Consider the following 48,879-nt stretch of genomic DNA (forward strand, 5'->3'; position numbering starts at 1 on the left):
GATCTTGAACTTTTTAACAGCACGCCTCACCCAACTTCATTTCAAATACACCATAATAGGAGGAGTTAGCTTTGACTAAATATATTTTCGTAACAGGTGGCGTAGTTTCTTCACTTGGTAAGGGAATTACCGCGGCTTCACTCGGCCGTTTACTGAAGAATCGTGGACTTAACGTAGCGATTCAAAAATTCGATCCATACATTAACGTAGACCCAGGTACAATGAGCCCGTACCAACATGGGGAAGTTTACGTGACGGACGACGGTGCCGAAGCAGACTTGGATCTTGGTCACTACGAGCGTTTCATTGACATTAACGTCAGCAAATTCTCAAACGTAACAACAGGGAAAGTATATTCTGCGGTCTTGAAAAAAGAACGTCGTGGCGACTACTTGGGCGGAACTGTACAAGTTATTCCACATATCACGAATGAAATTAAAGAACGTTTAGTTCGTTCTGCAAAAGAAACACATGCAGATGTGGTCATCACTGAAATCGGTGGAACAGTAGGGGACATCGAGTCACTGCCATTCCTAGAAGCAATCCGCCAAATGAAAGGCGACTTCGGTGCAGAAAATGTTATGTACATTCACTGTACGTTAATTCCTTACATCCGTGCTGCAGGTGAGATGAAAACAAAACCAACGCAACATAGCGTAAAAGAATTGCGTAGTTTAGGGATTCAGCCAAACATCATCGTGGTGCGTACCGAACATGAAGTACCACAAGATATGAAAGATAAAATTGCGTTATTCTGTGACATTAAAGCGAGCGAAGTAATTGAAGCGCGTGATGCGGAGTCTTTATATGAAGTACCGTTAGCGCTTCAAGAACAGCATATGGACCAAATCGTCCTAGATCACTTCGGCATTAATGCGCCTGAAGCGGATATGACGGATTGGACAGCTTTAGTTGACCGCGTGAAAAATTTATCGAAAAAAGTTCGTATTGGCTTAGTCGGTAAATATGTAGAATTACAAGATGCGTACATCTCAGTTGTAGAAGCCATGAAACATGCAGGGTTTGCATTCGATGCGGACATTGAAGTGAAATGGATTAACGCTGAGCACGTAAACGAGGAAAACGTTGCAGAATGGTTAAGCGATGTTGACGGCGTATTGGTTCCAGGTGGCTTCGGTGACCGCGGAGTTGAAGGGAAAATTGCTGCAACTGCTTATGCACGTGAAAACAACGTACCGTTCCTTGGTATTTGTTTAGGAATGCAATTGGCAACAGTTGAATTTGCACGTAACATTCTTGATTTAAAAGACGCTCATTCTGCTGAATTAAATCCAGCTACACCATACCCGATTATCGACTTGTTACCAGAACAAAAAGATATTGAAGATTTAGGTGGTACACTTCGTTTAGGATTACAACCATGTAAACTAATTCCTGGTTCAAAAGCATATGAAGCTTACGGACAAGAGTTAGTGTACGAACGTCACCGTCACCGTTACGAGTTCAACAACGAATACCGCGAGCAATTTGAAGCAGCTGGCTTCATTTTCTCTGGTACGAGCCCAGATGGTCGATTAATTGAAGTGATTGAAATTCCAAATCACCCATTCTTCGTCGCATCTCAGTTCCACCCAGAATTTATCTCGCGTCCACAACGTCCACAACCACTATTCCGCGAGTTCATCAAAGCGGCAGTAGGGGAAATTTAACCAAAAGCCCGTTCCTTTGAAAATGAAGGAACGGGCTTTTGTTATACTATTTATGGATAAAATTAGATATTTTTTTTAAAAATGCACTACAGGTATGGAATATCCTGTATTATAATAAAGGGATTACATTTTCTCCTTCATAAAAGCAAATTATTATTGAAAAATATCTTTTTTATGCAGGATTATGGAAAAGATTGTAGAATTATTAGAAATAGTACCAGTGCAAGCAAAGGGGAACGTTTTCATGAAACAGTTACTGATTGTGGATGATCAACAGGGGATTCGTTTGTTATTAAATGAAGTGTTTAAACGTGAAGGTTACACGACATTTTTGGCTGCGAATGGAATTGAAGCATTAGAACTAGCTGAGAGAGTTAAGCCAGACGGTGTGCTCCTAGATATGAAGATACCGGGGATGGATGGAATAGAAATTTTGAAACGTATCAAAGCGCGTACTCCTGACTTGCCGGTCGTCATGATGACGGCATATGGAGAACTTGATTTAATCAAAGAAGCAATGGATTTGGGCGCTTCACATTATTTCACAAAGCCCTTTGATATTTATGAAGTGCGCGATGCTGTAAACGGAATGTTAAAAGACTGACATAAGCAGGCAGTGGCAAACACTGCCTGTTTTTGTTATTATAAAAGATGGTTAAAAGCAATATTTCCTATTCATGAAACGGAGGATTCCTCAATGGCTTTAGTATCGATGAAAGACATGATGATCAAAGGRAAAAAAGAAGGCTATGCAATCGGACAATTCAATATCAACAACTTGGAGTTCACGCAAGCCATTTTACAAGCAGCAGAAGCAGAAAAATCCCCAGTAATCTTAGGCGTTTCTGAAGGGGCAGCTAAATATATGGGCGGTTTCACAACCGTTGTTCACATGGTTAAAGGATTGATGCACGACTATAAAATTACGGTTCCTGTAGCGATTCATTTAGACCATGGTTCAAGTTTTGAAAAATGTAAAGAAGCAATTGATGCTGGATTCACATCAGTCATGATTGATGCATCACATCATCCATTGGAAGAAAACATTTCAACCACGTCTCAAGTAGTGGAATATGCACACGCTCATGGCGTGTCTGTTGAAGCTGAGCTTGGAACTGTGGGTGGACAAGAAGATGACATTATCGCAGAAGGCGTCATTTATGCAGATCCAAAAGAATGTGCTGAACTGGTTTCACGCACTGATATCGATTGCTTGGCACCTGCACTGGGTTCTGTTCATGGTCCTTACAAAGGAGAACCGAATTTAGGTTTTGCTGAAATGGAAGAAATCTCGAAATTATCAGATCTTCCACTTGTATTGCACGGTGGAACCGGAATTCCTGTAAAAGATATTCAACGTTCGATTTCACTGGGAACAGCGAAAATCAATGTTAATACTGAAAATCAAATTGCAGCTACAAAAGCAATTCGTGATTTCTTGAATAGCGATGCGGATGTTTACGATCCACGTAAATACTTAATTCCTGCTCGTGACGCAATCAAAAACACTGTACAAGGAAAAATGCGCGATTTCGGAAGTTCTGGAAAAGCATAAATAAAATAGCATAAATAAAACAAGAGAATGTAAGGAGAAGTGTCGGAATACGGCCTTCTCCTCTTTTTCCATCAAATGGAGGCAACTAAAAATGAAATTTTTTATCGATACAKCAAACTTTGAAGAAATTAAAGAAGCACACGCTTGGGGTATTTTGTCAGGCGTAACTACAAATCCATCACTTGTGGCAAAAGAAAATATTTCTTTCCACGATCGTTTACGTGAAATCACTTCACTAGTAGAAGGTTCAGTCAGTGCAGAAGTAATTGCTTTGGATGCTGAAGGAATGATTAAAGAAGGTCGTGAACTAGCGGCAATTGCACCAAATATCACAGTGAAATTACCAATGACACCAGACGGTCTGGCAGCATGTTCAGTATTTTCAAAAGAAGGCATTAAAACAAATATCACGTTGATTTTCAGCGCAAACCAAGCTTTGCTTGCAGCACGTGCTGGAGCAACTTATGTATCACCATTCCTTGGGCGTTTGGACGATATCGGTCACAACGGCATGGATTTAGTCGGTACGATTGCACAAATTTTTGAATTGCACAATATTGATACAGAAATCATTGCTGCATCAATTCGTCATCCACAACACGTGACAGACGCAGCGCTTCACGGAGCACACATTGGAACAATGCCGATAAACGTAATGAAACAAATGTTCAAACATCCATTAACGGATAAAGGAATTGAAGCATTTTTAGCGGATTGGAATAACCGTTTAAGTGCAGAATAAGTTAACTCTTGAATTGATTGTAGGTGAATTACATGGAAGTGTATAAAATTAATGGGCAAAAACGTTTACAAGGAACAATTAAAGTGAGCGGTGCCAAAAACAGCGCAGTTGCTTTAATCCCGGCATCCATTTTAGCCAATTCTCCTGTCACGATTGAAGGATTACCGGAAATCTCGGATGCTTGGACACTGAAAGAGTTGCTAGAGGAAATCGGTGGGGATGTATCTTTCGACGACGGCACTATGAACATTGATCCTACTAAAATGCAAGGCATGCCTTTGCCAAACGGCAACGTTAAAAAACTTCGAGCATCCTATTATTTGATGGGTGCCATGCTAGGTCGCTTTAAAAAAGCGGTCATTGGCTTGCCAGGAGGCTGTTTCTTAGGACCTCGTCCGATCGATCAACACATCAAAGGCTTTGAGGCGCTTGGTGCCAAAGTGACGAACGAACATGGTGCCATTTATTTGCGTGCGGATGAATTGCGTGGAGCTAAAATTTATTTAGACGTTGTCAGTGTTGGTGCCACCATCAACATCATGCTGGCTGCCGTAATGGCTAAAGGGCAAACGACCATTGAAAATGCCGCGAAAGAACCTGAAATCATTGATGTAGCGACTTTGTTAACAAACATGGGAGCGAAAATCAAGGGTGCAGGAACGAACGTCATTCGAATCGATGGAGTTGATGAACTACATGGGACGAACCACACGATTATCCCCGATCGAATTGAAGCAGGAACATTCATGATAATGGCTGCAGTGGCTGGTGACGGTGTTACAATTGACAATGTCATCCCATTCCATGTTGAAGCGCTGACTGCAAAACTGCGCGAAATGGGCGTTAAGATCGAAGAAGGCGAAGAAAGTATCTTCATTCCGAAATCAGAGAACTTGCAGGCAGTGGATGTGAAAACACTGGTGTATCCTGGTTTCCCAACGGATTTACAGCAACCGTTCTCTCTTTTAATGACCCAGGCCAAAGGTTCATCGGTCATTACAGACACCATTTATTCAGCCCGTTTCAAACATATCGATGAGTTGAAACGTATGAATGCCAGTGCACGTGTAGAAGGGCGTACAGCGATTATTTCAGGTCCGACGAAATTGGAATCCGCTTCAGTTCGTGCATCAGATTTGCGTGCAGGAGCAGCCTTGGTATTGGCTGGATTGATTGCCGAAGGAGAAACTGAAATTCGCGATATTTATCATATCGAACGAGGCTACAGCTCGTTAATTGATAAATTGCATGGGCTCGGTGCAGATATTCGCCGCGAAACTATCGAAGATGAACACGAACATTCGAGCACAGAAGACAACGAAAAATAAAAATCTGACCACTTGTCACGTATGGTACAATGACAGGTGGAAGAATGACGCAAATAAATGACCGGATAACGGGAGGAACACACAAAATGGAACGCAGTTTATCAATGGAGTTAGTGCGTGTAACAGAAGCAGCAGCAATCGCTTCGGCACGTTGGATGGGCCGAGGTTTGAAAAATGAAGCGGATGACGCAGCGACTACAGCTATGCGAAACGTTTTTAACTCTATCCCGATGCAAGGGGTCGTCGTAATAGGCGAAGGTGAAATGGACGAAGCACCGATGCTATATATCGGTGAAGAACTAGGTCTTGGCATTGGCGGTCCGGAAGTGGATATCGCAGTTGACCCTCTCGAGGGAACAAATATCGTGGCTTCAGGCGGATGGAATGCGCTTGCAGTTCTTGCAATCGCAGACAGAGGCAACCTGCTGAATGCACCGGATATGTATATGGACAAATTGGCAGTAGGACCTGAAGCAAGAGGCCAAGTGGACATCAACGCTTCTGTAACAGATAACTTACGTGCGGTTGCCCGTGCTAAAAACAAAGACATCGAAGACGTTGTGGCAACAATTTTAAACCGCCCACGTCACCAAAAAATTATTGATGAGATTCGTGCATCAGGTGCTCGAATTAAATTGATCAATGATGGCGACGTTGCAGGTGCAATCAACACAGCATTCGATGAAACAGGCGTAGATATTTTATTTGGACTGGGTGGCGCGCCAGAGGGCGTTATTGCTGCAGTTGGCTTGAAATGTCTAGGTGGCGAAATACAAGGTAAATTAGTTCCTACCAACGAACAAGAATTACAACGTTGTATTCGTATGGGACTTGATGTAAACCGTGTATTCCGTATGGAAGACCTTGTAAAAGGTGACGACGCAATCTTTGCGGCAACGGGTGTAACGGATGGAGAACTTCTGCGTGGTGTACAATTCAAGGGATCATATGCAGAGTCTCATTCATTAGTTATGCGTGCGAAATCAGGCACAGTCCGTTTCGTAGAAGGGCGTCACAGCTTGAAGAAAAAACCTCATCTTATGATGGAAGACTAACTTCAAAAATATGTGCCTGGCCATAACTTGGCCGGGCATCTTCTACTAAAATCAATTCATTGCAGAACCAATCCTACCTTCAACTTGAATCGACACAACAAAATATGTAAAAGAGTGGTGCCATTTTATGACAACCTTAAAGATTGCTGAACTAGAAAGTATGACGTTAAAAGAACTGTATGCACTTGCACGCCAGTTCAAAATCTCGTACTACAGCAAACTAACGAAAAAAGAACTTATTTTTGCGATATTAAAAACACGCGCAGAACAAGAAGGCTACTTCTTCATGGAAGGTGTCCTGGAAATTATTCAATCTGAAGGGTTCGGTTTCTTGCGCCCCATCAACTATTCTCCAAGTTCAGAAGATATCTATATTTCCGCATCTCAAATTCGCCGTTTCGACTTACGTAACGGAGATAAAGTAACAGGAAAAGTACGCCCACCAAAAGAAAATGAACGATACTACGGCCTATTGCACGTAGAATTAGTAAATGGTGAAGACCCGGATTCTGCAAAAGAACGCGTGCATTTCCCGGCACTCACACCGTTATATCCAGATCGTCACATCAAGCTTGAAACAGAGTCAAACAAACTATCAACCCGCATCATGGATTTAGTAGCACCTGTCGGATTCGGTCAACGTGGCTTAATCGTGGCACCGCCAAAAGCGGGTAAAACGATGTTACTAAAAGAAGTGGCAAACTCGATTACGACAAACTATCCGGATGCAGAACTGATTGTCTTGCTAATTGACGAACGTCCAGAGGAAGTTACGGATATCGAGCGTTCTGTGAATGCCGATGTTGTAAGCTCAACGTTTGACGAAGTACCAGAAAATCACGTAAAAGTTGCGGAATTGGTTCTTGATCGTGCGATGCGTTTAGTTGAACACAAACGTGACGTCATCATCCTGATGGACTCCATTACACGACTGGCACGTGCGTACAACTTAGTGATTCCACCAAGTGGTCGTACATTATCTGGTGGTATTGACCCTGCTGCATTCCATCGTCCAAAACGTTTCTTCGGTGCAGCACGTAACATTGAAGAAGGCGGAAGCTTAACAATTCTTGCAACAGCTCTAGTTGATACAGGATCACGTATGGATGAAGTGATTTACGAAGAATTTAAAGGAACAGGAAACTTGGAGCTTCACCTAGACCGCAATTTGGCAGAGCGTCGTATTTTCCCGGCACTCGACATCCGTCGCTCGGGAACACGAAAAGAAGAACTACTTATTCCTTCAAATCAACTCGAAAAACTATGGGCAATTCGCAAAACATTCTCGGATTCGCACGATTTCGGCGAACGCTTCCTAAAAAAATTGCGTCAATCGAAATCAAACGAAGATTTCTTCAACCAGCTCAATGACGATATGAAAGCTCATCGTGGTGGCAAGGGACTGCTATAAGATAAATTGTAGTTCCTTATTTAAACAAAAGGGTTGATTTCGTAAGTCCTTTTTGCTATAATTTAGTTCGGTAGATTTACCATACTCTGTGACATATACGGCTGAACTGAACGGGTCGTGTAAGGTGACAGTTAAATAACCCACTCTGTTCCAGATGGTTCAGGGCGAGAGGAGATTTAAGATGAAACCAGGAATTCATCCCGATTACAAAACAGCTACAGTTACATGTTCATGTGGTAACTCGTTCGAAACAGGATCAGTAAAAGAAGACATCAAAGTTGAGTTTTGCTCAGAATGTCATCCATTCTATACTGGCCGTCAGAAATTCGCAGCAGCGGATGGCCGTGTTGATCGTTTCAACAAAAAATACGGTCTTAAAGAAGAAATCAACGAATAATCACAAAATACCCGCTTAGAGTTTCGACTCTATGCGGGTATTTTTTATTTTATTTAAGGTGAGCGGTCAGTTAGTTGAATTCTGGGGAGTTTAGTTGTAAAAAGAGAAATTTGATTGAATTGAATAAATAATGGAAGTGAACTCTTAATCTCATCACAAATAGAAAAGCTACCCTGTAAAGGCAGTCGGTTCTTCAACTAAGCACTCCTTAGTTGATAAATGAAATCTTCCTGTTGTTGGTATTATTCTAGACGGTTCCCAAAATAGATAAAGTGTAATATATGTTAAAATAATCTTTGGGCGTGAGCGAAAGAAAACTATTTAGTGAGGTAGAGAAATGACGAGAAAAGTTGTATACATTTTACCTGGACTACTGGTTTGTATTGCAATTGCAATGATAGGTATAGCACTCGGAAGATTTTTCCCTAATTTAGGGAGTGGTTTATTTGCAATTCTAATTGGTATATTAATTGGTAATTTAAAAATAGGTTCTTATTCCATATTAAAGCCGGGGGAAAAGTTTTCGGGAAGTACTTTACTGTACTTTTCCATTGTTTTATTAGGAGCAACCTTAACATTCAATTCATTATTTGAAATTGGAATGTTAGGTCTTGCTTATATTCTCATTCAAATGGCAGGAACGATTATGTTTGTTATTTGGTTAGGAAAAAAACTGCGATTCGGTGAAGATTTTGGTTTGCTGATGGCAAGTGGAAATGCGGTCTGTGGTTCATCTGCGATTGCGTCGACTGCACCAGCTATCCAGGCTAAAGAATCTGATGTGGCCGTTTCTATTACGATTGTCAATCTGCTAGGTACGGTTTTGATGATCTTGTTACCAGTGATAACAAGTGCGATTTTTCATAACGATGTATTGCAGTCGTCTGCATTAATAGGTGGAACATTACAATCTGTTGGACAAGTAGTAGCTAGTGGGAGCATTGTTGGTGAAGCGGTAAAGGATCAAGCAGCCGTCTTTAAAATCAGCCGAATTATCTTTATGGTAGCTGTTGTTTTTGTTTTGAAACAGATCAAACTTAATAATGGAGAACAGCCAAAATCGCAGGAGTCATTTCAATGGCGTACAATCGTTCCATGGTATGTCGGGGGCTTTTTCATATTATGTTGTTTGAATAGTAGTTTACAATTCCCTGCAACAGTTACACATTCAATTAAGGGGTTCGGAAACTATTTGGAAATCATCGCTTTGGCGGGGATTGGAATGAGTGTGAAAATAAAAGACCTTACACTGCACGGCTGGAAGTTATCGGCTTATGCCGGGGGAATCGGTCTATTCCAGATTGTATTTGCTCTATTATTGATTTTTATTTTATTGTAAGCTTCACATAAAAAAACGTCTCATGAATCCTAATTGTTAGCCATATATTTAAACAATATAAGTTGGGATATATGGAGGATGAGTAGATCATGCAAACAAAAGAAATGCGCTTACGTCGAATCCAACATCTTGCTCATGAAATTATGGATGAGATGAATGTAAGGAAAGAGCAAAGACGATTTGATACAAGACTTGTGATTGATAATCTATCCCGGGCAATCGGCGATTTATCAGATCCATTGGGTAATTATTCACTTGACTATTTAGAAGAAAAAGTGGGAAATGCACATTGCCTGCTATTTAAAACTGAAAAAAACATACACTTTCATCCTTAACTCCACTTGGGGTACCTCAGCATAACACAGCTGGTATAAAATATTTTTACTCCATTCCTTTTTCAAAGCGGATAGAAAAAATAAAATGAATTCATAAACTTGAATGAAAAAGATAATTATCATCATTACTATAAATAATAAAGGGCAACCAAAATGATGGTTACCCTCAAAAGTTTAAGCTTTTGTTACAAATGTTTTGCAATCCGTTTCTTCACTATTGGATGCCTTTTTGCCCTTATGACTGACTACATAAATAGAATCCGCTTTACATTTGTTTCCGGAGTCCCAATGCTTACAGTTATTCACTTCACACAGAACATCTTGAGCCATAGTATCACACCTCCTATTTTGTTATTATTAGCAAATTTGAGGTGACTGATACTTTTTTTATTTAAGTGGAGTGTAATTCTTACTGTATGTGTTAAAAGTTAAGCAAAAGGCTGCCGAGCAAAGCGAATAGCCCCGTTATTAAAACCTTTGAATTGCGCCACACGCTGATGCTTAGTGGGTGTTTCTATTCTATTTGAGAGGACAATTGATAGAATGATGACTGATATTCTAGAATAAATATTTTCCTCTATATCACATAACTTTATGAAAGAAAAGACGGGAAATGCAACATAATTTTCTGTATGATGGGGGATAGAGAGTTTTGAAAGGAGTGACTTCCATGTACGTGATGTCACAAACTGGCTGGGTAGAAGTCATTTGCGGAAGTATGTTTTCCGGGAAATCAGAAGAATTAATTCGTCGTGTACGACGCGTGCAATTTGCGAAACAAAAAATTGCCGTGTTCAAACCACGTATAGATAATCGTTACAGTGAAGAAGAAGTCGTAAGCCACAATGGCACGAAAGTGATTGCAATGCCAGTTGAGCGATCAAAAGATATATGGGCGCATATTTCGGATGAATATGATGTCATTGGAATCGATGAAGCCCAATTCTTTGATGAAGGAATTGTGGATGTCGTGGAGCGTTTAGCGAATCATGGATTCCGCGTCATTGTTGCCGGTCTGGATCAAGATTTCCGAGGGGAACCATTTGGACCAATGCCAAAACTAATGGCAGGTGCTGAACAAGTAACGAAATTGCAGGCTGTTTGCCAAGTGTGCGGTTCACCTGCAAGTCGAACGCAACGCCTTATTAACGGAGAGCCAGCTGGCTATGAAGATCCAATTATTTTGATTGGAGCAACAGAAGCTTATGAACCCCGTTGCCGTCACCACCACGAAGTACCAGCAGGCGTTACTCATCAAACTTCATTAGTGTACGAGAAAGAGTAGCGATTGCTGCTCTTTTTCTTTTTGGCTTTGTAAAACAATACTGTTCTTTTGCTAGACGAAAATGTACTCTTTCGTTTGTTTTTCAATATCAACAGCATTCATTGCCGGTTCGTCTGCGGAAAGGGAGCAGATTCCTTTACGTTATATCCAGCTAAGCTGTAGTGGCAATTTCGCCTCTTTTTCTATATAATTATACTGTTAATCACATGAACGGATGAGGTGAAAGTATGTTTGATCGCTTACAATCGGTAGAAGACCGATATGACCGCTTAAATGAATTGCTCAGTGACCCTGAGATTGTTAATGATATGAATAAACTACGTACGCTTTCGAAAGAACAGTCGGACTTACAAGATACGGTCAATGCATACCGTGAATACAAACAAGTCAAAGAGCAGCATGCTGATGCGAGAGCCATGCTTGACGATAAGCTCGATGCAGATATGCGTGAAATGGTGAAAGAAGAAATGAACGATTTGGCGGCTCAAATTGAAGAGCTGGAAGAACGTTTGAAACTGTTATTGATTCCGAAAGACCCGAATGATGAAAAGAATGTAATCATGGAAATTCGTGGAGCTGCCGGTGGAGACGAAGCTGCTCTATTTGCAGGGAACTTATTCCGCATGTACAGCCGCTACGCAGACACGCAAGGCTGGAAAATTGAAATTATGGATGCTTCTCCTACTGGAATTGGTGGCTATAAAGAAGTGATCTTCATGATTAACGGTAACGGAGCGTACTCGAAAATGAAATATGAAAACGGTGCTCACCGTGTTCAACGTGTTCCTGAAACGGAGTCTGGTGGACGCATTCATACGTCGACAGCAACCGTTGCATGTCTTCCAGAAGTGGAAGAAGTAGATGTAGAAATTCATGAAAATGATATTCGTACAGATACGTATGCATCTTCAGGTGCCGGCGGTCAGTCCGTTAATACAACAATGTCAGCTGTTCGTCTAACACATATTCCGACTGGCACAGTAGTAACTTGCCAAGATGAAAAGTCACAAATTAAAAACAAAGCTAAAGCCATGACGGTTCTTCGCGCACGTGTTGCAGATAAATTCCGTCAAGAAGCACAGGCTGAGTATGACGCTGTCCGTAAATCTGCAGTCGGTTCAGGAGACCGTTCAGAACGAATTCGCACATACAACTATCCACAAAATCGCGTGACCGACCACCGCGTTGGATTGACCATTCAAAAATTGGATCAAATCATGGAAGGTAAACTCGATGAAATCGTGAATGTTCTCATAATGACGGACCAATCCGAAAGACTTGAGCGCATGAATGAAACCAATGTGTAAATATGTATACGAGGCTCTCGCGCGAGCCTCGTCTTTTTTAATAGAAAACGGTCGAGAAGAACCAGTCGCGCGTATGTTGCTACAACATGTTTTAAATAAAACACACGTCCAGTTACTCATGGATATGCGTGAAGAAATTTCAGACAGCCAATTCAATCAGTATTGGTCACTCATTGAACAGCACAAAGACGGAAAGCCTGTTCAATACATTATCGGGTCGGAAGAATTTTATGGTCGAACGTTCTCTGTCAATGAACATGTCCTTATTCCACGCCCTGAGACGGAAGAACTTATTGTGGAAACGACTGCCCGTATAAAGCGTTTGTTCAACAATCAAACGGAGTTAAATCTTGCGGATATTGGGACAGGCAGTGGGGCAATCGCCATTACAATGAAGGCTGAAGTTCCTGCTTTACAAGTCACAGCAACCGATTTATCCCAACAGGCACTGAAAGTGGCACAAGCAAACGCAGCTGAACTTGATGCAGACATCACATTCAAGCTTGGTGATTTAACCGCTCCTATTGCAAATGAAAAGTGGGATATCGTATTATCGAACCCTCCCTATATTGCACACGAAGAAGCTACGACTCTATCAGATACTGTATTAAACTATGAGCCTCATAGTGCTCTTTTTGCTGATGAAGAAGGACTTCAGTTATATAAAAGGTTAGCTGTAGAACTCCCTGCAATCATGAATCGACCTGCACTGATTGGTCTGGAAATCGGCTATGCGCAAGGTCCCGCTGTCCAATCTTTCTTCCAAAAATCGTTCCCAACTGCTCAAGTTGATATAGTAAAAGATATAAACGGAAAAGAAAGAATGATTTTTTGTGAGATTCGTGAATAAACTATCAACACCTTGTCCACAATGATGTCAAGGGGGAATGAACAGTGATACAAGATTACGAGATTTTCAGAAACGAAGAACAGCAAACGAAGCGGTCTCCATGGATTGAACTCATCCTGTCGCTCTTACTCATTCAAACATTACTATTTTTATTGCCAGTTATTAGCGGTGCAGCCGAGGCAGTACCAGCAGACGCTATTCAAATAAGAATTGTTGCAAACAGCAACACTAGCGAAGATCAGCAAATCAAATCGTTAATTCAGCAAGAAATTCAACCACTTCTTGAAAAAGCAGCTGCCAGCGTTCAAACAACGGCACAACTTGAAAAAGAATTGAATGCGCTATCTACGGAAATCACGTTAAAAGCACAAGCTTTCACAAAACAGGCAATCCATATCAGCTTGGCAAAAGCATTGATTCCACCAAAAACAGATGGCACTTACTTTTATGCACAAGATTTTCACCAATCACTTGTTGTGACAATCGGAAGTGGCAAAGGTGACAACTGGTGGTGCGCATTATTTCCAAAGGTATGTTATCAAGAAGAAGAAGAAGAAGTGATAGAAGAAGAGCCTGTGAAGTTTTGGACATGGGAGTGGATAAAAAGCAAGTTTTGGTAAGAGTTATACACATTTACACACGTAGTTATCAACAACATGTGCATAACTAACACATTACCCTAATAGAAAGGAGAAATATCGTATGGAAACGAAAAAACTCATTGTGGATAACAATGTGAATAAAATCGAATTTTATTCACAAGCTGTGGAAAAATTAATGGCTGGTGAAGTTGTCGCATTTCCGACTGAAACAGTTTACGGTTTGGGAGCCATTGCTACGGATGAACAAGCAGTCGCGAAAATCTTCGAGGCAAAAGGCAGACCTTCCGATAACCCATTGATTGTTCATGTTGGTAAAGCTTACGACATCGTAAAATACGTCACTTCTGTTCCTGAAAAAGCTGATGCATGCATCAAAGCGTTTTGGCCGGGTCCATTAACACTGATTTTAGACGCAAAACCGAATACGTTTGCTCCGAATGTAACCGCTGGATTATCAACAGTAGGATTACGCATGCCTGATCATCCAGTTGCACTGGAATTACTGACCATGCTTAAACACCCCGTTGCCGCACCAAGTGCAAACCGCAGCGGTAAACCAAGCCCAACAACTGCTCTGCATGTGGAAAAAGATTTGAACGGACGAATTCCTCTCATCTTAGATGGCGGGGCTACCGGAATCGGACTTGAATCAACCGTTGTGGATTTTACTGTTGATCCACCCGTGATCCTGCGTCCAGGCGGCGTTACAGCGCACATGCTACAGGAAGTTATTGGCAAAGTAATTGAACCAGAAACAACCAAAGTGGATGAAGCATCCGTACCACGGGCACCTGGCATGAAATATGCACATTACGCACCTGATGCGCCAGTGTATTTAATTCAACCAGATGTGAACTCGGTAAAGAAAGCCATTCAGACAATACATATGAACCAACAAAAAGTTGCTTTACTCGCTACAGATGAATTCAGTCAAGGCGGGGCAGACTGGTTCTTTTCACTCGGCAATCAACAAAATCTCGAAACTTCTGCACAACATTTATACGCACATTTACGTTCGTGCGATGAAACAACGGCTGATATGATACTCGTTACGGTACCTGAAAAAACAGGTGTTGGTGCAGCCATTTTCAATCGTCTAGAAAAAGCAGCCGATGGCAACTGGTGGCACTCCTAATCTCTTCCTTTTTTGCATAAGCTAGAAGCAATGCAATAGAGGGGGGAGATTTTTTCATTGCCTACAGAAATGCTTGCGGGGCTACTTACCGCACTGGATGTCGTCGCACTTTATAGTGTATTACCAAAAATCCGCTTCCCGCTCATCCTTGCCATCTGGACAGGAATTTTACATATGATTTTCCCGCTCCTTGGGTTTCTAGCAGGAGAGTGGGTTACCTCGTTCATCGTTGAAGGTGGACGTTTCATCTCCAGTATTCTTTTATTTCTTACAGGTGTTCATTTATGCTTATATCAACAAAAACCAAAATCCACACTCATTCCCCCCATTTTACTTGCTATTGTTGTCAGCATTGATACCTTTTCAGTTAGCCTTTCTTTTGGTATGCTTCAATTACAAAAGTGGTTTTTCTTATTCAGTGCCGGCTTTTTCGCTTTAGCGTTTTCATATGTTGCGCTAAAAAGCAAACTGATCAAAGGACCATTGCTAACACGCATATCAGGAGTATGTCTCATGTTGATGGGATTGCTCACTTTGCTAAATAAATGAGGGATTCACGTGAATATCTATTTCATATGTACAGGAAATACTTGCCGCAGTCCGATGGCGGAAGCAATATTCCAATCTCATAATAAAGAAGGAATGCACGTACGTTCAGCAGGAATCTATGCAATGGACGATGGTGACATTTCGGAAAATGCCAAACAAGTCATTCGTGAAGCCGGCATTGATTTCACACACTATTCCCGTCAGGTAAGTGGAGAGGATGTACGCTGGGCAGACCTTGTATTGACCATGACCTCTGCACATAAGCAACTAATCATGCAAGCTTTTCCTTTTGCTGCAGACAAAATATTCACCTTGAAAGAATACGTACGCCCATACGGTTCCCACGACGTGTCCGATCCATTTGGCGGTGACGTGTACATGTACCGTCAAACTTTCCAGGAGCTCACTCAACTGACGAATGAATTACATTCAAAATTAAATGAAGAACAATGACGGCTCTTAATGATTGGGAGCTGTTTTTTTTTGCAAAGCTAGATTTTCAGGTTTTAAGATTTAATAGTTTTGTTTTCGCTACGCTCCTGTTTTTTAAAGAAGTGATATCTCACAACAAGTAGACTGGTGAGACAGGTTGTTGCTGTCTTTTCCGTTTGTGAAAAATTTAACGCTCAAACTGGCTTGTTTAACGATCAATCTAGAGATTTATCGCTCAAACAAGTCTCGTTGGCAAGTTAACTTAAGGAGACGGCAGGCTTCATTTCTAGATAAACACCTTCGAAATGGAGATATACACCAATGAAATAAAGAAAACCACCTCTGATTCCTCCATATCCACTTACGAATTCAAGATAACCCAAATCAAAGAATGGCTAGAAAGGCACTTTGCGCTTTTCTTAGTAAAAATGGTAAGATAAAAGCGAATATGAATAGAAATGAGGGACTGAAATGAATATCGCGATATCTTCCGATCACGGGGGCAATACTTTGCGTAAAGAAATTACTTCTTTACTTGACGAACTGGGACACACATATCAGGATTTCGGTCCACAAACGAGCGATTCAGTCGATTATCCGGACTATGCAGGACCTGTTTCAGAGGGGGTTGCTACTGGGAAATTTGACCGAGGCATCTTAATTTGCGGTACAGGTATTGGCATGTCAATTGCAGCCAATAAAATCAAAGGAATCCGTTGTGCATTGGTTCACGATGTGTTCAGCGCAAAAGCGACACGTGGCCATAATGATTCCAATATATTAGCAATGGGCGAACGCGTAATTGGTGGCGGTCTGGCTCGTGAAATTGTAAAAACATGGTTGGAAAGCGAATTTGAAGGTGGACGTCACGAACGTCGCGTCGCAAAACTTTCAGAACTCGAAAACAAATAGAGGAGTTTGGTCATATGGATGCACACACAATGTGGCAGCCGCAACTCGAACAATTGCTCAGTGAGTTTGCGACACAAGTCACGTTCACACCAGGGCAAATCATTGTTATCGGTTGCTCGACCTCTGAGATTGTTGGAAAACGAATTGGCTCGGCAGGAGGGCTTGAAGTGGCGGAAAGCTTATTCGAACCGTTGCAAGCATTTGCAAGCAAACATGAGATTCATTTAGCTTTTCAAGGATGCGAACATATTAACCGAGCGCTAACGATGGAAAGACAAACGGCACATACCTATGGTCTAGAACCGGTAAATGTCATTCCAGTTCAAAAAGCGGGAGGTTCCATGTCTGCCTACGCCTATACACATTTTAATGATCCGGTTGTGGTCGAGCAAGTAAAAGCCCATGGTGGCATCGATATTGGACAAACTTTGATCGGCATGCACATCAAGCCTGTAGCAGTGCCTATCCGAACATCTGTAAAACGAATTGGTGAAGCCATTGTCACACTCGCTACTACCCGTCCGAAACTCATCGGCGGAGAGCGAGCAGTATATAAAATCAAGTAGACATAAAGGGGATATGGACACATGAAGAAGATTGCTGAGCAAGACAAAGCTATTTTTGAAGCAATGACTGCTGAAAAAACACGTCAACAAGGGAATATCGAATTAATTGCATCTGAAAACTTTGTTTCAGAAGCAGTTATGGAAGCTCAAGGATCTGTATTAACGAATAAATATGCAGAAGGCTACCCAGGAAAACGTTATTATGGTGGCTGTGAACACGTAGACGTAGTGGAAAACATTGCGCGTGACCGTTTGAAAGAAATTTTTGGAGCGGAACATGCGAACGTGCAACCACATTCTGGCTCGCAAGCGAATATGGCGGTTTACATGACTGTACTTGAGCAAGGCGACACGGTTTTGGGAATGAATTTATCCCATGGCGGTCACTTGACGCATGGTTCTTCAGTTAACTTCAGCGGGATTCAATATAAATTCGTTGAATACGGTGTGGACGAAATGACTGAAACAATCGATTACTCGGATGTGCGCGAAAAAGCCTTGCAACATAAACCAAAAATGATTGTTGCTGGAGCAAGCGCGTATTCACGTACACTTGATTTTGCTAAATTCCGTGAAATTGCAGATGAAGTCGGAGCGTACTTAATGGTTGATATGGCTCACATTGCTGGCTTAGTAGCAGCTGGAGAGCATCCAAATCCAGTACCTCATGCTCACTTTGTAACGTCAACGACCCACAAAACACTTCGTGGCCCACGTGGCGGATTGATTCTTACAACCGAAGAATTTGCGAAGAAAATTGATAAAACAATTTTCCCAGGGATTCAAGGTGGTCCATTGATGCATGTAATCGCTTCGAAAGCAATAGCATTTGGAGAAGCACAACAACCTGAATTCAAAACGTATATTCAACAAGTGGTCAAAAATGCGAAAGCATTATCTAACTGCTTAATTGATGAAGGCATTGATGTTGTTTCAGGCGGCACGGACAATCACTTACTGCTCGTTAACTTAAAGTCTTTGAACTTAACTGGTAAAGTAGCAGAAAAGTTATTGGACGAGGTTGGCATTACAGTGAACAAAAATACGATTCCTTTCGATAAAGAAAGCCCATTCGTTACTTCAGGTATCCGAATTGGAACACCAGCTGTAACATCTCGTGGTTTCAAAGAACCAGAAATGAAAGAAATCGCGTCAATCATGTCGAAATTATTGAAAAACCACGAAGACGAAGCAGTTCATAAAGAAGCGGCTGAACGAGTAGCAGAACTTACTTCTAAGTTCCCTCTTTATCAGGTATAGAAGAATTGATTTATGCATAATTATGAAGGACTTCTCCCATTTGGAGAAGCCCTTCTTTTTTATGGGAAATCATTCTATTTGAAATATTGAAATACTATAAAAGTAACTCAATATTAGAAATTTTTTTGGCTAAAATAATGTTCAGCCGAGTGATATTGGGGTATTCCTACCATTACCTCAAGACCGTAAAGTTTGGAAAATAATTACCAAAATATTGTGTAGGAGGCATATTCATCTATTTTGAATAGTAAAATCGTCGCTTGCTACTAGCACATATGTAACTAGTCAAACTATTAGAAATGTTTTATATTTGTATAATACTTATTTTAAAAGAGTATTATAAATTGAAAAACTATTTTTCATCACGAAGCACAGAAGAACTAAGGGGGATTTAAATATGAAGGGCAAGACGCAACCAAAAGGTCTTCAACGGGGGCTTGAAGAAAGGCATATAACACTGATGTCTTTAGGAGCAGCCATCGGAGTAGGACTGTTTCTTGGATCTGCAACTGCAATAAAGTTAGCAGGACCGAGTATTTTATTTGGATATGCATTCGCTGGGATGATGATGTTCTTTATTATGAGAGCACTTGGGGAAATGGCTATTCACAAACCAGTAGCGGGTTCGTTTAGTAAATACGCACGTGATTACTTAGGACCGTTGGCAGGATACATAACTGGATGGAATTATTGGTTCTTATGGGTCGTAACTTGTATGGCCGAAATAACGGCTGTTGGTATTTATATGGAATACTGGTATCCAGACACGCCGCGCTGGATTTGGGCTTTAGCAGCATTAGTTGCAATGGCTTCGATTAACTTTTTAGCAGTCAAAGCGTATGGTGAATTGGAGTTCTGGTTTGCTTTAATTAAAATCGTCACGATTATCGCGATGATCTTTATTGGGGCAGGCATGATTGTATTTGGTATTGGTAACGGGGGCATTGCAACCGGTATCAGTAATTTATGGGAACACGGGGGCTTCTTCCCGAACGGAATTGAAGGGCTTTTATTATCTCTGCAAATGGTTATGTTTGCTTTCCTTGGTATTGAAATGATTGGTGTAACAGCTGGAGRAGTCAAAAATCCAGAGAAATCGCTTGCAAAAGCGATTGATTCGGTTTTCTGGCGCATTCTGATTTTCTACGTAGGGGCACTATTTGTCATCATGTCCATTTATCCATGGGAGGAAATCGGATCAAAAGGAAGCCCGTTTGTAATGGCATTTGAACAAATCGGTATTCCTGGCGCAGCTGGTATCATCAACTTCGTTATTTTGACAGCAGCACTATCTTCTTGTAACAGTGGGATTTTCAGTACTGGAAGAATGTTGTTTAACTTAGCAGAACACGGTGAAGCTCCAAAGAAATTTGCAAACCTGACAAGAAACGGTGTTCCAGGAAAAGCCGTTATTGCAACAGCAATAGTTTTACTGGTTGGGGTAATTTTGAATTATATAGTGCCGGCTAAAGTATTTACATGGGTAACGAGCATCGCAACTTTCGGTGCTATCTGGACGTGGGGGATTATTTTGGTTTCTCAAATCCAATTCCGTAAGAAACTAAAACCTGCGGAGAAAGCAAAACTGAAATACAAAGTTCCTTTCTTCCCGATCACATCTTATATTGCACTTGCTTTCCTAGTGTTTGTTATCGTTGTAATGGCATATTCCCCGGATACAAGAATCGCACTTGTTGTTGGGCCACTATGGCTAGTTTTCTTAACAGTTTATTATTATGGAAAAGGGTTCCACAAAAAGAACCGAGCCCATCACTCGAAGTAAAATAGTGTGGAATTTTAAGGCACCATGGACGATTAGTCTGTGGTGCTTTTCTTATTTTTTCGACAGACATGATTTGAAAGGATAAAAATAGCTTAAATACATTATAAGGTAATTTTCATAAGGGAAAACTTGGTGTGCTTGTATTGAGAATTCAAATAAATTATATAAAAGGAATAAACATTCGCGAAAGAGAACAAATCAAAATAAGAGAGGGAATAAACACTCCTCTCCAATTGGAAAGGAACCTTTCAATCAATCATCTTGTCATATAAACGAAACTTTCTTAAAAATGTAAATATGAAGGGAGTCGAGCGTAACCGTTTTTTTCTGCTATAATAGATAAAGTTTGAACGTTAAAGGAGAGGACAAAATGGGAAAAGTATACGTATTTGATCATCCATTGATCCAACATAAATTAACATATATCCGTGACAAGAAGACGGGTACGAAAGAATTTCGCGAATTGGTAGATGAAGTAGCAACATTGATGGCTTTTGAAATTACACGCGATATGCCTCTTGATGATGTTGAAGTAGAAACGCCAGTAACAACAGCTAAAGCAAAAGTTTTATCTGGTAAAAAATTAGGCATCGTGCCAATTTTGCGTGCCGGTATCGGTATGGTAGACGGTATTTTAACATTAATCCCAGCGGCTAAAGTCGGACATATCGGCTTATACCGTGATCCAGAAACTTTACAGCCTATCGAATATTATGTGAAGCTCCCAGCGGACGTTGAAGAGCGTGATTTTATATTAGTTGATCCAATGCTTGCAACGGGTGGATCTGCACTTGTTGCAATCAATGCTTTGAAAAACCGCGGTGCAAAAAGCATTAAATTTATGTGCTTAATCGCTGCTCCAGAAGGTGTAGAGGTTCTTCAACAAGCACACCCTGATGTTGATATCTACATTGCTGCCCTTGACGAAAAATTGGACGACCATGGTTACATCGTGCCAGGACTTGGCGATGCTGGTGACCGTTTGTTCGGAACAAAATAAGTAAGGAAGTGCTTTGACCTTGACGAAAAAATGGAAAGTCATGACGATTTTTGGGACACGCCCAGAAGCAATTAAAATGGCACCACTCGTATTGGAATTAGAAAAACATACAGACGAAATCGAATCCATCGTGACCGTAACGGCGCAACATCGCCAAATGCTTGACCAAGTATTGGACACATTCGGCATTACACCTGACTTCGATTTGAACATTATGAAAGACCGCCAGACTTTAATCGACGTGACAACACGTGGACTTGAAGGATTGGATGCAGTCATGAAAGAATCGAAGCCCGACATCGTCTTGGTACATGGCGATACGACAACGACTTTCATTGCAAGCTTAGCGGCTTTCTATAACCAAATCGCAGTTGGTCACGTAGAAGCGGGACTTCGTACATTTAATAAATACTCACCATACCCTGAGGAAATGAACCGCCAATTAACTGGTGTTATGGCAGACCTGCATTTCTCACCAACGGAAGTATCTGCAGATAACCTTCGCCGTGAAAACAAACCGGAAGATCGCATTGTCGTAACAGGCAACACGGCGATTGACGCGTTGAAAACAACGGTTCGCGAAGAGTACTCGCATCCTGTACTGGAACAAATCGGCTCAGACCGAATGATTTTATTGACGGCACACCGTCGTGAAAACTTGGGTGAACCGATGCGCAACATGTTCCGTGCAATCAAACGTTTGATTGAAGAACATGACGACGTACAAGTTGTCTACCCAGTTCATATGAATCCTGCTGTACGTGAAATAGCTAGTGAAATCCTTGGAAATGATCCACGCATTCACTTGATCGAGCCTCTAGAAGTACTCGATTTCCATAACTTCGCAGCACGTTCTTTCATTATATTGACTGATTCAGGCGGCGTGCAGGAAGAAGCACCTTCTTTAGGGAAACCGGTTCTTGTATTGCGCGATACGACTGAACGTCCAGAAGGAATCGCGGCAGGAACATTGAAGCTAGCGGGTACGGACGAAGAAACAATTTATGGTTTAGCAAAAGATTTGCTGACGAACGATGAAGCTTATGCGTCAATGTCTCATGCATCCAACCCGTATGGTGACGGTGAAGCATCAAGACGAATCGTTGAAGCGCTGAAAGACTATTTAAATAAGTAGAAAAAAGGAAAAGGGACAGCCTCGGCAGTCCCTTTCACTATGACATTGTTAGGGAATTGTATCCGAAAACGTGAATTTTAGATATAGTTGTCCGAATTCTAGATAAACGTAGGTGAAATCTAGATAACGCTACTCGAATTGAAGATATCACCACACAAAATGCAGATAACCTTCTTCGAATACGAGATAAACATCGAGATAACCACTACTAAACAATCTGCACCAGCACCAAAAAAAGATATTTCATAACAACTCAGCCTGCTGTTTGCAAATTTGTCGACAATATGTCGATTGAGGCGACTTTGTGAAGTTTTTCACGGGAATCAATTGACATCATTTTACCCCTATTGTATGCTTACAAAGGGTATGAATGAGAGGGCTTTCATGTGTATAATTCACGTTGAAACCTTGTCGTATCTGCTTTCTATCAGATTCGCGATTTTTACAAAGTCATGCAAAAACGTGAGGATCACCATGCGTCAAACGAGACGTCCTTTACAAGAAATGGCCCTTTATTCGGCTATTCTCTCACAACTTGTTGGTTCTATTTTAATAGGAGTTTTCACTGGAATGTGGCTCGATGACAAAATAGACACCACCCCGTTATTTTTAGTGCTTTTTCTGTTCATTGGCCTTGCAGTCGGTGTAACAGCCATGATCTTGACCATTCAAAAGAGTGAATCATGATTTAGACCGTTATTTATGTATAGGAAGAAACTCATTTAACAGTTTCAACAGTAAGACCATACATAGAAACTACTTTCCGTTTAAACACCCTTTGCAAGAATTTCTTTCGGTTTGACATGAAGAATGTCGAAATCAGGAAGAAGCATGAATTCAGTAATCTCGATTGTCTTCTATTAATAGTAGACAGGATTATATACATGAAAAACTCTATACCGAATTGTGAAAGAGAGGTGAATGCACGTGCATCATGAGAACCCGACGGTGGTATGGCTTGGGCTTACGTTCAACCTATCAAACGTTATGATGCTAACAGTAACGGCACTTATCGTTCTATTAATCGCAGTAGTTTCTACTCGGAACTTAAGTTTAAAGCCAACTGGTATGCAAAATTTTATGGAGTGGTTAATGGACTTCGTAAAAGGGATTATCAAAAGCAATATGGACTGGAATACAGGTGGACGATTCCATGTTCTAGGTATTACGCTTATCATGTTCATCTTTGTAGCGAACATGTTAGGTCTACCATTTTCAATCGTTATCAATGGTGAATTGTGGTGGAAATCTCCAACCGCAGATCCAATCATAACGATGACGTTAGCGGTTATGGTCATGATATTAACTCATTACTATGGCATCAAGTTAAAAGGTCTTTCCGAGTACGGAAAAGATTTCTTGAAACCTTTACCGTTCCTTCTGCCCCTTAAGATTGTAGAAGAGTTCGCCAATACGGTGACACTTGGTCTTCGACTTTACGGGAACATTTATGCAGGGGAAGTATTGCTAGGGTTACTAGCAGGTATTGGCGGCGCAAGTATTTTTGGTTTTGCAGGAGCATTGATTCCAACATTAGCTTGGCAAGGTTTCTCGATTTTCGTCGGAACGATTCAATCGTTCATCTTCGTCATTTTAACAATGGTTTATATGTCTCACAAAGTGAGTCATGATCATTAAGTATAACTTGTTCAATACTTGAACAAAGAAAAAACAAATTTCAAGGAGGCAACACACACATGGAAGGTTCAATTGGTATTTTAGCAGCAGCAATCGCAATCGGTTTAGGAGCTCTAGGAGCAGGTATCGGTAACGGATTAATCGTTTCAAAAACAATCGAAGGTATGGCTCGCCAACCTGAAGCACGTGGATTATTACAAACAACAATGTACATCGGGGTTGCATTAGTAGAAGCCCTTCCTATCATCGCAGTAGTTATCGCGTTCATCGTTTTAAACAAATAATATATATATACTCACAAATGGTAATGGCGAAGTTGATCTTTGACGATTCTTCGTCATTCTCTTATGAATATTGATCGTTTTTAAACATAGAAAATCCATCTGTTTAGATTCAGATAAAGACTTGAAGCTCTTGAAGGGAGTGAAACAATCGTGTTTTTGGATTACCTCGTCCTAAATGCCACTACAGAACATGCTGTAAAAGCACTTAACACTGGTGACATTTTTGCTACTTTAATCGTTTTCATCCTTTTAATGGTCCTATTGAAGAAATTCGCATGGGGTCCGTTGATGGGAGTAATGAAGCAACGTGAAGAGTTAATTGTTAGTGAAATCGAAGCAGCTGAAAAAAGCCGCCAAGAATCACATCAATTACTTGAAGAACAACGTGCCTTATTAAAAGAAGCACGCACAGAAGCACAAGCGATTGTTGAAAACGCGAAGCAACAAGGCGATGCACAACGTGAAGAAATCATCACAACTGCACGCGCTGAAGCAGGCCGTTTGAAAGAATCAGCTGTCCGTGAGATTGAAACAGAAAAAGAAAAAGCTATCGCAGCAGTACGCGAAGAAGTTGTATCTCTATCTGTTCTTGCAGCATCTAAAGTTCTTGGAAAACAAATTTCTGAAGAAGATAACCGTGCGTTAATCGAAGAAACGATTGCGAAGGCAGGCGATGTAGTGTGAGTCAATCAACTGCAGCGAAACGTTATGCCCTAGCATTGTTTCAACTAGCACAACAACATAACCAACTAGCTCACGTGGAAGAAGATTTCCGTGAAGTGAAAGTGGTATTTAAAGAAAATCGTGAATTGCAGGTTATGCTTGCTTCTCCAAAGCTTTCTTTAGACCGTAAAAAAGAGTTGATTCGTGAGTTATTCGGTAAAGCTAATCCATTCGTAGTGAATACACTGCAAGTGTTGATTGACCGTAAACGAATCAATGAAGTAGTGGCAGTAGCTACTGAATTTGAAACACTTTCAAACGAAGCACAAGGTATTGCTGACGCGAAAGTATTCTCTACACGTCCTTTGACTGATGATGAGCGTGCGGCGATTTCGTCTGCATTTGCACACAAAGTAGGGGTGAACTCTTTACGCATTGAAAACGAAATTGATCCATCATTGATTGGTGGCATTCGTCTTCAAATCGGGAATCGTATTTTCGATAGCAGCGTAAGCGCTAAGCTAGACCGCTTGAAAAAACAACTTATTGGTTAATATTATGAAACGAAAGAGGTGACATACATGAGCATCAAAGCTGAAGAAATCAGTGTCTTGATTAAACAGCAGATTGAAAATTATCAATCTGAGATGAAAGTTAGCGATGTGGGTACAGTTATCCAAATTGGTGATGGTATCGCTCGTGCTCATGGTCTCGACAACGTCATGGCTGGAGAATTATTGGAATTCTCTACCGGTGTTATGGGTATGGCACAAAACTTAGAAGCGAACAACGTAGGTATCGTTATTCTAGGACCATATGCAGATATCAAAGAAGGCGATGAAGTACGTCGTACAGGCCGTATTATGGAAGTACCAGTTGGACCAGAATTGATTGGCCGTGTTGTCAATCCACTAGGCCAACCAGTTGATGGCTTAGGCCCAATCAACACAACAAAAACTCGTCCAATCGAAAGCCCAGCACAAGGTGTTATGGCCCGTAAATCGGTTCATGAACCATTGCAAACTGGGATCAAAGCGATTGACGCACTAGTGCCGATCGGCCGTGGTCAACGTGAGTTAATCATCGGTGACCGTCAAACAGGTAAAACAGCTGTTGCGATCGATACAATCCTTAACCAAGCTGACCAAAACATGATTTGTATTTACGTAGCAATCGGTCAAAAAGAATCGACTGTTCGTAACGTAGTTGAAACGCTTCGTAAAAACGGCGCATTAGAATACACAATCGTTGTTACTGCATCAGCATCTCAACCAGCTCCATTATTGTACCTAGCTCCTTACACAGGTATTACAATGGCGGAAGAATTCATGTTTGATGGCAAGCATGTACTAATTGTTTATGATGATTTATCTAAACAAGCTGCTGCTTACCGCGAACTTTCATTATTACTTCGTCGTCCTCCGGGTCGTGAAGCATATCCAGGGGATGTATTCTACTTACATAGCCGCTTGTTAGAGCGTGCTGCTAAGTTGAATGAAACACTTGGTTCAGGGTCAATTACAGCTCTTCCATTCGTTGAGACACAAGCTGGAGATATCTCTGCTTATATTCCAACAAACGTAATTTCGATTACGGATGGACAGATCTTCTTACAATCTGACCTATTCTTCTCAGGTGTTCGTCCAGCAATCAACGCGGGTCTTTCAGTATCACGTGTTGGTGGTTCAGCTCAAATTAAAGCAATGAAAAAAGTTGCGGGTACACTACGTCTTGACTTAGCTGCATTCCGTGAACTTGAAGCATTCGCTCAATTCGGTTCTGACCTTGATAAAATAACTCAATCCAAATTAAACCGTGGTGCACGTACAGTAGAAGTATTGAAACAAGACTTGAACAAACCGCTTAAGGTTGAAAAACAAGTTATTATTCTTTACGCTCTTACACGTGGTCACTTAGATGATATTCCAGTTCAAGATATCGTTCGTTTCGAGAACGAATTGCATAGCTGGTTAGATTCAAACCACACAAACGTTTTAGATCACATCCGTACAACAAAAGATCTTCCTGCTGACGAAGACTTAGTAAACGCGATCTCAGCGTTTAAAAAGACATTTGCTAAATCAGAGTAATCTTTTTGGATGAATAAAAAACGATAAGGTGGTGAAATACCAGTGGCATCATTACGCGACATTAAAAGCCGAATAACATCGACAAAGAAAACGAGCCAGATTACAAAAGCGATGCAAATGGTGTCGGCTTCGAAATTGAACCGTGCAGAATTGAATGCGAAATCATTCGTTCCTTACATGGCGAAAATTGAAGATGTCGTAGGAGCAATCGCTTCAGGAACTAGCGATAATGGGCATGCAATGCTCAAATCTCGCCCTGTAGCTAAGACAGCTTACCTCGTCATCACTGCTGACCGTGGACTTGCGGGTGCATACAACAGTAACGTGTTACGTGCTGTAACGAATGCAATTCGTGAACGTCACACATCAAATGATCAATTTGTAGTCTTTGCAGTTGGACGTATCGGTCGTGATTTCTTCACGAAACGCGGCATTACAGTAATTGAAAGTGCAGTCGGTTTACCGGATCAGCCTTCATTTGCTGATATTAAAGAAATAGCGCGCAAGGCTGTTGGTATGTTCACAGAAGGTATGTATGATGAACTTTATATGTACTACAACCATTTTGTTAGCGCCATTCAACAAGACGTTACAGAGAAAAAGGTGCTTCCGTTAACGGACATCGCAATGACAAGCACAGCTGCTTCATATGAATTCGAGCCTTCAGGCGAAGCAATTCTTGAAGTACTGCTTCCACAATATGCGGAAAGCTTGATCTACGGTGCTTTACTAGACGGCAAAGCAAGTGAACATGCTGCACGTATGACAGCAATGAAGAGCGCAACCGATAACGCAAGTGAACTAATCAGTTCATTGACATTACAATTCAACCGTGCACGTCAAGCAGCGATTACCCAAGAAATCACGGAAATCGTCGGCGGCGTAGCGGCTCTAGAATAGAAGAAGTAAGTAAGACAGGAGGGAACAAGTATGAACATAGGACACGTTCTTCAAGTAATGGGTCCAGTTGTTGACGTTAAGTTCAACAACGGCCAGTTACCAGCAATCTATAACGCATTGACAGTTGCGATTGAACGTCCAAACCAAGAGCCAACAACGTTAACTCTTGAAGTTGCGTTACACCTTGGTGACGACTCTGTCCGTACAGTAGCTATGTCATCTACAGATGGCTTGAAACGTGGTGCGGAAGTTACAGACGCTGGATCAGCAATTACAGTTCCAGTTGGTGACATCACATTAGGTCGTGTATTCAACGTACTTGGTGAAGTAATTGACTTAGGCGAAGAGATCCCGGCTGAATTACGCCGTGACCCGATTCACCGTCTTGCACCAACGTTCGAACACCTTTCAACAGAAGTTGAAATTCTTGAAACAGGAATCAAAGTAGTAGACTTATTAGCTCCTTATATCAAAGGTGGTAAAATCGGTCTCTTCGGTGGTGCCGGTGTAGGTAAAACTGTACTTATTCAAGAATTAATCAATAACATCGCACAAGAACACGGCGGTATCTCGGTATTCGCAGGTGTTGGTGAGCGTACGCGTGAAGGAAATGACTTATTCCACGAGATGAGCGATTCTGGCGTAATCAAGAAAACAGCAATGGTATTCGGTCAAATGAACGAGCCGCCTGGTGCACGTATGCGTGTTGCCTTGACTGGTTTGACAATGGCTGAGTATTTCCGTGATGAGCAAGGTGCAGACGTACTATTGTTCATCGATAATATCTTCCGTTTCACTCAAGCAGGTTCTGAGGTATCAGCCCTTCTAGGTCGTATGCCATCAGCCGTTGGTTACCAACCAACACTTGCTACTGAAATGGGTCAATTGCAAGAGCGTATCACGTCTACTAACGTAGGTTCTGTAACATCGATTCAAGCGATTTACGTACCTGCCGATGACTATACGGATCCAGCTCCAGCAACAACATTTGCTCACTTAGATGCAACAACAAACTTAGAACGTAAACTTTCTGAGATGGGTATTTACCCAGCGGTAGATCCTTTGGCTTCAACTTCTCGTGCATTGTCACCTGAAATCGTTGGCGAAGAGCACTACTCAGTTGCTCGTCAAGTACAATCAACACTTCAACGCTACAAAGAACTTCAAGATATCATCGCGATTCTTGGTATGGATGAGTTATCTGATGATGACAAGTTAACGGTTAACCGTGCTCGTCGTATTCAGTTCTACTTATCTCAAAACTTCCACGTAGCTGAGCAATTCACTGGCCAAAAAGGTTCATACGTACCGGTTAAAGAAACAGTTCAAGGATTCAGACAAATTCTTGATGGTAAATATGATCACCTACCTGAAGATGCATTCCGTTTAGTTGGACGCATTGAAGAGGTTATTGAAAAAGCGAAAAGCATGGGCGTTGAAGTTTAATAACAGGGACCAGGAGGGGAAAAAATGAAGACCATCAAAGTCAATATTGTCACTCCCGACGGCCCGGTATACGATTCTGAAGTCAACATGATCATTGCCTCTACAACAACTGGTGAAATTGGTGTGCTACCTGGACACATTCCAATGGTTGCTCCACTTAAAGTGGGTGCCATTCGTCTGAAAAAGGAAGGAACAACTGAAATCGTAGCAGTAAGCGGCGGTTTCTTGGAAGTCCGACCTGACCAAGTATCCATTCTAGCTCCATCAGCTGAAGTAGCTAGCACAATTGATATCAATCGTGCGAAAGAAGCAATGAAACGTGCTGAAGAACGTCTGAACTTATCAAAACAAGACGACGTCGATTTCAAACGTGCGGAACTATCATTGAAACGCGCAATGAATCGTATCAACGTTAATGAGGGTAACATCTAATAAAAGATGGCGAGTCGAGGAGTAGTATTCTCCTCGACTCGTTTTTTTATTTGATAGGTGGGGGTCTCTCTATTTCACAGTTCGATATAGAGGATTCACTGTTGTTTATTTACATTGCTCAATGTTATATCTGAATGTAACGAATGTATTTCTGGAAATGGGTTTTCATTCTCCAATTTCATTGTTCAACACAATTCGAACGTGATAAGTTTATTAACTTAATTTTTCACATTCGTTCGTATGCTGCCAGACAACATCTTAACAAAAGTGTTTTCCTTACTTAATTCGACCACTTTTCAAACAAAAAGGAGCAATCACCATGTATACACAAATTGGGCAACAAGCAATCCTTGGCATTTTATCGCATACATTTTTTATCGGAATTACATTTTTTGCACTTCGTGCTGTCATGATCGAAAAAGTTGTCAAAAAGCAACATGTTTTTCAAGTGCAACTACTATACATTCTTTTGAGCATTGCAATCGGTTCTTCAGTGTCGAACTTCTTTTTGCACATGTCGACTTGGTCGAAACAGATTCCGTTCCTCTTTTCATAAAGAGTCTCTTTATGTCCATAAAGATGAACGAGTTTCGTAGCTATGGCCATGGAGAGAACAAATATTACCCGGGAAATAAATTGTCGAAGGATGGTTTAATCCTAGTGTCGAAGGGAATTAGTAGGTAGAATAACTTAACAAAAAAGAGTTTAAAAGAGTTCCATTTTGACCGACACAAAGAACTTGTGACTTACGTATCATATAAAACAGTTACTTGTCAAAAAGTTCACAAAAAATGAGGGAATGGGTACTTGTGTTATACGAGAAATGTCTGTAATATGAGTAATGTTTTTATTCCTAATAAATGACATCATACGAGTTTAATCGACACATAGAGAAAAATCATTATATAAAACATGGAGGGTCAACATTGGATAAAATTATTGTAAGAGGCGGCCATAAGTTAACAGGGAAAGTAAGAGTAGAGGGTGCAAAAAATGCGGTACTACCGGTATTGGCAGCAGCTCTTTTAGCAACAAAAGGAAAAAACATCATTCGTGACGTAGCGAACTTAGCAGATGTTTACACGATAAATGAAGTATTGAAAAGTTTAGGTGCATCAGTGCAATATTTCCCAAAACAAAACGAAGTCATTATCGATTCTTCAGCTACATTATCAAGTGAAGCTCAATTCGAATACGTTCGTAAAATGCGTGCATCGATCTTAGTAATGGGACCGATTTTAGCTCGTAACGGCTTTGCGCGTGTAGCACTTCCAGGGGGCTGTGCAATCGGTTCTCGTCCAATCGATCAGCATTTAAAAGGTTTTGAAGCGATGGGCGCTGAAATCTCATTTGGTCATGGATTTGTTGAGGCAAGAACAGAAGGTCGCTTAAAAGGTGCTAAAATTTATATGGACTTCCCAAGTGTTGGGGCTACTGAAAACATCATGACGGCGGCAGCATTAGCAGAAGGAACGACAATTCTTGAAAATGCTGCAAGAGAGCCGGAAATTGTAGATTTGGCGAACTTCATCAACGAAATGGGTGGACGTGTTATCGGGGCTGGTACCGACACGATTCGCATCGAGGGTGTAGAAGAATTAGAAGGTACACTTCACCATATCATTCCTGACCGTATTGAAGCAGGTACATTCATGGTGGCAGCTGCCATCACAAAAGGTGATGTAACAATCGAAAACGCAGTTCCTGAGCATATGGCAGCGTTAATTTCCAAAATGGAAGAAATGGGCGTTTATATCAATGAAGAAGAAGACGGACTTCGTATCCGTGCAACTGAAACATTGAAATCAGTGGATATTAAAACAATGCCGCATCCTGGCTTCCCGACTGACATGCAATCACAAATGATGGCATTGATGTTAACGGCAACAGGCACGGGAATGTTGACTGAAACGGTATTTGAAAACCGCTTTATGCACGTAGAAGAATTCCGTCGCATGAACGGGAATGTGAAAATTGAAGGTCGCTCGGTTATTATGCAAGGACCATCAGAACTTCAAGGCGCAGAAGTGGCAGCAACTGATCTACGTGCAGCTGCAGCATTAATTTTAGCGGGCTTGGCTTCAGAAGGCGTAACACGCGTTACTGAACTTTACCATCTTGACCGTGGATACGTGAACTTCCACTTGAAACTACAGGCACTTGGAGCAGACATTGAACGCGTTTCATCTGAGTCTTCTGATGAAAAAGTAATGCAACAAACCGTTTAATCCCTATCCTATCCTATTCCAAAAACCGACATCTTATACCCAAGATGTCGGTTTTTTTGTGGAAAATTTTATTCCTGTTAATACTCAGTTTTGGGAAGAGGGGGTAGGGGGATATTTAGTTTATGCCATTTCCTTTTTATTTGTTCCTATTCGGAAAGCTCACTTTGTTTATATTAATCCGTAACAGTAATACCCCTCAGAATGAAGTGGGAGGGGGCAAGTTGGTTTGTTTACGCTTTACTCCTGTTAGAAGTGTGGCAATATTAACGGGAGGGAGTTTTTATTCCCTTTCAAGATTTGTTCCTATTAAGGATACGTTTAATCCCTCTCGCGAGTACTTTATTCCCGTTCGCACTATTCCCATTCGCCCAGTTACTTCCAAAAAAATTCCATAGAAGTGTTTTGTTTCCGTTGCGATGCTGATAAGAGATCTCGACATACGATATGAAGAAACCCATTTGAAATCTAGATTTACTCGCATTAAATCCAGATAAATTCTAATGCTCTCTGTAATTCATATTCTTTACTCTATCATCATATATTCCACCATGAGATACTTAGCCATTGTCATCACCTGTCTCTGTTTATTCCTCCTGCCACTGCAAATAATTAAGAAACTACCGCAACAAGGGCAAGAGTCAGCACCCGAACCCGAAACCGACAATGTTGTAGCTTGTGAACCTATACTAATTCGCGTGGAAGGGCATGCTGAGCCGTTTCCATTAGAGGACTATGTCAAAGGTGTCGTACAAGCAGAAATGCCAGCTACGTTCCAGCTAGAGGCCTTAAAAGCGCAAGCAATTGCCGCACGAACATTCGCACTCAAAACAACCAATTTTGGTTCAAAATCTATTAAACCAACTACTTCACACCAAGCGTTCATCTCACCGAGTGAACGCATATCCCCTCCAAACATCGCACAAGCAATCACGGAAACTGCCTCACAAATTCTTACCTATAATAATGAACTCATCACAGCCATGTTTTTCTCCACGAGCAATGGGAAAACGGAAAGCGCGAAAGGGTATAGTGGTAACGACATTCCATATTTAGTCATCACGGATAGCCTGGGGGATACCATATCTCCGAAGTTCAACAACACGAAAACATTCAGCCTGAAAGAATGGAACGAGGCATTCGGCTTTAATTGGACAGCCGATCACTTCAAGACACTGGTGCTGACGCCAAATGAATCACAACGAGTCAAACAAATGACGACCACACAGCACGAATGGACAGGCCGTGAAATACGGGATATTTTAGGGCTACCCTCCACGGATTTCGAAATTGATGCATCCAATCCAAATCTTATCGCCGTATCAACGAAAGGATACGGGCATGGAGTCGGGATGAGTCAATACGGAGCAAACGCTATGGCGCAGGAAGGGAGTAAGGTAGAGGAGATTTTGAAACACTACTATCAGAAGACGGAAATAAAAAATTTCCAATCTATTCAACCAGGATGTTTAAAACCTTGAATCGCTGACAACACTAGCATCAGAGGTGATGAATATGCGAGAGGAAAAATCTAATAATCCTTCTCTACCAAAAAAACCAAGTAAAAAACAAACGTGGCTATGGCCAGCGATTTACGTAGGGTTTTCGCTGCTATTTGTCGGCATGATCTGGGGGTACAATGCGTTTATTGATTCTGATAATGTCGCAAAAGGTCCACGAACTGAAGACACGGGAGCAAAAGAAGTTGCTGTAACGTCTCAAAAAGAGTCAATGAAATTCCCATTTGACGAAGCGATGCTTGACCAAATGACAATTCTGCAAGATTTCTATGATCCTACTGCAACGGACGAATCACAAGAAAATTCTCTTCTTGTATTCAACCAAACTTACGAAACAAGTAGCGGTGTGACCATCTCAATTGAAGGCGAACCGTTTGAAATTTTAGCTGCAATGAGTGGTACAGTAAAAGAAGTAAATCTTGATCCATTCCTTGGGGACGAAATCGTTCTAGAACATGAAGACGGCCTACTTACACAATACCGTTCCGTAAAAGAAATTTCAGTGAAAGCCGGTGACCATGTACAACAAGGTCAACCTATGGCAACTGCTACTGAAAATGAATTCAACCCAACAGCTGGCATTCATTTACAGTTTGAAGTGTATGACAAGGGAGAAGCAATTAATCCACGTACGTACTTAGCGTTCTAATTCCCAACTTTAAGGCATACGGTATAGGAAACGTTCGGTACGGAAGGATGCGGTCTTGCACGAACAGATCCGGAAACGTTGCCTAGAGCTTGGCGTATTGGTGCATGAAACGGGCTTAACGGTACGCGCGGTTGCAAAGAAAACGGGCTACTCGAAAAGCACGGTGCACAAAGATTTAACAGAACGTTTAAAACTAGTAAATGAAGCACTGGCCAAAGAAGTTAGTGAAATCCTTGCCTATCATAAGTCGATTCGGCATATCCGGGGCGGGGAAGCAACGAAACAGATGTGGAAACTTAAAGAGGAACACACAGAAGAAACGCCATGACGATTACTCGTCATGGCGTTTTTTCATGTGGCAAAAGAACACCGAAGCTTCGTTTTCAGAACAGGACTATTTACTAAAAAAGATGTAATTATTTGCTCTCTATGATAGAATAGTCAGTTAGTAGAGACAAAGATAGAGAAAGTCAACTATTATGGGATTTGTAGGAAGGGGAAACAAGGTTCATGTTTGCTAAAGATATTGGAATTGACCTTGGAACGGCTAACGTTTTAATACATGTAAAAGGTAAAGGCATTGTATTAAACGAGCCTTCAGTAGTAGCAATGGATCGCAAAACGAAACGTGTGTTGGCAGTAGGCGAAGAAGCACGTAAAATGGTAGGGCGTACTCCCGGAAATATAGTGGCGATTCGTCCGCTAAAAGACGGAGTAATCGCTGATTTTGATGTGACTGAAGCGATGCTGAAACACTTTATTAATAAATTGGATGTAAAAGGATTTTTATCAAAGCCACGTATCTTAATTTGTTGCCCAACGAATATCACAAGTGTGGAACAAAAAGCGATTCGTGAAGCGGCGGAGAAATCTGGCGGCAAAAAAGTTTTCCTCGAAGAAGAACCAAAAGTGGCTGCGATTGGAGCGGGCATGGATATTTTCCAGCCAAGCGGAAATATGGTCGTTGATATTGGTGGGGGAACAACTGATATCGCTGTCCTTTCGATGGGCGACATTGTAACGTCCGAATCGATTAAAGTAGCCGGCGATGTGTTTGATAATGATATTTTACAGTACATAAAACGCGAATATAAGTTATTGATTGGCGAACGTACGTCTGAAGATATTAAAATAAGAATCGGCACGGTATTCGCTGGTGGACGCAAAGAAGAAATGGAAATCCGCGGCCGAGATATGGTTACTGGCTTGCCACGAACTATTCTAATCACTTCTGAAGAAATCGAAAAATGTTTGCGAGAATCCATTGCCATGATCGTGCAGGCTTCGAAAAATGTTCTGGAAAAGACACCTCCAGAATTATCTGCAGATATTATCGACCGTGGCGTGATTTTAACAGGTGGCGGCGCACTGATGCACGGCATTGATTTCTTGCTTGCACAGGAATTGAAAGTACCGGTTTTAATAGCCGAAAACCCAATGGACTGTGTAGCCATCGGTACAGGTATTTTGCTTAATAATATTGGCAAAGCTTCCACTCGACTGTAGAGATCACCAACAAATATACATGCACAATTGATGGACGATAAGGAGAACGGCGAATGACGAATGAAGTAAAAGACGATCAACTACAGGTAAAAACACAGCCAGTTGCTTCTAACCGAAAACAGCACAAAGCTGAAAAAGCCGAAGCTAAGGGTCAAAAGAAAACTTGGTGGGTTCAAATACGTCTTTTCCCGATTTGGCTTCGTATTATTTTGGTTTTAGCTCTTGTCGTTGCTGCAATTGCAGCAGGATTAGTTATTGGCTATGGTTACATCGGAGATGGTGAACCAAAAGATGCACTTAAGTGGGAAACATGGCAACACATTTTGGACATTTTAAACGGGAAAGTGAAGTAAATCGACTCTTTGCACGTCTTTAGTAAAAATATTGTCTAGCTACAAGCGCCAGCTCGCACCTCCGGTTAGGTCCACAGGATGTGGGTCATGAAGGCGTTCCGACACAATTTCGGGACACTAGCCTTCATATCGAAACAATTCGAAAACAGATTTTCGATTCGTTTCTTCCACCATCGGAGTCGATCTGAAGTGGCGCTTTACGCTTTTCTTATGGAGGTTTTACAGTGACATTATCAGCTCAACAAATTCAAGCAATTTTACCACATCGTTATCCATTTTTATTGGTCGATCGAATTACTGAAATTGAAGACGGCAAACGTGCAGTTGGTTTGAAAAACGTTTCAATCAACGAAGATTTCTTCAATGGGCATTTCCCAGGATATCCTGTAATGCCAGGTGTTTTAATTATCGAAGCATTGGCACAAGTTGGTGGAGTAGCGTTATTGAACAAAGAAGAAAACAAAGGACGTCTTGCATTTTTGACTGGTGTAGATAACTGCCGTTTCAAACGACAAGTCGTGCCTGGCGATCAACTTCGCTTGGAAGTGGAATTCGTAAAACTTCGCGGGGCAATGGGCAAAGGTCATGCCATCGCGACAGTAGACGGCGAAATCGCGTGCGAAACAGATATTTTATTTGCTCTCGGACCAATTGTTGAAAAAGAATAATCACTATTCAACAAGTAAAAGTTGTTTAATGCTAATCGTCTGAGGGAATAATAAAGCAGACGGTGTAGCCTTTCAAGTAGGAGGTTTTCCGCTTCATGTATAAAGAATTACCAACCGGAGTAAAAAGTAGCATTACACGCTCCATCAAAACCGTTTTTGAACATTATATGGCTTCGATTGAATGGTCTGAAAATCGTTTCAGTATGGAAGACTTCATTCAAGCTTGGCGTATATATATAAGTGAAAGTGCTACATGGGCAGACAAGATTTCTGAAGAATGTAAGCAAGATCCAGCATTTCACGAAGAAATTGCCAAAAAAATGAATCAAGCCATTGATAAAATTTTGAATGAGCCACCGTCTGAAGAACAAGTTGCAAAAATTGAAATCATGCAAGAACAACTCAACACTCATTATGATTATGCGTGTAAAGCGGAAGCGGCATACGTCGAATCCATTTTAAAAGAAAAACTAAACGCATAGTCGGATAGTTCCTTCCTTTCCCGGGCAACATACAGTGAATCACATTAATTGTGGTGAACAATTGCCGGAAAGGAGGGAATTTTTTATGTGGAAAAAAGCAACGATGGTCTTTGGTATGAGTGCACTTTTACTTGTCGGATGTAACATGAATAACGACAAAGTACCAGGAAACGAAACCCCAATGGAAAACGATGTAAAGGACAACGTAAATGACGTAAATGACAATGTAAAGGACGACGTAAATGACGTACGTGAAGATACCCAAAATTTAGTGCCTGGTACTGAAGGTAAAAATCATGTGGATCCAACAAACGAAGATCAAAACAAAGATAATGATAAAGACATGATGAAAGACGCGAATACAGATCAAGAAGAAATCCTTGAAGATGACATGGATAGACGTGACGCGGATAACAAAGACGAATAATGCTGTATTGTGAAGAAGCCCGAATGTCTTTCCCGGACGAAATGAATCGAAACTTTGATTGAGTTTTTGAAGCTAAGATGCGAATTGGGCTCGCTTTAAAAAAATACAAAAAAGACTCGGCTAAACTTCAGCCGAGTCTTTTTTTAAATGAGGTCGTTGGCGCATATCGTTTTCAAAGCGAGTAATAAGATTTTCACCTGTTAATCCATCTTGGACGAGTTCTGTCAAAAGTTGCAATGCATACTTACGACGGGTGCGAATTAACATCCCTTTCAACAGTACCGAAACATAATCTCCAATTTCTTTGACAGCATATACTGCAACTTCAAAGCTTGCAGGTTCATTTTCAGGATACGAAATGACAACTTTCACTTCAACCAATTCCCCAGAACCATTGTATTGCTCAAATATCGTACTGTCTTTTTTATCGACATACATTTCTAATATCCATGATCGGTGGCTGTTTTCTTGATTGATGATGATGCCATCTACGAGAGGAATCGAAATGGTTTGGTCCCCTTGAACCAATGTCATAGACAACATTTTAAAGGTTTTCAATAAGCTCACAGCCTTTCCGCAAAGTTTAATTGACTCTATTATATCATAGACTTCAAAAATCTTAGAGAACTAGCCAAAACCGCATTTTAAAGAAATGCTTCACACTTAGAGCCGCATGTTATAAGAAGACCTTTGTTAATATATGGTACTTGCAAAATTAAATTTTTACAGGCTTAAAAGAGGGCAAAATTAATTTTTGGTCCATTGCACACAATTAAATGTGCTTTGTACAATAAATTCAGTAACCTGAAAGGAGGTGAATAAATGAATCAAATCGGGATGATTGGCCGCATGACAAAAGATCCAGTATTCCGGCAATTGTCTGAAGGAAGGGTGCAAGCAAGTTTCGTGTTGGCTGTACAACGTACTTACAAAAGCGCAAAATCGGATGAAGCAGATTTTGTATTATGTACTGTATGGGGGAAACTTGCTGAACACACAGTGAAGTATTGTGGAAAAGGCTCGCTTGTAGGAATCAGTGGACATATCCACTCGAGATCCTACCAAAAAGAAGATGGCAATCGTGTCTTCGTAACCGAAGTCATCGTTGAAGAAGTTCAATTCTTACAAACGAAACCGAAAGCAGGACAATCTTCAGAAATTCCTCATATGAAAAAAGAGTCGCAAGCGAAAGAAGACTTTATATTCTCTGAGGAAGAGCACAAAGAATTACCGGTTGTGTAACTATGTTTTCCACGGTAGACCGCACCGTTGGTTAGTACACAAGATTTCTCAATCCAAGAGAAAGGAATTCACCCAATATGAAAGCTTCATCATCTGATCATCTCATTCGAATGGAACTACATATGGAACAACTAATTCGTATGATTGCGAATTTGAATGAGCGGATTCAAGTGCTCGAACACAAATTAACCGAACCCGCATTACGCGTAGTGGGCAAATAAGATTTTACTAGATTGGCAAGAGAGGAAACCGGCCGCGTGAAGCACGGTCGGTCTTGTACATAGAAAAGCGGAAAGCACCACTCTAGCTCAACACCGGCGCTGGAAGGCACGAAGCGAAAGCCCGCTTTCGCATGTATTTGGGAGGGGAGGCTAAGATCCGGACATCGTGTCCGAACGCCTTCATGACCCACATCCTGTGGGCCCAAGCTTAGGTGTGAGCTGGTGCTTGAAGCTGGTCATAAGAAAAGTGTAGCAGGCCAAGATAGACCGACTCCCTCTAATTTTCATAAAATAAAATGCCTGCCGGAAATCCGACAGGCATCCATATAAACGTTAACCTAATGTAAGAAGTTCTTTTAAATCATCATCCGCTAGTTCAGTAATCCACTGGCTGGATTGGATCAAGTCTTCCGACAAAGCTTGTTTATCAGCTAGCAATTTGTCGATTTTCTCTTCAATCGTACCAATTGTCACGAATTTATGCACATGGACAAAACGCGTTTGACCAATGCGGTAGGCACGGTCAGTTGCTTGATTTTCAACCGCTGGATTCCACCAACGATCGGCATGCAATACATGATTTGCAGCAGTTAAGTTAAGTCCCGTTCCACCAGCTTTCAGTGACAAAAGAAACACAGGGAATTCTTTTTCCTGGAAGGATTCAACCAGACGGTCACGCTGTGCTTTTGGCATGCTGCCAGTTAAGAATGGCGGATCGATGTCGTGCAACTCGCTTAAGCAATGCTGTAGCAGATGACCCATTCCAATGTACTGGGTGAAAATGAGACATTGCTCACCGCGAGCGGCAATTTCTGCTGCTAAAGTGACGATGCGCGCCAGTTTTTCAGAACGCTCCATCATATACTCCGCTTCACCAAACCCCTCCTTCAGATATAGGGCTGGGTGATTACACAATTGCTTCAGCTTGCTCAACATTTTTAAAATAAGTCCTTTTTTCTCAAAGCCGGTCAATGTTTCGAGTTTGAACAGCGTCTCCTGAATCAAGCTTTCATAGAGTGCTGCTTGCTCCGTCGTCAATGGGCAATACTCACGCTGTTCTTGTTTGTCCGGCAGGTTCAACAGCAAGTCTGGATCCTGCTTCGTACGTCTCAACAAGAAAGGACGGATTTTGTTTCGTAGTTTTTGTTTATGATTTTCCGACTCATCGCGTTCAATTGGTGCAATAAAGTTATCCTGGAACTTACGGAAGCTACCTAAATAGCCTTTATAAATGAAATCGAAAATGGCCCATAACTCAGACAAACGATTTTCAACTGGTGTTCCTGTCAATGCCAAATGATGTTCACCGCGTAACTTGCGGATCGCACGACTTTGCTTCGTGTGCATGTTTTTGATGTTCTGAGCTTCATCCAGAGTCACACTGGCCCATTCGATTTCACTTAACGCTTCAGCATCCTGAGAAGCCGTACCAAAAGTCGTCAATACGACATCCGGTTTCATGGAAATGAGTTCAGTAGCCAGAGATTCATCTTTGGAACGTGTTTGCCCGTAATGCACATGGACGTCCAAATCAGGCGCAAATCGTGCCAGCTCTTTTTGCCAGTTTCCTAAAACGGAAGTAGGGCAAATGATAAACGATGGCTTATCCGTTTGATTTGTGCGATGTACATGGAGCAAGTACGCAATCAGCTGTACTGTTTTTCCGAGACCCATATCATCCGCTAAACAGACGCCGAATCCTTGTTCACGCATAAACACAAGCCAGTCAAAGCCCTGTTGCTGATAAGGACGCAGTTCCGTCAACAAATGAGGGGAAACAGTCGTAGTAGGCAGACCTTTCTTATCCTGTAGCTGTTCCAAATACTTTTGAAGGGATTGATTCAGTTCGAACTGGAATAATGGATCGTCCTCTTCTTCCAAATTATCTTCATCAAGTACGAGTGCTTCAGGCAGTTCACGGAACAATAATTCTTTCACGGTCCAGTCTTCAGCTTCCGTTTGTTCCATCAACTGGCGGATTTCATGCATCCAGTGTGAATCGATGCGGAACCATTCGTTACCGGCACGTATGTACTCACGATTTTCTTCAACCATTTGTTTGAATTGATCTTCAGTAATCGCTTGACCATTTAACGAGAAGTGCCAATCAAAAGTTAAAATTTCATTCAGACCGGCTGTTGTTTTAAACGAAGCGGTCTTGGCATTCGACTTGACGCGCAGTTTGGATTCTTTCACCGCTTTTAACCAACCTGGCAAAATCACTTCAAAACCAAGAGCTTGCAGGCGTGCTGCATCGTCACGCAAGAAATGGCGGACGTCCAAATCACTTAACGAACTAGATAAAAACCGATCCGCATCCGATTCCATATTCATTAATTCCAGCATATTGGATTGCGTTTCATACACATAAGGAGCATGAACTTTCCATTTATCAGGTAGCGCATTAGCGATTGAAGAATCTTTCTTCCGAAAAGCGGGAGTCCAGTGCACAGAACTTTTCTTGCCGCGAACCACAGTTTCCAATAGCCATTCATCCGAGAAGGACTCAGGCTCACTAAGCCGCAGTGCCACAATGACATCAGCATGCCCGCTTTGAGCTTGCAGAGGCCAACCGCCTTGTTTGAAAAAGGGAAGTAACGTAGGAATATCCGATAACGTCAACCCTGCGCCATACAGTTTCTGCTGAATGGCAGAAGTAAGCATCACTTTTGCAGTAGGTGGGACTTCTTCAGTTGTCAGTACTAGTGAGCCTTCTTCAAACTCAATATCATTCCAAAGAGTTGGCGCACTCCATATGTTTGCAGTTTGTTGAATGGTTGATATCGTCAACTCGTCTTCCTGTGCATAGCCACTAACGTGCACGTAAGGGTGTTTAACGATGGGTGAAAACAGTTCCACTAATTCAAGTGAAGAAAACCGAGTTTCTTCATCATGATTCAAACCGTAAAAAGAGGGTTCATGTTGGAATGAGATAAAAGATATCCATTGTTCCGTAAATAAACGCATGCCTTCATCATTGTAGGCATGCACGGTTGTAAATCCATCATCCATTTGATCGAATGACAGTATTAAATTTTTCATAAAGGGCGATACACGGGAAGTCATAAAGGCAAGTTTCCTTTCTGTATCTCTTCTTGGAGAGCGCGCAATCGACGATATTTCGCTTGAAGTTCGCTTACGTAGCTGTTCCAATATTCGGTTTTGCCACTTTTCTTTGCAGCCGATTTCATTTTTTTCCAAATGCGAACGGCTTGTTTATAGTTATGGCGATTGCGCTCTCGCACTTCGGTCAGTGCAAGTACATGATAAAGCGGCAACACTGTTTCAGGTGCTTCCTGGAGGACAGTCTTCATACCACATGATTCCGCATAATCGAGTGTTGACCCGAATCGGTGATGCAGAGCCACCCAATCTTTATATCGGTGTTGATCAATCAGGAAATCGGAATAGGCACGGACGCCAAATGAACCAAATTGCCAGAACAGCTGCTCACGTTCAGCATCCGGCATTTCGATGAATTTATACAACGCATATAATTTCGAAACGAACACGGAACGGTTCCATGCAGACAAATGACTGTTCACATAATCAAAAATATGTGGACGCATCGCATGCAATATAATCGTCAGCGACGGCAGATCTTCCTGCTCTTTTGCAAGTTTCGCCAAATGCATCCATTCAGGCATATCACTTGGATGAATACGGTCCGTAATGAGTTTCAATTCATCCGGTATTTTTAGCAATAAGCAAAATAAAGCCCGAAACAGGTCGTTATTTAGACTTTTGTTTTCCTGTAAATAAGCAAACTCTTGTTCACGACGGCCTTTTTCTGTTAACAGTATGACCCAATATGCGTGAAACAAATTAAAACGAAGATCAGCCATCGTTTCCAACTCATAAACGATATGACGAACATGTAGCACAAGTGCATCATAAAAAGGATCAGCTGAGAACAAACGTGGTTTGCTCGAGAGATTCAGCAGCTGATGCTGGATATCTTCAATATCGGTCTGGATGGTAGCGCGGAACATGTTTTCATTCATATCTTCGCTGACATCAAACAACAAACGAAGCAGCATAGTTTTGGTATAGACATCGTAAAGAGGTTGCCATTCACGTTCAAAAGGCATGAACTTCTTCAATTTCTGTTTCATTTGAATAATCGAGTTGTCGATAAAGTATCGCTCTTTCCAAGACCAATCACCAGAAACAGCATTGAACGTCGATTGAACGATTGCGTTCCAGCTTTCCGGTGTACGTTCATTGGCAAGTAACGAAAGTTGCTCCGACTTCTTCAAGCGCCATTCCTGGAGCCACTCGGATAAAGAAAACTTCTGCATATATAAACTGAATAAAACGGCTAAGCAATGACGACATAGACGTTTTTCTGGACAAGAACACGTAACTTGTTCGTCGACTAAATGAAGCGTCACAATGCAAGGACTCACATCTTGCACTTTTGCTTCGAGTAAATGTTCGTACGGGTCATATGAAAGCGCACGTACCGCTCCGTTACGAACGGAAAACGAAGCACGTCGGACAAGCTCCTCATCCTCTTGATGTGAGGGATGCAAATCTTCCGAAATCGTCTCCATCCATTGTTGGATATGGGATTGGTAGCGTACGGCAATATTAAATAAAGAATGGCTCAACAACAACATCTCCAAAAAAAATCTTTCCTTTCATTATACGGCTTTTCTCGGAAAACCGTAAGTGAAAGGAAAGATTTAAGGTTTTAAATGCAGATAGGCTTTCAAAAAATTTCTTTGAACTTCTCTTTTTCAGGAGTTGGTTTCCTATAAAACTCCTGGAATAGCTGAAAAAAAGTAGGATCGGCTTTATATGCAAGGTAGACAGGGTTCAAGGATTTATCACCATAATCGTCCACCGATTTTTTAACAACCCAATTTTTTACGAGAAATTGTGGATGAATGATAGATGAATTTAAGATAAATCAAAGCAGGAAAGGTTGTTAACTCATTTGCCCAACATATGAAATCGTATTACCAAGGTTGCAGAGTACCAAATGTAAACAAAAAGACCAAGAATACATTCTCTACGTTACGCCAAACGGGGAGCGGAAAGCTGCAATTATTGTATCCAATAAAATTGGAAAGGCATTCATTGAACGCCTGACTTTTGATTCATTTGAAATTGAAGATTTGCACATTGATTTTTTGAACAATAAATGCTCATTTACATACAATGAAAACCACCTTGAAACGGAAGTCGTTTCAAACATCCAAAACATACTTCTCGGGTTCTTTATTCAGTATCACAAGCAATCAATCGCTTTTTTCACAAACAGAAAAAGAAGGAATAAAGACGTCGATGCTACCTAATACTGGTAGCATTTTTTTCGGATTTGTCATGCACGAAACATACGGGATTGTGATACACTAGTAGTAATCAGAATATTTTGATAAAAAAGGAGGGGAACACAATGTTACACGTACAACTTATGAAGCCATTTTATTCGAAATTGGAAGGCCAGAAGATGAAACTGGTATTTGCCTATCAATATTTCTCAATTAAAAAAGATGACGAACTATTCCACTTCATTCCAGTGGAAGGAAAAGAAATTATCGTCAATATGAATACGTACCAAGTCGAAAACTTATCCGAAGTCTTCGTCTTTCAAAAAGGCAATCGCTTCATCCGCTTACCACTCTATCAATTGTTGTTAGTGTCTGATATTCATATGCATTTGCAAACCATATTACAACATGGCGAGCCGGAAGACAGAGAACCAGCCAGCGATGTAAAAAAAGAAGCAAACGAATTTATTTCGTTACTCGAGCAAGCAAATCGCAGCCGGATGATTGACTACGCACTTCAAATGCGAGATCAAAGTCTATTTGATCGATTGACACATTAACCGTTGGAGGATAACCATGGAAATCAATAAAAGTTAGAAACACCTGCCTATGAAAAGAGGGAGGTGTTTTTATGTGGTTTTTAAGGGATTCATGTTTACTCCCTTTCGTGTTGATTTCTTCATTCTCATGATATGTTTGTTCCTTCGCGAGTGCACTTTATTCCGTTTGACAACCCGTTTATTCCTCTTCGGCCAAGGTTTATTCCAGTCCACCCAGTATTTCCTACATGAAAAACCCCGAAAACGAAGTGATAGGGGGCAAATTGGTTTGGTTTTTGCTACGCTACTGTTAAAAGGCAAAATTAAAAACCCTTCTCCGAATATGACACGATCGGGGAAGGGTTCTAGTAGTACCTGTACATACATCACGCTCCTAAATTGAAGTCAACATATACAATATTATGACAGATACACTCGAGCCGATGACGCCGAACAATATATCGACAGCAGTTAATTCAAGAATTTTATTAAATTTCACATCTACCACATCCTCTCTACTTTTTTCTCTGCTAATTGATTTAATGGAAGCGGCATGGCGCCTTGCCTGTCCAAACGTATCGCAGGAAATACGATAAAGTTAATATATGTAGAAATTTTCCTTTGATAGGTTATATAAAGTTTAGGTTTTGTTGGAAAAATTTATTCAATTTTGTGTGAATTTCAGTTTTTCATTTTACAAAATTCAATTTTGAGACGCTTTTCGAAGACAAAATTTATTTTTGTAAGGTTAGTAGGTGGGCAAAATTCAAATTTGGGGGCAAAGGTTTCCATCTTGACAATAGCCATTTACACTTAAATGAAGCTATTGAACCTTTTGGGGAAGGGGAGATAGAGGACGAATGATTGTATACATAGCGTTGCGGAAATTTCACCTCATTCCTACGCCGCATGCACTTAAGCTTTCGGGCTGTATAACCAGTCGACCTGTTTAGGCGGGGGCCTAAATCTTTAATCAAACTGACGTTAAAAGTGTGAGCAAATTTGGGTGCTCGCACTTTTAACGTTGCGCAAATATTGTTCGTGGTTTCCTAAAATAACCAAAAATGACAATAATTTGACAAATTCTCCGACAAACTGCACAAACCTATGAATCTCTTTCCAAGCACCCACAACTTTTTCACCAATTTTTCTTTATCTGTACCCTTCGTACGTTACAATTGATGTCGAATTTTGGTAAAGTAAAGGAAGATTAATAGCTACTGGTAGTTACGGGAAGGATTTTTGAAAATATGATATTTGACTTTCGATTTTGGCGATATCTAGCAAACCAGCAAGAATTAATAGATAATCTCGATTCTGCCACGATGCGCGATTTTAAAAAACGCGTATGGATGGTTGGTCTGTTCGGATTACTCTTATTTGTTACACAAGAACTGTGGGGAATGAACACACAGCACCTTACATCCGTATACGCATTTAGTGGCAACGACCCGTATACACTGGCACGTCTTGTCTCACTTGTCGGAATCATTCTATGGGCAGTTCTTTATATGGCCTTTCACTTTTTCGGCATTGCATTCCTATTGAACAGCATCACGGGCATTGATTTACCTAAACTGGCCGTGTTGCAACTGTATGTGGTAGGAATCCTGCTAATTGAAAAAGCATTACTGTTTATCGTCTTTCTTATGACCGGTGCAACCACTCCGGTGTCACTGTTTTCATTCGGTCCACTGGCAGCAACCGTGTTCGATCATCCATTCCTGGTATTTTTCTTTAATCAATTATCCATCTTTACTGCCCTTATCATTGCATTACAGGTTCGATTCATCCGTGCATTCACGGATATGAACCCGCGCATGATTTTACTGATTATTATTGGAATACATATCGGTATGGCACTCATTACTTCGGCAGCTGGCCTTCTTCCAATCGAAGAATGGTACGGACGTTTTGTTGAAGGAGGTGCCGTCAAATGAATAAATGGTTAACGATTGGTATATCCATTGCAGTTTCTACGTTCATTGCAGCCAACGCGATTCTCTTGTTCAGCGAAAAAAGCGTAATTTCTAAAGATGTGTACGTAAATGAATACGAACGTCTCGCAACAGGGGACTTTGTACAATCCTTACCGAAAGAATCACTAGTTGCACCGCTCGACACGACAACGGTTTACGTGGAAAGTGAAGATACGATTCAAGACTGGTTGGTCAAAGAAGGTGCTGTAGTAAAAGCAGGTGACGAACTCGCTACGCTTAACACATCAACGGCTGACGAGCAACGTGAAGTATGGAAATCAGAAAAGGAAGCACTTGAACGTCAAGTGACTGAAACCAACGCAACAATAAAGTCCTTACAATCTGACCGCGCGACCGCGCAGAGCTCAAGTAATTCGACAGACAACGCGACAGACAACGTCACTGAAAACACTGATGGTAAAATGGTTAATATTGATGTAAATGTAGATTTCGGCGTGGACGTTTCTCAAGATGGTGCTTTCGCACAAGCGATTGCTGAAGCGGAACAAAAACTATCTGAAGTCAATCGGCAATTGCAGGTCGTTGATGCACAGCTTGCTCAAGAAGGAGCGGCTGCCATCCTTAGTCCGGTCGAAGGCGTAGTATCCGCGATTCGAGACAACAATGACCGCTTGGCAATCGAAATTTACAGCATCGAAAAAATCATTGTTACGTATGCAACAGATGAACAATGGCAGGACGTGAAAGTCAACGACCGCGTTCGCCTGCAAGCGGATGGAATCGATCAATCAATAGAAGGAACGGTAACAGAAATTTCCCAAGTTCCTGCTAAAGACTCCGAATTCCTGACTGCCTATAAAGCGCTCGATCCAAAAGACCATAAGAACCCGCTAGCATACTATGAAGTTCGTATTCAACCGAAAGAACCAATCACAGACTTGCCTTTCGGTAACAAGACGAACGCTATGGTATTAATAAACGAAGCAAAAGCTGTCTCTGTTCAGACCGCTTGGTTAGACAATCGCTTCGCTGGGTCAGCAAGTGCACATGTCGTTAATAAATACGGCTACGCAGTAAAAACACCGGTCAACATCGCATTTGACTTGAAAACACGCTCAGTCATCGGCGAAGGACTTAAAGCTGGTTCAGTGGTTGTTTACGAACCACAAATCAACGACTACCGTTATGCACCTGCTATCTTCTACCCAATGCCAATGGATTCACCTTCATGGGAATCAGTAAAAGCATTCGGATGGAAAAACTACCTGAAATACTTAGTACGATAGATAAATGACCTCTCCCAGCGATGGAAGAGGTCATTTTTGTTTGCGAATGAATTGTACGTAAAAGATGAATTTTAGATAAATAGTCGCGAATTATAGATAACGATTGTCGACACAAAGATATCCATGCGCGAAATCGAGATATCCGGCATGGAATTCTTGATATCCACTCACGAATTCCAGATATCACAATAAATGCGTTATTAGTGGTGCCAGTTGACCACTCAACTGGCAATTTTTCTGTTAGTGACACCTTGAGGTACTAACAGAAAAGTGGCAGGCGCCAGCCGTCAGCCACCAAATACAGGTCTGAGGGAATTGTGCGTAAAAGATGAATTTTAGATAAGTAGTCGCGAATTATAGATAGCGGCTATCGAGACAAAGATATCCATCTACGAAATCGAGATATCTTCCATTGAATTCTTGATATGCACTCATGAATTC

Annotated in this window: 51 protein-coding genes; 47 read left to right on the plus strand and 4 right to left on the minus strand. The window is 41.3% G+C overall.

Annotated elements, in window-relative coordinates:
* Window positions 1–71 precede the first annotated feature (71 nt).
* From AC1DSL_RS00845 to AC1DSL_RS00890, 10 genes are all read left to right on the plus strand, one after another.
* Window positions 72–1,670 carry a CTP synthase gene (locus AC1DSL_RS00845; protein ID WP_477530865.1) on the plus strand — a complete coding sequence of 533 codons (1,599 nt, stop codon included), beginning with the start codon at window positions 72–74 and terminating at the stop codon, window positions 1,668–1,670.
* A gap of 244 nt (window positions 1,671–1,914) precedes the next feature.
* Window positions 1,915–2,274, plus strand: a complete 360-nt coding sequence (locus AC1DSL_RS00850) for a response regulator (protein ID WP_036659477.1) — start codon at window positions 1,915–1,917, stop codon at window positions 2,272–2,274.
* A 93-nt stretch (window positions 2,275–2,367) separates the two neighbouring features.
* A complete protein-coding gene (locus AC1DSL_RS00855; protein WP_016428281.1) occupies window positions 2,368–3,225 on the plus strand; it encodes a class II fructose-bisphosphate aldolase in 858 nt (285 codons plus the stop codon).
* Window positions 3,226–3,316: 91 nt separating this feature from the next.
* Complete coding sequence (fsa, locus tag AC1DSL_RS00860) at window positions 3,317–3,967, plus strand: fructose-6-phosphate aldolase (protein WP_477530866.1); 651 nt, start codon at window positions 3,317–3,319, stop codon at window positions 3,965–3,967.
* 32 nt (window positions 3,968–3,999) lie between these two features.
* Window positions 4,000–5,295 carry a UDP-N-acetylglucosamine 1-carboxyvinyltransferase gene (locus tag AC1DSL_RS00865; protein ID WP_016428279.1) on the plus strand — a complete coding sequence of 432 codons (1,296 nt, stop codon included), beginning with the start codon at window positions 4,000–4,002 and terminating at the stop codon, window positions 5,293–5,295.
* An 86-nt stretch (window positions 5,296–5,381) separates the two neighbouring features.
* A complete protein-coding gene (gene glpX, locus AC1DSL_RS00870; protein ID WP_016428278.1) occupies window positions 5,382–6,350 on the plus strand; it encodes a class II fructose-bisphosphatase in 969 nt (322 codons plus the stop codon).
* Window positions 6,351–6,477: 127 nt separating this feature from the next.
* Window positions 6,478–7,761 carry a transcription termination factor Rho gene (gene rho / locus AC1DSL_RS00875; RefSeq protein WP_016428277.1) on the plus strand — a complete coding sequence of 428 codons (1,284 nt, stop codon included), beginning with the start codon at window positions 6,478–6,480 and terminating at the stop codon, window positions 7,759–7,761.
* Window positions 7,762–7,942: 181 nt separating this feature from the next.
* The gene (rpmE, locus tag AC1DSL_RS00880) at window positions 7,943–8,158 is read left to right on the plus strand and encodes a 50S ribosomal protein L31 (RefSeq protein ID WP_016428276.1); all 216 of its coding nucleotides are present in this window, start codon (window positions 7,943–7,945) and stop codon (window positions 8,156–8,158) included.
* Window positions 8,159–8,495: 337 nt separating this feature from the next.
* Window positions 8,496–9,497: a YeiH family protein gene (locus tag AC1DSL_RS00885; RefSeq protein ID WP_477530867.1), complete on the plus strand. Its 1,002-nt coding sequence runs from the start codon at window positions 8,496–8,498 to the stop codon at window positions 9,495–9,497.
* Window positions 9,498–9,586: 89 nt separating this feature from the next.
* Complete coding sequence (locus AC1DSL_RS00890) at window positions 9,587–9,832, plus strand: hypothetical protein (RefSeq protein WP_477530868.1); 246 nt, start codon at window positions 9,587–9,589, stop codon at window positions 9,830–9,832.
* A gap of 174 nt (window positions 9,833–10,006) precedes the next feature.
* Here AC1DSL_RS00890 and AC1DSL_RS00895 read toward each other — a convergent pair whose 3' ends face one another.
* Window positions 10,007–10,162 (minus strand): DUF1540 domain-containing protein, encoded by a 156-nt coding sequence (locus AC1DSL_RS00895; protein WP_477530869.1) that lies wholly within the window; start codon window positions 10,160–10,162, stop codon window positions 10,007–10,009.
* A gap of 340 nt (window positions 10,163–10,502) precedes the next feature.
* On the opposite strand from AC1DSL_RS00895, the gene AC1DSL_RS00900 reads away from it, so the two are divergent.
* From AC1DSL_RS00900 to AC1DSL_RS01055, 32 genes are all read left to right on the plus strand, one after another.
* Window positions 10,503–11,117, plus strand: coding sequence for a thymidine kinase (locus AC1DSL_RS00900; RefSeq protein WP_477530870.1), 615 nt, complete (start codon window positions 10,503–10,505; stop codon window positions 11,115–11,117).
* A gap of 227 nt (window positions 11,118–11,344) precedes the next feature.
* Window positions 11,345–12,424 (plus strand): peptide chain release factor 1, encoded by a 1,080-nt coding sequence (prfA, locus tag AC1DSL_RS00905; protein WP_016428271.1) that lies wholly within the window; start codon window positions 11,345–11,347, stop codon window positions 12,422–12,424.
* Complete coding sequence (prmC, locus tag AC1DSL_RS00910; RefSeq protein WP_477530871.1) at window positions 12,408–13,274, plus strand: peptide chain release factor N(5)-glutamine methyltransferase; 867 nt, start codon at window positions 12,408–12,410, stop codon at window positions 13,272–13,274. The genes prfA and prmC overlap by 17 nt, the downstream gene beginning before the upstream one ends.
* A gap of 44 nt (window positions 13,275–13,318) precedes the next feature.
* A complete protein-coding gene (locus AC1DSL_RS00915) occupies window positions 13,319–13,894 on the plus strand; it encodes a stage II sporulation protein R (protein ID WP_477530872.1) in 576 nt (191 codons plus the stop codon).
* A gap of 82 nt (window positions 13,895–13,976) precedes the next feature.
* The gene (locus AC1DSL_RS00920) at window positions 13,977–15,011 is read left to right on the plus strand and encodes an L-threonylcarbamoyladenylate synthase (RefSeq protein WP_477530873.1); all 1,035 of its coding nucleotides are present in this window, start codon (window positions 13,977–13,979) and stop codon (window positions 15,009–15,011) included.
* A 57-nt stretch (window positions 15,012–15,068) separates the two neighbouring features.
* On the plus strand, window positions 15,069–15,560 hold the full coding sequence (locus AC1DSL_RS00925; protein WP_016428267.1) for a manganese efflux pump: 492 nt from the start codon (window positions 15,069–15,071) through the stop codon (window positions 15,558–15,560).
* A 9-nt stretch (window positions 15,561–15,569) separates the two neighbouring features.
* Window positions 15,570–16,013: a low molecular weight protein arginine phosphatase gene (locus tag AC1DSL_RS00930; protein ID WP_016428266.1), complete on the plus strand. Its 444-nt coding sequence runs from the start codon at window positions 15,570–15,572 to the stop codon at window positions 16,011–16,013.
* A gap of 450 nt (window positions 16,014–16,463) precedes the next feature.
* Window positions 16,464–16,904: a ribose 5-phosphate isomerase B gene (gene rpiB, locus AC1DSL_RS00935; protein WP_016428265.1), complete on the plus strand. Its 441-nt coding sequence runs from the start codon at window positions 16,464–16,466 to the stop codon at window positions 16,902–16,904.
* Window positions 16,905–16,918: 14 nt separating this feature from the next.
* Complete coding sequence (locus tag AC1DSL_RS00940; protein WP_477530874.1) at window positions 16,919–17,470, plus strand: TIGR01440 family protein; 552 nt, start codon at window positions 16,919–16,921, stop codon at window positions 17,468–17,470.
* Window positions 17,471–17,491: 21 nt separating this feature from the next.
* On the plus strand, window positions 17,492–18,730 hold the full coding sequence (glyA, locus tag AC1DSL_RS00945; RefSeq protein WP_477530875.1) for a serine hydroxymethyltransferase: 1,239 nt from the start codon (window positions 17,492–17,494) through the stop codon (window positions 18,728–18,730).
* 397 nt (window positions 18,731–19,127) lie between these two features.
* Entirely contained in the window at window positions 19,128–20,513 is a 1,386-nt protein-coding gene (locus tag AC1DSL_RS00950) for an amino acid permease (RefSeq protein ID WP_477530876.1), read from the plus strand.
* A gap of 370 nt (window positions 20,514–20,883) precedes the next feature.
* Window positions 20,884–21,513 carry a uracil phosphoribosyltransferase gene (upp, locus tag AC1DSL_RS00955; protein WP_016428261.1) on the plus strand — a complete coding sequence of 210 codons (630 nt, stop codon included), beginning with the start codon at window positions 20,884–20,886 and terminating at the stop codon, window positions 21,511–21,513.
* A 19-nt stretch (window positions 21,514–21,532) separates the two neighbouring features.
* A complete protein-coding gene (gene wecB / locus AC1DSL_RS00960; RefSeq protein ID WP_477530877.1) occupies window positions 21,533–22,648 on the plus strand; it encodes a non-hydrolyzing UDP-N-acetylglucosamine 2-epimerase in 1,116 nt (371 codons plus the stop codon).
* A 474-nt stretch (window positions 22,649–23,122) separates the two neighbouring features.
* On the plus strand, window positions 23,123–23,335 hold the full coding sequence (locus AC1DSL_RS00965; protein ID WP_342542165.1) for an AtpZ/AtpI family protein: 213 nt from the start codon (window positions 23,123–23,125) through the stop codon (window positions 23,333–23,335).
* 240 nt (window positions 23,336–23,575) lie between these two features.
* Window positions 23,576–24,286 (plus strand): F0F1 ATP synthase subunit A, encoded by a 711-nt coding sequence (atpB, locus tag AC1DSL_RS00970; protein WP_016428258.1) that lies wholly within the window; start codon window positions 23,576–23,578, stop codon window positions 24,284–24,286.
* A gap of 59 nt (window positions 24,287–24,345) precedes the next feature.
* Window positions 24,346–24,570 (plus strand): F0F1 ATP synthase subunit C, encoded by a 225-nt coding sequence (gene atpE / locus AC1DSL_RS00975; protein WP_016428257.1) that lies wholly within the window; start codon window positions 24,346–24,348, stop codon window positions 24,568–24,570.
* Window positions 24,571–24,720: 150 nt separating this feature from the next.
* Window positions 24,721–25,254, plus strand: a complete 534-nt coding sequence (atpF, locus tag AC1DSL_RS00980) for a F0F1 ATP synthase subunit B (protein ID WP_016428256.1) — start codon at window positions 24,721–24,723, stop codon at window positions 25,252–25,254.
* Window positions 25,251–25,787 (plus strand): F0F1 ATP synthase subunit delta, encoded by a 537-nt coding sequence (locus AC1DSL_RS00985; RefSeq protein ID WP_016428255.1) that lies wholly within the window; start codon window positions 25,251–25,253, stop codon window positions 25,785–25,787. The genes atpF and AC1DSL_RS00985 overlap by 4 nt, the downstream gene beginning before the upstream one ends.
* A 27-nt stretch (window positions 25,788–25,814) precedes the next feature.
* Complete coding sequence (gene atpA, locus AC1DSL_RS00990) at window positions 25,815–27,323, plus strand: F0F1 ATP synthase subunit alpha (protein WP_016428254.1); 1,509 nt, start codon at window positions 25,815–25,817, stop codon at window positions 27,321–27,323.
* A 42-nt stretch (window positions 27,324–27,365) separates the two neighbouring features.
* A complete protein-coding gene (gene atpG / locus AC1DSL_RS00995; protein ID WP_477530878.1) occupies window positions 27,366–28,223 on the plus strand; it encodes an ATP synthase F1 subunit gamma in 858 nt (285 codons plus the stop codon).
* A 30-nt stretch (window positions 28,224–28,253) separates the two neighbouring features.
* Window positions 28,254–29,669 (plus strand): F0F1 ATP synthase subunit beta, encoded by a 1,416-nt coding sequence (gene atpD / locus AC1DSL_RS01000; RefSeq protein WP_016428252.1) that lies wholly within the window; start codon window positions 28,254–28,256, stop codon window positions 29,667–29,669.
* A gap of 24 nt (window positions 29,670–29,693) precedes the next feature.
* Window positions 29,694–30,101 carry a F0F1 ATP synthase subunit epsilon gene (locus tag AC1DSL_RS01005; protein WP_016428251.1) on the plus strand — a complete coding sequence of 136 codons (408 nt, stop codon included), beginning with the start codon at window positions 29,694–29,696 and terminating at the stop codon, window positions 30,099–30,101.
* Between the two features lie 319 nt (window positions 30,102–30,420).
* Window positions 30,421–30,657 carry a DUF1146 family protein gene (locus tag AC1DSL_RS01010; RefSeq protein ID WP_016428250.1) on the plus strand — a complete coding sequence of 79 codons (237 nt, stop codon included), beginning with the start codon at window positions 30,421–30,423 and terminating at the stop codon, window positions 30,655–30,657.
* Between the two features lie 370 nt (window positions 30,658–31,027).
* Window positions 31,028–32,329: a UDP-N-acetylglucosamine 1-carboxyvinyltransferase gene (murA, locus tag AC1DSL_RS01015; RefSeq protein ID WP_477530879.1), complete on the plus strand. Its 1,302-nt coding sequence runs from the start codon at window positions 31,028–31,030 to the stop codon at window positions 32,327–32,329.
* A 500-nt stretch (window positions 32,330–32,829) separates the two neighbouring features.
* Window positions 32,830–33,807: a stage II sporulation protein D gene (gene spoIID, locus AC1DSL_RS01020; RefSeq protein WP_477530880.1), complete on the plus strand. Its 978-nt coding sequence runs from the start codon at window positions 32,830–32,832 to the stop codon at window positions 33,805–33,807.
* Window positions 33,808–33,841: 34 nt separating this feature from the next.
* Window positions 33,842–34,495, plus strand: coding sequence for a peptidoglycan DD-metalloendopeptidase family protein (locus AC1DSL_RS01025; protein ID WP_477530881.1), 654 nt, complete (start codon window positions 33,842–33,844; stop codon window positions 34,493–34,495).
* Between the two features lie 55 nt (window positions 34,496–34,550).
* The gene (locus tag AC1DSL_RS01030) at window positions 34,551–34,823 is read left to right on the plus strand and encodes a sporulation transcriptional regulator SpoIIID (RefSeq protein WP_342542162.1); all 273 of its coding nucleotides are present in this window, start codon (window positions 34,551–34,553) and stop codon (window positions 34,821–34,823) included.
* 182 nt (window positions 34,824–35,005) lie between these two features.
* The gene (gene mreB, locus AC1DSL_RS01035) at window positions 35,006–36,001 is read left to right on the plus strand and encodes a rod shape-determining protein (RefSeq protein ID WP_016428244.1); all 996 of its coding nucleotides are present in this window, start codon (window positions 35,006–35,008) and stop codon (window positions 35,999–36,001) included.
* Window positions 36,002–36,054: 53 nt separating this feature from the next.
* Entirely contained in the window at window positions 36,055–36,354 is a 300-nt protein-coding gene (locus AC1DSL_RS01040) for a DNA-directed RNA polymerase subunit beta (RefSeq protein WP_477530882.1), read from the plus strand.
* Window positions 36,355–36,578: 224 nt separating this feature from the next.
* Window positions 36,579–37,022, plus strand: coding sequence for a 3-hydroxyacyl-ACP dehydratase FabZ (gene fabZ / locus AC1DSL_RS01045; RefSeq protein WP_016428242.1), 444 nt, complete (start codon window positions 36,579–36,581; stop codon window positions 37,020–37,022).
* Window positions 37,023–37,117: 95 nt separating this feature from the next.
* Window positions 37,118–37,504, plus strand: a complete 387-nt coding sequence (locus AC1DSL_RS01050) for a hypothetical protein (protein ID WP_477530883.1) — start codon at window positions 37,118–37,120, stop codon at window positions 37,502–37,504.
* An 85-nt stretch (window positions 37,505–37,589) separates the two neighbouring features.
* The gene (locus AC1DSL_RS01055; protein WP_477530884.1) at window positions 37,590–37,931 is read left to right on the plus strand and encodes a hypothetical protein; all 342 of its coding nucleotides are present in this window, start codon (window positions 37,590–37,592) and stop codon (window positions 37,929–37,931) included.
* A 120-nt stretch (window positions 37,932–38,051) separates the two neighbouring features.
* On the opposite strand, the gene AC1DSL_RS01060 is transcribed toward AC1DSL_RS01055, so the two are convergent.
* Window positions 38,052–38,489 carry a YwpF family protein gene (locus AC1DSL_RS01060; protein WP_477530885.1) on the minus strand — a complete coding sequence of 146 codons (438 nt, stop codon included), beginning with the start codon at window positions 38,487–38,489 and terminating at the stop codon, window positions 38,052–38,054.
* A gap of 264 nt (window positions 38,490–38,753) precedes the next feature.
* Between AC1DSL_RS01060 and AC1DSL_RS01065 the strand changes: the two genes are divergently transcribed.
* Together AC1DSL_RS01065 and AC1DSL_RS01070 are read left to right on the plus strand one after the other, a co-directional pair.
* Window positions 38,754–39,173, plus strand: coding sequence for a single-stranded DNA-binding protein (locus tag AC1DSL_RS01065; RefSeq protein ID WP_477530886.1), 420 nt, complete (start codon window positions 38,754–38,756; stop codon window positions 39,171–39,173).
* A gap of 77 nt (window positions 39,174–39,250) precedes the next feature.
* Complete coding sequence (locus tag AC1DSL_RS01070; protein WP_016428237.1) at window positions 39,251–39,394, plus strand: hypothetical protein; 144 nt, start codon at window positions 39,251–39,253, stop codon at window positions 39,392–39,394.
* 333 nt (window positions 39,395–39,727) lie between these two features.
* Here AC1DSL_RS01070 and AC1DSL_RS01075 read toward each other — a convergent pair whose 3' ends face one another.
* A complete protein-coding gene (locus AC1DSL_RS01075; RefSeq protein ID WP_477530887.1) occupies window positions 39,728–42,460 on the minus strand; it encodes a DEAD/DEAH box helicase in 2,733 nt (910 codons plus the stop codon).
* A complete protein-coding gene (locus AC1DSL_RS01080; protein ID WP_477530888.1) occupies window positions 42,457–44,007 on the minus strand; it encodes an SWIM zinc finger family protein in 1,551 nt (516 codons plus the stop codon). The genes AC1DSL_RS01075 and AC1DSL_RS01080 overlap by 4 nt, the downstream gene beginning before the upstream one ends.
* A 791-nt stretch (window positions 44,008–44,798) precedes the next feature.
* Between AC1DSL_RS01080 and AC1DSL_RS01085 the strand changes: the two genes are divergently transcribed.
* The 3 genes from AC1DSL_RS01085 (at window position 44,799) to AC1DSL_RS01095 (ending at window position 48,438) form a co-directional block, all read left to right on the plus strand.
* Window positions 44,799–45,233 (plus strand): hypothetical protein, encoded by a 435-nt coding sequence (locus AC1DSL_RS01085; RefSeq protein WP_016428233.1) that lies wholly within the window; start codon window positions 44,799–44,801, stop codon window positions 45,231–45,233.
* 1,229 nt (window positions 45,234–46,462) lie between these two features.
* Window positions 46,463–47,152, plus strand: a complete 690-nt coding sequence (locus tag AC1DSL_RS01090) for a hypothetical protein (RefSeq protein ID WP_477530889.1) — start codon at window positions 46,463–46,465, stop codon at window positions 47,150–47,152.
* Entirely contained in the window at window positions 47,149–48,438 is a 1,290-nt protein-coding gene (locus AC1DSL_RS01095) for an efflux RND transporter periplasmic adaptor subunit (protein ID WP_477530890.1), read from the plus strand. Before AC1DSL_RS01090 ends, AC1DSL_RS01095 begins: the two co-directional genes overlap by 4 nt.
* Window positions 48,439–48,879: the final 441 nt, after the last annotated feature.

Source organism: Paenisporosarcina sp. P4_D4 (assembly GCF_056401835.1).

What these genes read in the sequence shown, in the direction of transcription:
- AC1DSL_RS00850 (WP_036659477.1), top strand. Translation starts at nt 1,915, where the DNA reads ATGAAACAGTTACTGATTGTGGATGATCAACAGGGGATTCGTTTGTTA.
- AC1DSL_RS00865 (WP_016428279.1), top strand. Translation starts at nt 4,000, where the DNA reads ATGGAAGTGTATAAAATTAATGGGCAAAAACGTTTACAAGGAACAATT.
- glpX (WP_016428278.1), top strand. Translation starts at nt 5,382, where the DNA reads ATGGAACGCAGTTTATCAATGGAGTTAGTGCGTGTAACAGAAGCAGCA.
- rho (WP_016428277.1), top strand. Translation starts at nt 6,478, where the DNA reads ATGACAACCTTAAAGATTGCTGAACTAGAAAGTATGACGTTAAAAGAA.
- rpmE (WP_016428276.1), top strand. Translation starts at nt 7,943, where the DNA reads ATGAAACCAGGAATTCATCCCGATTACAAAACAGCTACAGTTACATGT.
- AC1DSL_RS00885 (WP_477530867.1), top strand. Translation starts at nt 8,496, where the DNA reads ATGACGAGAAAAGTTGTATACATTTTACCTGGACTACTGGTTTGTATT.
- AC1DSL_RS00890 (WP_477530868.1), top strand. Translation starts at nt 9,587, where the DNA reads ATGCAAACAAAAGAAATGCGCTTACGTCGAATCCAACATCTTGCTCAT.
- AC1DSL_RS00895 (WP_477530869.1), bottom strand. Translation starts at nt 10,162, where the DNA reads ATGGCTCAAGATGTTCTGTGTGAAGTGAATAACTGTAAGCATTGGGAC.
- AC1DSL_RS00900 (WP_477530870.1), top strand. Translation starts at nt 10,503, where the DNA reads ATGTACGTGATGTCACAAACTGGCTGGGTAGAAGTCATTTGCGGAAGT.
- prfA (WP_016428271.1), top strand. Translation starts at nt 11,345, where the DNA reads ATGTTTGATCGCTTACAATCGGTAGAAGACCGATATGACCGCTTAAAT.
- prmC (WP_477530871.1), top strand. Translation starts at nt 12,408, where the DNA reads ATGAAACCAATGTGTAAATATGTATACGAGGCTCTCGCGCGAGCCTCG.
- AC1DSL_RS00920 (WP_477530873.1), top strand. Translation starts at nt 13,977, where the DNA reads ATGGAAACGAAAAAACTCATTGTGGATAACAATGTGAATAAAATCGAA.
- rpiB (WP_016428265.1), top strand. Translation starts at nt 16,464, where the DNA reads ATGAATATCGCGATATCTTCCGATCACGGGGGCAATACTTTGCGTAAA.
- AC1DSL_RS00940 (WP_477530874.1), top strand. Translation starts at nt 16,919, where the DNA reads ATGGATGCACACACAATGTGGCAGCCGCAACTCGAACAATTGCTCAGT.
- glyA (WP_477530875.1), top strand. Translation starts at nt 17,492, where the DNA reads ATGAAGAAGATTGCTGAGCAAGACAAAGCTATTTTTGAAGCAATGACT.
- upp (WP_016428261.1), top strand. Translation starts at nt 20,884, where the DNA reads ATGGGAAAAGTATACGTATTTGATCATCCATTGATCCAACATAAATTA.
- AC1DSL_RS00965 (WP_342542165.1), top strand. Translation starts at nt 23,123, where the DNA reads ATGCGTCAAACGAGACGTCCTTTACAAGAAATGGCCCTTTATTCGGCT.
- atpE (WP_016428257.1), top strand. Translation starts at nt 24,346, where the DNA reads ATGGAAGGTTCAATTGGTATTTTAGCAGCAGCAATCGCAATCGGTTTA.
- atpA (WP_016428254.1), top strand. Translation starts at nt 25,815, where the DNA reads ATGAGCATCAAAGCTGAAGAAATCAGTGTCTTGATTAAACAGCAGATT.
- atpD (WP_016428252.1), top strand. Translation starts at nt 28,254, where the DNA reads ATGAACATAGGACACGTTCTTCAAGTAATGGGTCCAGTTGTTGACGTT.
- AC1DSL_RS01005 (WP_016428251.1), top strand. Translation starts at nt 29,694, where the DNA reads ATGAAGACCATCAAAGTCAATATTGTCACTCCCGACGGCCCGGTATAC.
- AC1DSL_RS01010 (WP_016428250.1), top strand. Translation starts at nt 30,421, where the DNA reads ATGTATACACAAATTGGGCAACAAGCAATCCTTGGCATTTTATCGCAT.
- spoIID (WP_477530880.1), top strand. Translation starts at nt 32,830, where the DNA reads ATGCTCTCTGTAATTCATATTCTTTACTCTATCATCATATATTCCACC.
- AC1DSL_RS01025 (WP_477530881.1), top strand. Translation starts at nt 33,842, where the DNA reads ATGCGAGAGGAAAAATCTAATAATCCTTCTCTACCAAAAAAACCAAGT.
- mreB (WP_016428244.1), top strand. Translation starts at nt 35,006, where the DNA reads ATGTTTGCTAAAGATATTGGAATTGACCTTGGAACGGCTAACGTTTTA.
- AC1DSL_RS01040 (WP_477530882.1), top strand. Translation starts at nt 36,055, where the DNA reads ATGACGAATGAAGTAAAAGACGATCAACTACAGGTAAAAACACAGCCA.
- AC1DSL_RS01050 (WP_477530883.1), top strand. Translation starts at nt 37,118, where the DNA reads ATGTATAAAGAATTACCAACCGGAGTAAAAAGTAGCATTACACGCTCC.
- AC1DSL_RS01055 (WP_477530884.1), top strand. Translation starts at nt 37,590, where the DNA reads ATGTGGAAAAAAGCAACGATGGTCTTTGGTATGAGTGCACTTTTACTT.
- AC1DSL_RS01065 (WP_477530886.1), top strand. Translation starts at nt 38,754, where the DNA reads ATGAATCAAATCGGGATGATTGGCCGCATGACAAAAGATCCAGTATTC.
- AC1DSL_RS01070 (WP_016428237.1), top strand. Translation starts at nt 39,251, where the DNA reads ATGAAAGCTTCATCATCTGATCATCTCATTCGAATGGAACTACATATG.
- AC1DSL_RS01075 (WP_477530887.1), bottom strand. Translation starts at nt 42,460, where the DNA reads ATGACTTCCCGTGTATCGCCCTTTATGAAAAATTTAATACTGTCATTC.
- AC1DSL_RS01085 (WP_016428233.1), top strand. Translation starts at nt 44,799, where the DNA reads ATGTTACACGTACAACTTATGAAGCCATTTTATTCGAAATTGGAAGGC.
- AC1DSL_RS01090 (WP_477530889.1), top strand. Translation starts at nt 46,463, where the DNA reads ATGATATTTGACTTTCGATTTTGGCGATATCTAGCAAACCAGCAAGAA.
- AC1DSL_RS01095 (WP_477530890.1), top strand. Translation starts at nt 47,149, where the DNA reads ATGAATAAATGGTTAACGATTGGTATATCCATTGCAGTTTCTACGTTC.